Source organism: Candidatus Kuenenbacteria bacterium (genome assembly GCA_012797775.1).
In the GTDB taxonomy this organism is placed as follows: Bacteria; Patescibacteriota; Patescibacteriia; order UBA2196; family GWA2-42-15; genus JAAZMX01.
In genome coordinates, this window is sequence record JAAZOM010000024.1 from 1 (window position 1) to 46,018 (window position 46,018).

A 46,018-nucleotide genomic window follows, 5' to 3' on the forward strand; every position below is an offset into this window, starting at 1 on the left:
AAATATAAGAAATGTCATGGGATATAAATATGAATATTATTAAAACAAAATCATTTGAGTTGGCAATTCTTTCTAGGGGAGATTGCAGTGCGCCGAAATTGGCTATTTTGATTCCCGGGAGATTAGATACAAAAGATTACATTAATTTCGTCAGTCATGCAGAATATCTAACTGGAAATGGTTTTCTTGCGGTGGCCTTTGACCCGCCGGGAGTATGGGGTAGTCCTGGTGGTATAGAACTTTATACAACGACAAATTATATAAAAGCAATAAATGAGTTAATCGAATATTTCGGCGATAAGCCGACGTTGCTACTCGGTCATAGTCGAGGAGCGGCAGCTGCAATTTTGGCTAGCTCAAATATAAATGTAATTGGTGTTGTTTCTGTAATGGCGAATTTTGGCGCTCCTACCGTTCCGAGCGGAGAGGCCCAAGGAAAAGGTTTTGAAATTACACGTCGTGATTTACCCCCGGGTGGTACACCAACCAAAGAGAGAAAAGAATTTACTTTGCCGATTGCTTATTGGGATGATGGTAAAAAATATAATACAATCGAAACTTTAAAAAAATGTATTAAACCAAAATTGATAGTTTGTGGTACAACTGACCAATTTACCACTCCAGATGAGGTGAAAAATCTATATAAGATGATACCGGAGCCAAAAATGATAAAAGAGATTAATTGCAACCATGACTATCGTTATTATTTGGGAGCCATTCAAGAGGTCGAAGAGGCATTGGGCCAATTTTTATACAGATATAAACTTTAAACAAATTAAATATGGGTTTATTAGATTTTATTTTTACTACTACACCGCATAAGAAGAATGTGGCTTTTGGCGAGGACAAAATGAAACTGACACGGCAGGATATTATTGATTTAGTTTGGAGTATTGACAGTTTGCAGGATTCTCAAAAAGAGATGATCAGAGCTGAATTGGAAAGAGAGCTGGACGATGGCGGCGTATCACAATTTGAATATAAGAATATTGTCCAACGGCTGGCGGAAAAAAGAGCGCAGCTGGGGTTGAGTGAAGTGGATGTGAAAAATCTTAGGAGGGTATTGGGTTAGTTTATTAAAATTTACCTTGAGCGATTAGCGAAAGGTCTCGTGAATATTTTTTGGCACGAGATCCTTCCCCCGCCTCGGGCGGGGTCAGGATAAAATTATTTGATTATGTATAAAATTCTTTTTATCGGTCCGCAAGGATCAGGCAAAGGTACGCAGGCGCAACTTTTGGCAGAAAAATTTGGATTGCCGATTTTTTCTACTGGCAATATTTTGCGTCAAAAGGTCCAACAGCAAGATGAGCTCGGCCGAGAGATAAAAAGCTTGATCGATGCCGGGTATTTGGTGCCCGATGAATTAGTAAATAAAATAATTGCTGAAAAAATAAAAACAGACGGACAAAAAGGTTATATTCTGGATGGCTATCCGCGAAATCTGGCGCAAGCCGAATTTTTGGCAAACCAAGATGAGCTGACACATGTTATAGAAATAGATTTGCCAGAGGAGGAAACAATCAGAAGGGTTGGAGGACGAAGAACCTGCCCGGAGTGTCAAAGGGTCTATCACATTGAGCATAATCCGCCGGAGGTAGAGGGATTGTGCGATGATGATGATGAGTCGCTGGTAATAAGAGAAGACGAGACAGAAGAAGCTCTAAAAAAGAGACTGGCAATATATCATGAGCAAACAGAGCCGGTGATAGAGTTTTACAAAGCGAAGAATATTCATCATAAGATTGACGGCCGACCGGCGATTGAAAGGGTGTTTGAGGAGGTGATGAGTAAATTAGCAACTAGTAATTCGTAACTAGCAATATGAATTATGATTTAAGATTTATGAATAAGAAGATAGTGGTCACACAAAATTTAGGTTTGTCGGAAGATCAAGGGATTAGATTGAGTAAAATTGGTGATGTTAAATTTTATAAGGATTTGCCTAAAGATGAGAGCGAATGGCTTTGCAGATGTCAAGAGGCTGATATTATTTTGTCCGGCAAACACTGGGCGAAGAAAGCTATGCTTAAGTTGGAAAATAAATTTTTTTCCTTCCCTTTTGTTGGCTATGGCTGGTTAGATATTGAAAAATGTAAAGAAAAAAATATTATAGTAGCTATATCACCCGGTTGCAATAAAGATGCTGTTGCTGAGTGGATGGTGGGTTTTATGATAAATTTATTACGGCAACAATATTTGTTCATTAATATGGCAAAGGAAGGGTCTTATGCTGGCGAAGCAGCAAAGACAATTGGCTTGAGAGATAAAAAAGTGTCAGTATTGGGCAAAGGGCATGTTGGCTCGAAGGTGGGGAAGATATGCGAGGCTTTTGACATGGTTGTTGAATATTTTGTCAGAGGTGATGATTTGTTTAAAAAAACGCAATATGCCGACGTCGTTTTTAACTGCTTATCGCACAATCCAACGACTGAAAAATTATTAGATGATAATTTTTTTATTAATTTAAAAGAAGGCGCTTATTTTATTAGTGCGACTTCAGATGAAGTTTTTGATACCGATGGATTAATGCATGCTTTAGATTCAGGCCACTTAGCTGGTGCTGGTATAGACGCTGGGAGTGTATCAGTCGGTGATTGTACAAATCTTTATTATTTGAAATTAGCAAGACATGGCAAGATACTGGCGACGCCACATGTGGCATATAATACTGATATTACTAATTTAATATGCGGTGACATGATGATAGAAAACGTGGAGGCTTGGGTAAATGGGCAACCAATAAATTTGGTAACAAGATAAATTATGACCACGATAAAAAAACCAGAGGAAATAAAAATTATTGCTGAGGGCGGTAAGAAACTGGCCAAGATTTTGAAATTGGTGATAAAAAGAGCGCAGCCCGGGATAAATGCTTGGCAATTGGATCAATATGCTGAAGAGTTGATTATTAAAGCTGGTGGGCACCCAGCGTTTAAAGGGCACGCAGGTTTCCCCGGGACTTTATGTATATCACCGAATGAAGCAGTGGTGCATGGGGTGCCGAAAAAAGAAATGATTTTAAAAGAAGGAGACATCGTGGGGGTTGATATTGGGATGCGTTATCCGGCGGTCGATGGACTCTATACTGATATGGCGCGAACGGTGGGTGTGGGAAAAATTTCTGATGAGGCAAAGAAATTAATCAAGGTAACAGAAGAATCTTTTTTTCAAGGAATAAAAACGGTGAGGGAGGGATCGAGAGTCGGTGATTTGGGCGCGACAATACAAGAATATGTAGAAAAAAATGGTTTCTCAGTGATTAGGAGCTTGTGCGGACACGGGGTCGGTTATAGCGTGCACGAAGATCCGAAGGTGATGAATTTTGGGCAAAAAGGAACCGGGGAGGTTTTGAAAGAAGGCGTGGTCCTAGCGATAGAGCCGATGGTGGCGGCCGGACATTATGAGCTAGAAACATTGGAAGACGGCTGGACAGCAGTGACCAAAGACCGAAAATTGGCAGCGCATTATGAAAATACAATCGTAGTGACAAAAAGTGGTTGCAAAATATTGACTAAGTAATTTTATTTATGAGAAGCACTGACGGCAGGATTTTGGGTATAGATTTTGGAGAAAAAAATATTGGGCTAGCTATTTCTGACCGAGAACAGAGTCAGGCTTTTGTTTATGGGACGCTTAAAGTGTCCAATAATCTTTTTGATGATTTGAAAGAAATTTGTGAGAAAGAATTGATCGATAAAATAGTGGTGGGATTGCCATTGTCACTGAAAGGGGAATATACGAATAAAACAGAAGAGGTGGTCTATTTTGTGGAGGAGCTGGAGATAAAAACAAAATTATTGGTAGAAACTCAGGACGAGCGATTGAGCAGCGTGGAGGCGGACAAGACGGGTAGCGGACACGGCAGAGACGAGGAGTCAGCGAGGATTATTTTGCAGAGCTATTTGGATAAAAAGAACAGTTAATATTTATTATTTAGGATTTGGGAATAATTTTATGTCAACAACTTTACAAATTATAATTTTAATAATTGTGGCTGGAGGGTTTGGGCTGGTTTTATTTTTGTTGATGAAAAATAATAAACCCGGTGAACACAAAGAGGAATTATTTCGGATGAAAGAAGAAGTGGGAGAGATGATGCGACGGGAAATCGGACAGATACGAGAAGAGATGAAGGGCAGCCTGGAAAAAAATATTGATTTTATTCAAAAACAATCTTTTCAAACTAGTTCAATTGTCAAAGATGTGACCAGTAAATTGGAAAAATTGGAAGCAACCAATAAACAAGTAATTAGTTTTACTGACCAGCTGCAAAATTTAGAGAAGGTTTTGACTAATTCCAAAAATCGTGGGTCACTCGGTGAGGCGAGTCTGGAACTGATCCTTGGTAATATTTTGCCGCCGCAGAGCTATGAGATGCAGTATAAATTTAAAAACGGCGAGGTGGTAGACGCGGTGGTAAAAATCAAAGACAAATTATTGCCGGTGGACGCCAAGTTTTCTTTGGAAAATTATCGGCGGATTTTGAATGAAGGGAATGAAGAGAGAAAGAGGGAATTAGAAAAAGAATTTAAAAATGATCTGAAAAAGAGAATCGATGAAACAGCCAAATACATCAGACCGACGGAAGATACTTTGGATTTTGCTTTTATGTTTATACCGGCCGAGGGTATTTATTATGATTTATTGATTAATGAAGTGGGGGCGGTCAAGGTGGATACCGGGGGCTTGATTGATTATGCCTTTAAAGAAAAAAAGGTGATTATTGTCTCGCCAACAACTTTTGCGGCTTATCTCCAGACGGTTTTGCAGGGTTTGCGTGCCCTGCAGATCGAGGAATCGGCCAAGGAAATCCGAAAAAGGGTGGAAGAGCTGGGGCGGCATTATGCCAGCTTTGATGAGTATATGAAAAAGTTGGGCAATACTTTGGGGACGACTGTCAATACTTACAATAGCGCTTATAAAGAGTTGAACAAAATAGATAAGGATGTGGTAAAAATTACTGAGGGGGAGAGGAAAATTGAGCCACTGGCCCTCGATAAGCCAAATATGGGGAAAGAAGACTAGATTAAGGATATTTTTGGGTTAGTAATTTTAGACCCTTGACTCATAGCCAAAATCAGTTTAGAATAAAGGTGAAAATTGTGGAAAATTAAGGCCCAAAGCCGAGGCTTTCTCACAAGAAAGCTATTTATTTTTGTTACAAAAAGAAAACGATGGATAAAAAAGATGAGCAGAAAGACGGTAATGGGTCAGATAAAAATCAAACCATGATAGCTTTGGCGGTAGTGGGTAACTTGATATACACAATAGCGATACCAATAGTATTGTTTACTCTTTTGGGTAAATATTTAGATAATGAGACTGGCAAAAAATTTACTTTTATTTTAGCCGGTGGGGGTATTGGTATATTGGTTGGCATGTGGGGGGTTTATAAAAAAGCGGAAGAGCTCAAAAATAGGGTTTACGGGGAGAATAAAAATTCTAGTAACAAAAAATAATTATGCATATAAGTTTGGCCGCGGAACCAGTATTCCATATAGGTGGGTTTCCGGTTACCAATTCAATAATAAATACTTGGATAGCTGTTTTGATTTTTTTAGCCGTGGCGGTTGCTCTTAAGAGTAAAAAATTAAAAAATGTGCCAAGCGGCCTGCAGAATTTTTTGGAGTATGTCCTGGAATTACTATTGGGGTTGATAGACGGGGTGACCCACAACAGAAAGAAATCAGAAAGGTTTTTGCCAATAGTAGGTACTTTATTTCTTTTCATATTAATTTCTAATTGGATGGGGCAGTTGCCGGGCACTGGGTCTATTGGCTGGAGTGAACATGGTAAGATATTGCCTTTTTTGAGGCCAGGTACGAGCGATTTAAATACTACATTAGCTTTGGCCGTGTTCGCTGTTTTGACAACGCATGTTTATGGCGTGGTGACTATTGGTTTTTTTAAGTATGCCAACAAGTTTGTTTATCTTGGCGGGCTATGGAAGGCGTTAAAAACTTTTAACCCAATGAATATATTTACTGCCATTATAAATTTTTTTATTGGAATAATAGAATTTTTTTCTGAAATTTCCAAAACGGTTTCTTTGTCGTTGCGGTTGTTCGGAAATATTTTTGCCGGTGAGGTTCTTTTGACAGTGATGGCTTCTTTGATTGCTTTTATTGTGCCTATACCTTTTATGTTTTTGGAGCTTTTGGTCGGTGCGGTACAAGCGACGATATTCGCAATGTTGACGATAGTTTTTTTGGAAGTGGCAACGAGCGAGGCTCATTAATTTTAAAAATTATTAATTAATTTTATTTGGACGTTAATAATATTTTGGCGTATTGATCGGCTCGCCTCGGTCCGTCCAGATAGGAAAGGTAATATTTATGGATGCAGAAGTTATAACAGTTGTAGCAAAAGGCGCTACTATGACAATCGGTGGTATTTTTCCAGCCATTGCCATTGGCAAGATAGTTTCTAAAGCAATGGAAGCTATTGGCCGCAACCCAGAAGCTGGTAGCAAGCTTTTCACTCCAATGTTGGTCGGTGCAGCTTTTGCCGAAGCCATCGCCATTTATGCTTTGGTCGTGGTGTTTACTTTATAGTAAAAAGCCGTCTTCCAATAAGAAGACGGCAGACAAGAGATTAATTATAGATGTTTTGATAATTAATTTCTTGTCTGTTAAATAAATTTATAATAAATATGATTATTGACTTGATAAACATTGCCCAAGCGGCGGAAGAAGTTAGCCATGAGGTCGAGCCACAGTCATTGACCGCGATTTTAGGCATAGACTGGAAATTATTTGTTGCCCAATTGATAAATTTTGGTTTGGTGCTTTTTGTTTTGTGGCGATGGGTTTATAAACCATTAGTTAAAATTTTAAACGAAAGGACAAAAAAAATAGAAAAAAGTTTAAAAGAAGCTGAAGAGATTGAGAAGAGACTGGGCGAGACAAAAGAACAACAGGAAGAGATCTTGGCCAGTTCAAGGAAAGAAGCGGCGGTAATTTTGGAAAGTGCCGAGAAAGAGGCAGTGGAGAACAAAAATAAAATGTTGAAGGAGGCGGAAGACAAGATAAACAAACAGATTGATCTGGCCCGACAGCGACTGGCAGAGGAGAAAGACAAGATAGCCAAGGAAATAAAATTGGAGGTAGCTGATATAGTAGAGGAATCTTTGAAAAAGATTATTCCAGAGCAACTCGATAACAAGATTGACAAAAGAATTATTAAAAAAAGTTTAGAAAAGCATGAAAGTTAAAACACAGGAGTACGTACAATTATTTTATAAATTATTATCCGAGAGCGAGGAACCCAAACAAGTGATCGGAGATTTTTTGCAATTGATCTATGCTAATGGTGATCTGGGAAAAATAGAGGGCATAATAAGATCGTTTGAAGGATACTATCAAAAGATGGAGGACGTATCAGTTGCTCGGGTAGAAACCGTTAAGCCGCTCGATGATGATGTCCGGAACATGATAAAGGGTTATATAAAAAAAATAAAGCCAGGCGTAAAGAGGGTCGAAATTGAAGAGGTGGTGGAGCCAAATATTTTGGGCGGAGTGAAGATAACGGTTGATGATATTTTGTTCGACGGCACAATAAAAAAACAATTAATAAATTTAAAAAATAGCTTAATTCAGTAACTTTTAGTTTTATGAAAATAAACAAAGAAGAAATATTAAAGGAATTGCGCCAACAGCTGGCTAATTTTAGGGCGACCGCCGGCGAAGAGCAGGTGGGCCGCGTGGTCGAGGTGGGAGATGGCATAGCGAGACTAGCCGGCCTTAACCAGGTACGCATGTCAGAAATGATCGAGTTCAAAAAAGAGGGCAGGGAGTCAATTTATGGTGTAGCCCTGAATCTCAATGAGGGCAGTGTGGGGGCTATGATTTTGGGTGACACCAGTAACATTGAAGAAGGGGATACTGCTTATGCGACCGGGAGAATTTTGGAGGTGCCAGTGGGAGATAAGATGATTGGTCGTGTGGTTAATCCGCTCGGACAACCGGTCGACGGCAAGGGAAACATCAAGGAAGATTCTTTTTACCCAGTGGAAAAAATAGCTCCAGGCGTAATTACTCGTCAATCAGTTAATAAACCTATTCAAACTGGGTTAAAAGCCATAGATGCTTTGATACCGATTGGTAGAGGGCAAAGAGAATTAATTATTGGTGATAGGCAAACTGGCAAAACCGCTATCGCTATTGATACAATTATTAACCAGAAGGATAAGGAAGTGATTTGCATTTATGTAGCTATTGGGCAGAAGGAATCAAAGGTGGCAAAAATTGTGGCAGAGCTTAATAATCGCGGAGCCATGGAAAACACGATTGTGGTTGTAGCTGGCGCCTCTGACCCGGCGGCTCTTTCTTTTATTGCCCCATATACTGGGTGTGCTATTGGTGAATACTTTATGGACAAAGGGAAAGATGTTTTGGTTGTTTATGATGATTTGTCAAAACATGCTTGGTCTTATAGAGAAATATCTTTGCTTTTACGTCGCCCGCCAGGACGCGAGGCTTACCCGGGCGATATTTTTTATCTTCATTCTAGGCTTTTGGAGCGTTCAGCCAAATTAAACCAGGATTTTGGCGGTGGATCGCTGACAGCTTTGCCAATTATCGAGACACAGGCTGGCGATGTTTCGGCCTATATTCCCACCAATGTGATTTCTATCACTGACGGGCAAATTTATTTAGAGTCGGATTTGTTTTATCAGGGTGTGCGGCCAGCTTTGAATATTGGTTTATCAGTTTCTAGGGTGGGAGCGGCAGCGCAGATAAAATCCATGAAGCAGGTGGCCGGTAAATTAAGAATAGACTTGGCTCAATTCAGAGAATTGGAGGCTTTTGCTCAATTTAGTTCTGATTTGGACTCAGAAACAAAGAAGAGACTGGAATTGGGGAAAAGGCTTTCAGAAATATTGAAACAAGGGCAATATGAACCAGTACCAGTGGCCAACCAAGTGGCTGTTTTGTATGCTGCAACAAATGGTCTTTTGAATGAAATTCCAGTAGAAAAAATAAAGGAGTGGGAGGCCGGTTTTATAAAATATTTCACTAATAATTATAAGAAAACAGCCGATGAGGTGGTAAAGCCGGAAGGATTGACAGACAAAATAAAAGAAGATTTAAGTAGGGCGGTGGAGGAATTTAATAAAATTTTCAATAAATAAAATTGGTTTTTATGGCACGCGCCACCAGAGAAATTAAAAGACGCATAAAGTCAATAAAGAGCACCGGCAAGATAACCAAAGCAATGGAGCTGGTTTCGGCTGTAAAAATGCGTAAAGCAGTAGATCACATGTTGTCGAGTAGGGCTTATGCACACTTGGCTTGGCAGATCGTGACTGACTTGGCCAAGAGGGTCAATGTAAATTATCACGAACTGTTAATAGAGAGACCGGTAAAAAAAGTAGCCATTGTTTTGGTGGCCTCCAATAGAGGGCTATGCGGGTCTTTCAATAGTCAAATAGTGGCGAGCGCCTATAAACATTCTCTGGATCTGGGCAAAGAAGGAAAGGATAAGCCGGAAATAGAATTTATATTGTTGGGCAAAAAGGCTAGAGATATCGTGTCAAAATATAAAAAACAAGCGGTAGCTGAATTTGAGAAGCCAGATGTGACGCTAAAGGTTGAAGAAATTTTTTCTTTATCAAAGATGATTATTGGTGGCTATATGGAGGGTAAATATGACAGAGTCGCTTTGGCTTATACTGATTATGTTTCTTCTTTGAAGCAAACACCAAGAATCAAGCAACTGCTGCCAATACCCAAGGAAGAAGACGTCGTTTTGGGTAGCGTTGGAGAGTGGGAAAGTTTTTCAAAAACAGAGTCCATGGATATGCGTGAGTATATATTTGAGCCTAGCCCAGAAAAAGTTTTAGAAAACATTTTGCCGAGATTGATCGAAACCCAAATTTATCAGGCAGTTTTAGAATCAGATGCTTCTGAGCATTCAGCTAGAATGATGGCTATGAAAAATGCAACTGAAGCAGCCCATGACTTAATAGATGATTTAACCTTGGCTTTTAACCAGGCGAGACAAGCGGGCATCACCCAGGAGATAGCGGAAATTTCTGGTACCAAAGCAGCCATGAATAATGATAATTAAAATTTATAATAAATTACTAATAAAAATATGACGAAGAATCATCAAGGGGAAAAAGAAAAGCAAAATAATTATGGAGTGGTGGCGCAGGTGATAGGCCCGGTTGTCGATGTGAGATTTGATAACGGTGGGCTACCAGAAATATTTTATGCACTTGAAGTAGAGCTGGCCAAAGAAAGGTTGGTTTTGGAAGTGCAACAACATATAGGGGGGAACCTGATAAGATGCGTGGCTATGGGTTCGACTGATGGTTTGTCTCGTGGGATGAAAGTCAAAAATACCATGGCTCAGATAGAAGTGCCGGTTGGCAAAGAAACCCTAGGGCGTATGTTTGACGTACTCGGAGAAACAATTGATGGTATAAAAGATGAGGTGGTGACAAAAGAAAGATACCCGATTCATAGGCCAGCGCCGAAATTTACCGAGCAGTCGACAAAAACAGAAATTTTTGAGACAGGAATAAAGGTTATTGATTTAATCTGCCCATTTGTAAAGGGTGGTAAGGTCGGTCTTTTTGGCGGGGCTGGCGTGGGAAAGACAGTGGTGATACAGGAATTGATACGCAACATCGCGCAAGAGCATGGTGGCCGCTCAGTTTTTGCCGGCGTGGGCGAAAGATCTCGTGAGGGCAATGATCTTTATCACGAAATGAAAAATTCTGGCGTTTTGGAGAAAACAACTTTGGTTTTTGGTCAAATGAATGAACCGCCAGGTTGTAGGGCGAGGGTGGCTTTAACAGCCTTGACCATGGCAGAATATTTTCGTGATGCAGAGTCACAAGATGTACTTTTGTTTATTGATAACATTTTCCGTTTTACGCAGGCTGGCTCGGAAGTCTCAGCATTGCTTGGACGCATACCCTCAGCCGTGGGCTATCAGCCGACCTTGGCTACAGAAATGGGTGAGTTGCAAGAGAGAATTACTTCTACTGATAAAGGGTCTATTACTTCAGTACAGGCTATTTATGTGCCAGCAGACGATTTGACAGACCCGGCTCCGGCGACAGCTTTTTCTCACTTAGATTCGACGGTGGTTTTGACTAGATCTTTGGCAGAATTGGGACTTTATCCAGCGGTAGATCCTCTTGATTCTACCTCGACGATTTTGGATCCACAGATTGTGGGCGAAGAGCATTATCGGGTAGCGCGCGATGTCCAAAAGGTATTACAGCGCTATAAAGATCTTCAAGACATTATCGCCATTCTTGGCATGGAGGAATTATCTGATCAAGATAAGCTGATAGTGGCTAGAGCCAGGAAGATTCAAAGATTTTTATCACAGCCATTTTTTGTAGGAGAGACATTTACTGGCGTGCCAGGTAAATATGTCCCCCTCAAAGAGACAATCCGCGGTTTTGGCGAAATTTTGGAAGGCAAGCACGATGACAAGCCAGAACAAGCGTTTTTTATGAAGGGTAGTATTGAGGAGGTGAAATAATAAATATGGAGAGCAAAAAGATTTATTTTGAGATAACGACACCGGAAAAAAATGTCTACCGAGACGAGGTAGATAGTATTAGTCTGCCGACAGAGATGGGCCAGATTACTATTTTGGCCAATCACATACCGCTGGTTTCTTCTTTGACCCCAGGTGAGCTGATTATTAGAAAAGATGGTAAGGAGCTCGACATGGCAGTGTCTGGCGGTTTGGTAGAAGTGCGGGGTAATAATCATGTGGTTGTTTTATCTGATACGGCAGAACACGCTGAGGAGATTGATGAGGCGAGAGCAGAGGAAGCCAGGAAAAGAGCAGAAGAGTTATTGAAAGAAAAGAGGGACGATGCCTCAGAATATGCAATCGTAGCGGCTAAGCTGCAAAGGGAACTGGCCAGACTCAGAGTAGCTAGGAAGCATAGGAACAAGAAGGGGATGCAAATAGATTAATTATTTGTAAAAAACACGCCCACATGGGCGTGTTTTTGGTTTATTAATTTTTATTTTTCCATGAAAAGGTGCTAAAATAAAAGTGTGGAAAAGACTGGGCCAGAGCGGCCGAGCAAATTTTAGATTAGAGCGATGAGCCAAGAAAATAAAGAAAAAAATAATAATGATTTTTTGAGCGATGAGTTGCAGCAGGAGCTGGAAAAGCTATCTTGGGAGTTTTTGTTGAAAGAAAAAGAGGCCAAGGAAAAAGCAGTTATTGAAAATAGAGTGGATGATGAAAAATATTACCAACCGGCCAATAGTTATAGTGAGCTAGATAATCTTTATGGTGGCTCGTCGGCAGACAATAGGAATTTTGAGTTTTGGCATAATAGTGAGGAGGTGGGCATAAATAATCTCAACAGAGATTCCGGCATTCTTTTCAATGAGGAAAAACTGGAAAAACATAAGGTGGTAGCCTGGAGGCAGGCACCGAGACTTAGAGAGCCTGGGTATAAAATATTTTTTAAAAAACTTGCAAGGACCTCAATTTTGCCATTTAAATTAATTATTTCAGTTTCTGTGGGGATGACTACAGCTATTGGCAAATCGGTGATTTGGGTTTTAAATATTGTTTATAAAATTTTAAATGGGGCGTTGATTATTTTATGGCAAACGCTCGTGGCCTTTAAATATATTTTTGTTTATATTTTTGGAGATTTTAGCTGGCCCAAGAAAGAAAAATTGGCGCTTGAGTCAGCAGCGGCGGATAATTTTTATAGTAAAAAGACAAGAAAATATTTAATTAAATATCCAGCCATGAGGATGGCGGCATCTTTCGCGGCAGTCGCTTTGCTTTTGGTTTTGCCGGTACAGTTATATTATTTTTATAATAAAGCCGAGAAAATAAAAGGAGAGGTGCTGGGTGCTTCGGAGATAGGGATGGCCCACTTACTTCAGGCAGGGATAGCTGGCAAGAATTTGGACATTGCCAATTTGGGTAAAGAGTTTAATCTGGCGAGTCTGGAGTTTGAAAAGGCAAGAACCAATTTTAAAGAATTGGGCATTGTGTCTGTCGCGGCTTCGGCAGTGGTACCTGACGTCGAGGCCGGGGAAAAATTATTGACTATAGCGGAAAAATCAACAGACATTGGTTTGAGATTGACAGGCACAATACAAGCCTTTGGAGATCTAATGGTTGGCGCAAAGGAAGAAGGCGGTGGTTTGGAGTTACGGGGTGATTTATTGCAAATACAGGTGACAGAAAACAGGGGTAAAAGAAAAAACTGGCAAGAGATAAATAAGAATTTGGATATGGTTGTATTAGAGGCAAATGAGATACAAAGACAGCTAGATATGCTAGACCTAGAGAACACAAAATTATCAGCTTATGGCGAGCAGATAAGTTTGGCCAAAGAGCAGATGCCAAAGATGATAAGTCTTTTGCAAGACTATAGGGATCTCACCAGAATATTTTTGACTATTGTGGGGGTTGATGAGCCAAGACGCTGGCTTTTGGTTTTTCAGAACAATACAGAGATAAGGCCGACCGGTGGCTTTATGGGTTCTTACGCCGTGGTTGATGTGAAGGACGGAAAAATAGAAAAAATAGAAGTACCTGGCGGGGGCTTTTACGATTTGAAGGGTTCTATGTCTCGAAGTGTAGATGCGCCATATCCCTTTCATCTTTTTTCGGCGGTTTGGCAGCCATGGAATGCTAATTGGTTTCCCGATTGGCCGACTTCGGCCGAAAAAATAATGTGGTTTTATGATAAATCAAGCGGGCCAAGCGTTGACGGGGTTATTAGTTTTACTCCCGATGTACTTGGCTCCTTGTTGGAGATAACTGGTCCGATAGAATTGCCAGAATATATGATGACAGTGGATAGTAATAATTTTTTATATACCATACAGAAAGAGGTTGAATTTGACTATGACAAAAAAGAGAATAAACCAAAGAAAATTATTGGCGATTTATTGCCAAAAATTTTGGAAAGAACACTAGCTCTTGATGGCAAAAATGGCGTGATAGCAGCGGAAAAGATTATCAGCTCTTTGGGCAATAAGAGTATATTGCTTTACTTCAAAAATAAAGATACCCAAAAAATTGTAGATAATTTTTATTGGTCAGGCAGGGTGCAAGATTATGACAAGGATTATTTGGCAATAGTGCATACCAATATAGCTGGTGGAAAGACAGACTTGGTGGTGAAAAATAATATTTGGCATAATACCGAGATAACTAATGACGGACAGATTTTAAATACGGTTGTTTTGACGCGAGAGCACCTTGGTAAAAGGGATGATATTTTTGAAAGCAGTACCAACACAGATTTTGTTCGTTTTTATGTGCCCCAAGGCAGTAAATTGATCACGGCGGAAGGTTTTGATGGGATACCGGTCGGTCGTCAGTATCAAGTAGCTACTGGCAGCATAGACGTCGATCCGCATTTGGCAGAAATAGAAAGAAATATACGTATTGATAGTGAATCTGGGACGAGAATTATTGACGAATTTGGCAAAACATCTTTTGGTAATTGGATCACAGTTGGCCCTGGGGAGAAACAGTCGGTTACAATAAAATATTTATTACCTTGGAGGCTGGAGAGTAAAAAGGTTATGAATATTAGTACTACGGATACAAGCGCTAGCTGGTGGCAGTCTTTGAAGAAATATTTTGCAGGCCAGGAGAAGCAGGATGAGGTGCCAGAAAATATTTATGGGTTATTGATACAGAAACAACCGGGTACAGCAGAAGATGGTTTTGTGGGCACCTTGACTGTGGGCGATAGATGGCAGATAGGAGACTTTTTGCCCAAAGATGGGGTAGCGTCCAATAGAGATTTTCTGGAGGCAGGATTTAAAATGGACGGTGATAAATATTACGGGGTTATTATAAAGGAAAAGTAAAACCAATGATGATATTAAAAAAAATAGATATTTGGTTGGACAAATTGAATGTCAAAATTCAAGAGAGCAAAGATAAATTACTTAGGCCCGTTTTATTTTTTTTAAGGAAGATTGGATTCACTGCAAATATTTTGAGCACGCTAAAGGTTGTCGTCGCTTGTTTGGCTGTTTATATTGCACGGGAAAATTTAATTTTTGCCGCTTGGGTATTTATGGGGGTTTATTTTCTCGATGTCCTTGACGGGTCAATGGCTCGATATATGGGTAAGAACTCTGACCGCGGGAAATTTATTGATGTTTTTACAGATCAGGCTATTTATACTTTGATTGTTTTTACTTTGATCCTAATAGATTTTTTGGATATAAAGGCCTTGGCCTATAATTTGTTGGTTGTGCCGGTATTATACTTGTTTGTTATTATAGAGAGAAACGAGGGCAAGCCAACAGATTGGGTTATTAAGCCAGTTGCTAAATTAACCTATTATAAAATATTAATATTGGGGGCTGCACTGATGGTTGTTTTCGGTTGGGGGAGTAAGGTGACGGCCAATTGGGTTTTGTATTTTACTAATTTTTTAGTGACCCTGCATCTAATACATTCTTATGGGGTGGTGATAAAGAGGAAAGCTTAGTAAATAATATAAAAAGATAAATAATAAAACAGGAAATATGCTTTCTGTTTTTTATTTTGGCTAATATTAGTATTTTTATTTATATTTTTTGTTTTTTCTATTGACAACATTTAATATATGTGCTATTATATTAAGATTTATAGAATTATTGGAAGAACTTTAAAAATTAATATTTTTAATTAAAACAAGTAATTTGGAGGTTTAGATATTAATTAGTGGTTATTAACTCGGTTTCGACTGGGTTTGGCCATTTAGTTAATATTTTTAGTAATAAAGCTTTTGGCTTATATTACACCTTTTATAACCATGCTTAATTATTTCATGGTTTTAGATCCGCCCAAGCGGCGGGCTTTAACCTCCAAATTACTTTGTTTAATTAATAACCCCTGCCCTTATAAGGCAGGGGTTTTATATTTGCATTTTTTTATTTTTTTATGTATAATGTGATAAGTAAAATTTAATATTTTGCACCAAAAGGCTGCCGATTAAAAACGGGCCCAGAAATCTCAAAACTTCCGACCATACTCGAAGAAAAAACAAAAAATTTTTGAGCCCTGGCAAAAAAGATCGGCAGCCTTTTGGTTTTGCCAATATTTTAAGACCTTGACACAAATATTTTTAGTGTTATATTTATAATTAGCACTCATACTTGACGAGTGCTAACCGAAAGTATATAATATTTTTAGGATAATAAACAACCCTGATATGAATACAAGACAAGAGGAGTTATTTATCAAAATTATAAAAGAACACATAAAAACCGCCAAGGCGGTTGGTTCAGAGCTCTTGGCCAATAAATACAATATGGGTGTTTCTTCGGCTACCATTAGAAATGACATGGCCGAATTGGAGGGTTTGGGTTTTATTGGACAACCCCATACATCGGCTGGCCGGGTTCCAACCGAAAAGGGCTATCGCTATTATATTGATAATTATTTAAAAAAAGACATAGAAATAAGTAGTCAGGGTAAAAAAGAATTAGATAAAATATCAGAAGAATTACCAAACGATGTTTCGATAAAGGATAAGGCCTTGGCTAAGGCCATAGCAAAAATTGCTGACACGGCAGTGATAGTTGCATGGTCCAAAGACGATGTTTATTATACGGGGATCGCCAATTTGTTGTCCCAGCCAGAATTTGAGGATTTTAATTTGATCCATAATATTTCGGCCGTGGTGGATAGATGCGAGGGTATTCTGGAAGATATTTTCGACAAAGTTGAGGGAACAGAAATAAAAATTGGTAAAGAAAATTATTTTTCCCCACAATGCGCTAGTATCATTACTAAAAGCAAGAATAGACTGATCAGTATTTTGGGGCCGATGCGTATGGATTATGAAAAAAATTTGAGTTTGATTAATTATGTTAATAAAATTTAAAACTAAAATTTATGGATAAACACCACCAACAGCAACCAAAAGAAGATAAGATATGCTCAGAAGACCAGCAAGAGCTAGAGAAGAAATGCGAAGAGTATTTGCACGGCTGGAAGAGGGCACAGGCGGATTATGAGAATTTGAAAAAGACAACGGAGAAAGAAAAACTAGAGTGGGTAAAGTTGGCCAATCAGGGAATTTTGCTCCAATTATTGCCAATTTATGATCATTTGAAGCTAGCTATAAAACATATACCAGAGGGAGAGAAGAAAACAAATTGGGTCGTGGGTATAGTAAATATTAAAAATCAGCTGACAAAATTTTTGTCAGAAGCGGGAGTGGAAGAAATAAAGACAGTAGGTGAGAAATTTAACCCTGAGGAGCACGAGGCTGTGGCAGTAAGTGAAGATAATATTGATAACCAAGAGGAGGAAATTAGTGAGGAGTTGCACCCGGGTTATAAATTGCATGGTAAGGTATTGTATCCGGCTAAAGTAAAAATTTGATTATTATTAATTTGTCCGTTTGCCAAGGGCGGCGGGCAAAAATAGAGGAAAATATGTCACTTATAAAGTGGTCACCAATGCTCGAACCGTTCGGGGATTGGGACAGATGGCTCGATGCGCCATTTGCTTTTGCCCCAGCGGTGAATATTTGGGAGGACGAAAATAATGTTTACGTAGAAGCTCCCTTACCAGGAGTTGACCCCGAGAACGTCAATATCGCTATTGAAAACGATATTTTGACTATCGAGGGAATGCAGGAAAAGAAAAGCGAAGTGGAAGAAAAGAATTATTATCGCAAAGAAGTGCGCTCTGGTTCTTTTCACCGGGCGTTGGCTCTCCCAACGGCAGTTAAGGGTGATGAAGCTAAGGCGGAATATGAAAAAGGGATTTTGAAAATAGTGGTGCCCAAAGAAGAGAGGGCCAAGCCGAAGAAAGTGAAGGTGGAAGTGAAGAGGTAAGTAACTAGTAAAAGAGTAATTTTTTTACTAATTCCCCATTTGTCTTTGGACAAGTGGGGAGACGTGAGAAAATTATAAATTAAAAATTAATTTAATTATATATGCCAAAAATATTAGGTATTGATCTTGGTACCACTAATTCCTGCATGGCGATCATGGAAGGTGGTAGCCCAAAAATTTTGGAAAATAAGGAAGGTAATCGTACTACGTCGTCAATTGTGGCTATTAATAAAACCGGCGAACGATTGGTCGGTCTTTTGGCCAAGCGTCAGGCGGTGACTAACCCAACTAACACTTTATTTTCCATTAAGCGTCTGATTGGTCGCAGGTTTGAAGACGAAGAGGTGCAAAGAGATTTAAAATCTATGCCTTTCAAAATCAAACAAGCTGGCGTGGGCGTAAAAGTGGAAATGAGCGGCAAAGATTATACGCCGCAGGAGATTTCGGCGATGGTTTTGGCCAAACTAAAAGCTGATGCTGAAGAAAAATTGGGTGAAAAAATTACCGAAGCGGTGATTACGGTGCCGGCTTATTTTGATGATGCACAAAGACAAGCAACAAAAGAAGCTGGAGAAATAGCCGGTTTAACTGTTAAAAGAATTATTAACGAACCAACAGCCGCGGCTTTGGCTTATGGTTTTGAAAAGAAAAAAGGCCAGCAAATCGCCGTTTATGATTTGGGCGGCGGTACTTTTGATATTTCTATTTTGGATGTTTCTTCTGATACAGTAGAAGTAAAATCAACCAATGGTGATACCCATCTTGGTGGCGATGATTTTGATCAAAGAATTATGGGTTGGATTTTGGATGAATTTAAAAAGACTGAAGGCATTGATTTATCAAAAGACCCGATGGCTCTGCAAAGAGTAAAAGAAGCGGCAGAAAAAGCTAAAATAGAGCTTTCTACGGCCATGGAAACAGAAATTAATCAGCCATTTATAACTTCTGGAGCTGACGGCCCGAAGCATATGCTGATAAAGATAACCAGAGCGAAATTAGAAGAGCTGGTCGGTGATTTGGTAGAAAAAACTTTAGAGCCAACGAAAAAGGCCCTAGCCGATGCTGGGCTCGAGGCAAAAAATATTGAAGAAGTGGTTTTGGTGGGCGGTATGACCAGAATGCCTTTGGTCCAACAAACAGTAGAGAAATTTTTTGGTAAAAAGCCAAATATGAGCGTGAACCCAGATGAAGTGGTAGCGGCTGGCGCGGCTGTCCAGGCCGGGGTTTTACAGGGTGATGTAAAAGATGTGCTACTTTTAGACGTAACGCCCTTAACTCTTGGTATTGAAACATTGGGAAGTGTAGCCACCCCTTTGATTGAGAGAAATACCACTATTCCAACTTCTAAATCACAGGTATTTTCTACGGCCGTTGATAATCAGCCAAGCGTGGAAATTCACGTGGTCCAAGGTGAAAGGCCCATGGCGCATGACAATAAAACCCTGGGTAGATTTATTTTGGATGGTATTATGCCGGCACCTAGGGGCGTGCCGCAAATTGAAGTAACTTTTGATATCGACGCCAATGGTATTTTGAATGTGAAAGCCAAAGATAAAGGCACTGGCAAAGAACAGCATATTACCATTACTGCTTCAACTGGTCTTTCCAAAGATGAGATTGAGAAGATGAAAAAAGAAGCTGAAGCGCATGCGGATGAGGACAAAAAAAAGAAAGAGCAGATTGAGGTAAAGAATATGGCTGATACTTTATCTTATACTACTGAGAAGGCGCTAAAAGAAGCTGGCGACAAGGTTGACGTAAATATTAAAAAAGATGTAGAAGAAAAGTTGGAGGTTCTAAAAAAAGTTAAAGACGGAGAGGATACTGAGGCAATTAAAAAAGCCACAGAAGAATTGTCGCAAGCGGCGCAAAAGATTGGGGAAGCACTTTATAAACAACAAGCAACTAGCAACCAGCAACAAGCGACAGATAATGCGCAGGCGCCTGGTGCCGAGGAAAAGAAGGCGGAGGAGGCTCAGTATGAGGAGGTAAAAAAGTAAGTTTTGTATAATTTGCTAGTTATTATCAATTATAGTTAGAGACGCGCTGCGGCGCGTCTCTGTAAAAGTGAAAAATTTATTAATTAAACTAATAACATGGAAAATCAACAGGGACAACAAAAGCAGATACAGATCAAAGTTTCTGATGAAACTTTGAAAGGTTTTTATGCCAATGCCATGCAGGTGATGCACTCTAAAGAAGAGTTTGTCTTGGATTTTATGAATTTGTCGCCAGTGCAGGGCGTGGGCATTGTGGGCTCAAGAATTATTATGTCACCGGGACACATGAAAAGAGTGATTGCGGCGCTGCAGGATAATATGGCAAAATATGAGAGTGGATTTGGTAAAGTGGAACAGGCTGATGAGCCCGGGGAAATGGGCTTTAAAGGATAATTTAAATTTATAATTTTTTAGACTAGAATATATTTTTTCATGGCAAGTGATTATTACGAAATTCTTGGGGTGCCAAAGAGTGCCAGCCAAGAGGAAATAAAAAAAGCTTTTCGGAAATTGGCGCACGAACATCATCCGGATAAAAAGAGTGGTAATGAGGCCAAATTTAAAGAAATAAACGAGGCATATCAGGTTTTGAATAATCCGGAAAAGCGCAAACAATATGATCAGTTCGGCCAGACTTTTAATAGTTCTGGTGGTTTTGGCGGTAGTCAAGGATTTGGGGGGGGTGGATTTAATTGGCAGGATTTTGCCAATCAGTATGGGAACCAGAGCGGCTTTAGGACTAATATAAACTTTGAAGATTTGGATTTAGGTGATATTTTTGGTGAATTTTTTGGCGGCGGAGCAAGGAGAGGCGGACGAGCAGGCCGCAGGGCAAGAGGTGAGGATTTGGAATATAAGATTGAGATTACTTTAAAAGAGGCCGTTTTTGGTGTGGAAAAAATAATTAATATAAAAAAGCAGGAAAGTTGTAGCAATTGTCAGGGGAGGGGTTATGATGGTTCGGCTAAGTTGGAAAATTGTAAAACCTGTGATGGCAAGGGCAGAATAGTGCGACAGCAAAGGACTATTTTTGGTGTTTATCAGAGCGAGCAGGCGTGTGGGGATTGTGACGGTAGTGGCAAAAAGCCAGATAGATATTGTAATATTTGTGGTGGAGATGGTAGATTGATAAAAGAGAAGCAGTTAAAGATAAAAATTCCAGCTGGTATAGATAACGGGCAAAGTATAAAATTGACAGGCGAGGGCGAAGCGGGTGAAAAAGGATCGCCGGCTGGCGATCTTTATATTAGTTTTATGGTCTTGCCCATGGCTGGTTTTAAACGCGAGGGCGATGATATTTTATCTAAAAAAGAAATCAATATTGCTCAGGCGGCTTTGGGTGATAAGGTTGAGGTGGAAACTTTGGACGGCTGGGTTAATTTAAAGATCCCTTCTGGAACTCAGGGCGGCAAGGTTTTTAAATTACCAGGCAAGGGGATCAACAGATTGCACGGGAGGGGCCGGGGAGATCAGTTGGTAGAGATAGTCGTGAAGACGCCCGAGAATTTGAGTCGGAGAGCAAAAAGCCTATTGGAAGAGTTGGAGGAAGAAATAAAATAAAGACGGCCGAGAGGCCGTTTTATTATTTTGGTATTATGTTATAATAAAAACATATGTTGACTTTTATTTTGGATTTATCAATCAAGGCTCCTGCCGGGGTCGGCGAGATTGCTGGGCAAGTGACCAATACCAGCTATGTTGGCAATATTTTGGTAGCCTTGTTTTTTTTGGTTATTATCGCGGTATATGGATTTTTTTTAGATCCACACAACCGTTTGATAAATTTAATAGGCGTTTATATGGGAGTGGTGGTAGTTGAGTTTTTCCCGTTCGAAAATTTGTTTTTTGGGGGTTTATCTTTGTGGCTGGCTCAACTATTGGTTTTCTCAATAACGCTTTTTCTGGCCGCAGTATTTTTGTCGATGACCCATTTATTGAAGGTTGTTTTTGTGAAGAATTTTTTAAAGAGGTGGTTAGAGTCTGGCATTAACGGATTTTTACACGGTGCTTTTTTGGTGAGTTTTGTCTTATCTTTGTTGCCAGTAAAATTTTTGACCCAGTTTTCTCCCTGGGTATTAAATACATTTATCAGCGAAAAGGCTAGGTTTTGGTGGGCGATTTTGCCTTTGGCTGGATTGTTGTTAATGCGCAATAAATCAAAAGTTGGCAGGCCACCAGCGTATTAGATAATAGATTTTATTCCAGACAGGGTTTCAGCTTGGATAATTTTTTGTCTCCAGCCAGAGGCATTTTTTTGTCCTTTGAAATAGTGGACCAGGTGTTTCCGCAAGGGGATAAGATTATTGTTGTCTTTTAGAAATAATTTGGCGTGGCGCAAAATTATTTTTTTTCTTTCAGCCAAAGTGGTGTTGATGGATCTGTTATTTTTTATTTCCTGAAAAAGCCAGGGATTGCCAATGACTCCTCGAGCTAGCCCTAGTCCGTCGGCTCCAGTTTTGTTCAGAATATCTTTGGCGTCCTCAAGCGAATTGAGGCCGCCATTGGCCAAGACAATTTTATCTGGGATAAGCGTTTTTATTTTTTTAATTAAATCACAATCAATGTCGCCATTGAAGCCCTGTTTCAAGGTGCGGCCGTGGATCATAACAGCAGCCCAAGGCAAATTTTTGACTTTTTTTATAAAATCCAGAGCAGAGACATTTTTTATCCCAGCTCGGATTTTTATAGAAACTGGCAGTTGGCTATTATCACAAACGGCCTGGATGATTTTGTAAGATTTATTTAAATCATTCATAAGAGCGGCGCCAGCACCGTTTTGGGCAACTTTGGGTGCAGGGCAGCCAAAATTAATGTCAATACCCACTGGGTGATGAGCAATTATTTTATTAATGATTTTTACAGCGCTGGCGAATTTGTCTGGGTCTGTACCGAAAAGCTGAAAAACAAGGGGACATTCTTTGGAATTGAATTTTAGTAGATCAAGAGTTTTTTTGTTTTTATAACACAGGCCATCAACAGAGATCATTTCTGAATAAACAACATCGGCGCCAAATTCACGGCAAAGCAGGCGAAAAGCCGAGTCGGTGTAGCCGGCCATGGGAGCGAGGGCGACTATTGGTTTTGAGAGCTTGAGCCAGAAGTTATTAATCATATAAATATTTAATCATATAAACATTAAAACATAAAGGGCAATAAGATAATCAAAAAATCCCGAGGGCATCGGAATTTTTTGATGGTGGGCCGGGTTGGATTCGAACCAACGAAGGCAAAAGCCAGCAGATTTACAGTCTGCCCCAGTTGACCGCTTTGGTACCGACCCAGGAGATATTTGATTTTAGTTTTAGATTAACATAGTTTTGATGATTAATCAAGGTCTGGTCAGGGAGTATTGGTTTTGTTAGAATAGATAATATGACAAAAAGATTATTTTTGGCAATAGATTTGCCGGAGAAAATGAAAGATGAACTTGTTGGCTGGCAAAGGAATCTGGCTGGAGAATCAGGCGTGCGCTGGACGCCAAGGGAGAATTTGCATATTACTGTAGCTTTTTTGGGTGATATTGAGGAAGATAAGATAGGAGAGTTGATCGAAAAAGTGAAAGGAGCATTGAGAGAATCAAAGCCTTTTAAACTGGAATTTCGAGGGGTGGTCCTGGCGCCACCGCGAGGCGAGCCAAGAATGATTTGGGCTGATTTTTTTGAAAACAGGGAATTTGGTGAATTGGCAAAAATGATATGGTTGGCAGCAGGGGATTATGTGTTGCCGGAGATTTATAATAAAATTGGAGAGCAGAAGATTCATGTGACTTTGGCGAGATTTAGACAGCCGATTTATTTAAGTGTTTTAAGACAGCCGGAATTGTCGGAGAAAATTTTTGAAGTTGGGGAGATATTTTTGATGGAATCAGAATTGACTCCCGAGGGGCCGTATTATAAAACAATTTTTAATTTTAAATTTTAAATGGAGGAATTTCAAAAGGAAGTTTTTCGGGTGGTGAAGAAAATACCAAAGGGGCAGGTTTTGACCTATAAACAGGTAGCGAAATTGGCTGGGCGGCCCAAGGCGTATCGGGCAGTGGGGAATATTTTGAATAAAAATTATGACCCGAAAATACCGTGTCATCGGGTGATCCGGTCGGATGGGAGAGTGGGAGGGTATAATCGGGGAGAGGTGAGAAAGGTCGAGATATTGAGGAAAGAAAAAGCGATTTAAGATTTATGATTTAAGATTTAAGAATTATTTAAAATTTAAAATTGTAAACATGCCGGAATTACCAGAAGTAGAAACAATAAAAAGAGAGTTGGTCGAACTGATTAAAAACCCGCCCAATGGCGAGGCAAGTAAAAAAATAAAATCAGTAGATATAAATTTGGCCAAACAGGTGAAAATGCCCAAGGCTAAATTTTTGCGTTTGGTTGAGGGGCAAAAGATTAAAAACATAAGGCGCAGAGCCAAGATGATTATTTTTGATTTGGCCAGTGGGTGGCATTTGGTTTTCCATTTGAAAATGACGGGGCAGTTGATTTATCGAGGCAAGGGCGGCAAATTGGCCGGTGGCGGTCATCCGATTCGACAAGATCTGGAAGATTTACCCAATAAGTATTCGCATGTGATTTTTAATTTCCAAGGCGGGAGCAGATTATTTTTTAATGATCTGCGGCAGTTTGGCTGGGTAAAATTGGTAAATAATAAAGAGTTGGAAAAAATTGATAAGGAATTTGGGATAGAGCCACTGGAAAGAGAATTTACTTTTAAAAGATTCAAAGAGTTACTGGAGAAAAAGCAGAATAAAGTGATCAAGCCATTATTGCTGGAACAAGGCGTGATCGCTGGTATCGGTAATATTTATGCTCAGGAAGCGTGTTTTTGCGCGGGGATAATGCCCAATCGGCGGGTAAAGGATATTGATGAGGCGGAGTTAAAAAAACTTTACAACTGTTTGATTAAAATATTAAAATTGGCTGTAGAAAAGAAGGGGACCTCGGCTGATAATTATGTAGATGCTTTTGGTAGACAAGGATCTATGGTAGAATATTTAAAAGTGTATGATCGTAAAGGAAAGAAGTGTTATAAATGTCGAGGAGAGATAAAAGTTATGAAGCAGGGGTCGAGAACAACGGCGTATTGTGGAGCGTGCCAGAGGTAATTTAAGAATTTTTAATTTTTAAATTAAAACAGTAAAATTAATTATAGTATGAAATTTTATCACGGCTCTAGAAACGGCAACCTTAATACAATAAAGAAACAGCAAGCGGCAGCAGCTGAGGGATTAGTGGTCCCCGAGGATGAATTATTAAATGCTATTTACTTAACACCACGCTATGATTATGCTTTGGCGATGGCCGCTAGGCCCGAGGGCGTAACTCACATTGATACAAAAAATAATATAATTGAATTTGAGCACCCTGAATTATTTGATCCAGAAAAGGAGGTATATATTTATGAAGTGGAAGTTCCGGAGGTAGAAGCAAGACAAATCGATGATTTGCAATGGGTGGTTGAAAATCGAGAAGAGGTTGGACTGGTGAATAAGTCGCCTCATAAAGCCGGGGAGATAGAACAATATTATAGATTAAAAAATTGGGCTAGGGAAGGAGAAAGTGAATTTAGATCAGGATTAAGAAGGAGATAGTTTTTAAAATTAAAAAATAGGGTTATTAATTAAAAATTAAAATTGTACTAATATGCCGGATTATACAGATAAATATTCGGTCGGAATTATTGGCGGGGGAATGGTGGGGAGTGCGGCCAAGCAATATTATAAAAATGCACGGGTTTATGATCTTGACCCCAAGCGCGCGACGCACAGTTTTGAAGAGGTGTGCGAACAAGATTATATTTTTGTGTCGGTGCCGACGCCAATGGGTGAGGGAGGTAAAATAAATTTGACTGCGGTGGAGGAGACGCTGGAGAGGATTCCCAATGGTAAGAAAATTATTTTAAAATCAACGGCAGTGCCGGGGACAACGGAGCGGTTGCAAGAGAAGTATCCTGACAAGCAGATGGTTTATGTGCCAGAATTTTTGACGGCCAAGTTCGCGGCTGAGGATTTTGCTTTCCCGGACAAAAATGTGGTGGGTTATACCAAAAGATATCCTGATCTGGCCAAGGAGGTGGCGGAGATTTTACCCCGGGCTAATACCCTGATCTGTAAGGCGACAGAAGCTGAGATGATCAAATATTCTACCAATTCTTATTATGCGATGAAGGTGATTTTTGCCAATGAGATTTATGATTTGTGCCAAGCATTGGGAATTGATTATGAAGTAGTGCATAAAGGGTTTACTTTGGATAAGAGAATTAATGATTCCCATTTTCAGATATTTTTTGATGGTAAGCGGGGAGTAAGGGGGGCTTGCTTGCCAAAGGATACGGCGGCGATCGTGGAGAGAGCCAAGGAGCTTGGTGTGGATTTGAGTTTGATCCGGCAGGTAATCGAGGCGAATAAGAAATACGTGAAATAGAATTATGAATAATGAATTATGAATTATGGGGGCGTGCAGGGCGCGCCTCTTGTTTTTGTTTGATTTTTTCGGGGTTTTAAAGTAAAATTAGGATATATTATCCTTAATTAAATTAAGCTAAAAATATGTTAGATGAGCAACAAATCCGCAAGGAAAAGCTAGATAAAATAAAAAAAGCCGGGGTTAATCCCTATCCGTCAAAATTCCAGAAAAAAGACGAGGTGATACAGATAAAAGAAGCTGAAGACGGCACCAAATTAAAAACTGCCGGTCGGCTTTTGATTACTAGGATTATGGGCAAATTGTGTTTTGCTCACATTGAAGATTTTTCCGGTAAGGCTCAAATTGCCTTGAAAGCTGATGAGGTGGGTGAGGAGAAGTTTAAATTTTTTACAGACCATTTTGACCCGGGTGATTTTATTGGTGTGGAGGGTGAGGTTTTTACCACCCATAAAGGCGAGAAGACATTATTGGTGAAAAAATATGAATTATTATCAAAAGCGCTTTTGCCTTTGCCAGAAAAATGGCATGGTCTGAAAGATGAGGAAGAGAAATTGCGCAAAAGATATCTAGATATGATCGCCAACCCAGAGGTAAAAGAAATGATTATTAAAAAAGCAAAATATTATCAGTCCATGAGAGAATTTTTAATCAAGAAAGGATTTGTGGAGGTCGAAACCCCGGTTTTGGAAAACACCACTGGCGGAGCGGACGCTAGACCATTTATCACTCACCATAATGCTTTGGATATGGATGTTTATTTGCGGATTTCAGTTGGGGAACTCTGGCAGAAAAGACTCATGGTCGGCGGACTAGAAAAAACGTTTGAAATGGGTAGGATTTTCCGCAATGAGGGTATGGATGCCGAGCATTTGCAGGATTATACATCGATGGAGTTTTATTGGGCGTATGCTAATTGGCGAGATAACATGCGACTGACCGAAGAATTGGTGAAATATGTGGCCAAGGAAACTTTCGGGACTTTGAAATTTAAGATCAAAAATTTTGAAGTTGATTTGGGTAAGAAGTGGGAAGAATATGATTACCGTGAAGAGATTTTGAAGCGTACGAAAATTGATATTGACAAGACTGATGTCAAAGAAATAAAGAAAAAACTACAAGAACTGAAAGTAGAATATGATGATTTTAATAATTTGGAGCGGGGAATTGATCAGCTTTGGAAATATTGCCGTCGGCAAATTGCCGGTCCGGGCTATTTGGTTTATCCACCAAAAACCGTGTCGCCACTAGCCAAAGAATCCCCCGAGAGGCCAGGTTATGTGGAGAGATTTTGGCTTATTATGGCTGGTAGTGAACTTTGTAATGGTTATAGTGAGTTGAATGATCCATTGGATCAAGAAGAAAGATTTAGAGAACAACAAAAGATGCGAGATAAGGGTGATGACGAGGCGCAGATGAAAGATGATGATTTTGTAGAAGCCCTGAAACATGGTATGCCGCCGACAACCGGCCTTGGTATTTCCGAGCGGTTGTTTGCTTTTCTTTTGGATAAACCGGTGCGGGAGTGCCAGATATTTCCCTTGATGAAACCAAGGAATTAAGTATAAGGTATTAAGTATAAAGCATTTATGGAAAAAAGCTTATCAAAATTACAAATTACTCGCGAAACCTGTTTTAAACTGGTAGGGAAATATGTGTCGCCGGAAGGCCGGCCGCATTTGTTTAATACTGAAGCGGCGATGGCGGCTTTGGCGCGGGAGTTTGGAGAAGACGAGCACACTTGGGCCATGTGCGGGCTACTTCATGATATTGATTATGAGAAAATTACGAGTAAAGAAAATATGGAAGCGCACATGCAGGAGCACTGCGGAGAAATGACCGAAAAATTTTTAAAAGAGATTGATTTTCCAGATGATTTGATTCGCGCCATTCAATCCCACAATGAAGTACAAAATATACCGAGAGATTCAAAATTGGCCAAAGCCCTTTTTGCGGTTGACGGCTTGACTGGGTTTATTGTGGCGGTTTCCAAAGTGATGCCGGACAAATTAGTTTCTTCAGTAAAAATTGAATCAGTTCTAAAAAGGTTTAAAGAAGCGCGTTTTGCCGCGGCAGTCAGTCGGGAAAATATTTTTACTTGCGAGAGCGAACTCGGGATACCGAGAGAAAAGTTTGTGGAGATAGTTTTGAAGGCAATGAAGAATGTATAATGTATTATGTATAATGTATTATGGAAAATACAAAAATTACAAAGTTTACTGATTTAAACGCCTGGAAAGAAGCGCATAAGTTAGTTTTGTTAATTTATAAAATAACAAAAGATTTTCCCAAGGAAGAAATATATGGGTTGACTAGCCAATTAAGACGTTGCGCAATTTCTATTTCTTCTAACATTGCCGAAGGGTTCAGTCGACAATCGTTCAAAGACAAAGCAAATTTTGATAGTATGGCTCTTGGTTCGACCACAGAATTGCAGAATCAGATTTTAGTGGCAAAAGATGTTGGTTATATAACAGCAGAGAAATTTAACCAAATTGCCGACCAGACGATTATTGTTCACAAGTTAATCAACGGCTTAATAAAATATTCCCGATCCCATAATACTTAATACATTATACATAATACAATTTAGTAATTAATTTAAAAAACATATGTGGTACACAATTTTAGGGATTATTGTGTTTCTGGTCCTTATTTCTCTCCGCCAGATCAATCAATATGAACGGGGTGTGATGTTCACTATGGGCCGCTATACAGGCATGAAAAATCCGGGCTGGAGAATTGTTTGGCCGATTTTTCAATCAATGAAAAAAGTGGATATCCGCGTCAAGGCCGTGGATGTGCCAGATCAAGAGGCCATTACCAAGGATAATATATCGGTGCGCGTTAACGCGGTGATTTATTATAAAATATCTGACGCGGCCAGAGCAGTAATTGAAGTGCAAGACTTTTATTACGCCGTGTCACAATTAGCTCAGACTACTATGAGAAATGCTGTGGGCGAAGTGGATTTGGATCAATTGCTTTCTAACCGTGATGAAGTATCAAAAAGAATTCAGATGGTGGTGGACGCGGCCACGGATCCGTGGGGCATTAAAGTGGATTCAGTGGAATTGAAAGATATCAATTTGCCAGAAGACATGAAGAGAACGATTGCTAAACAAGCAGAAGCCGAGCGCGAAAGACGAGCGGTGATTATTAAAGCCGAAGGCGAAGTGGTGGCGGCCGAGAATATGGCCAAAGCGGCCAATATCTTGGCGAGTTCGCAAGGTGCTTTGCATTTGCGCACTTTGCAGACGATTAATGATGTTTCTTCGGATCAATCTAATACTTTAGTGTTTGCGATACCACTCGAGGTTTTGAGGGCGTTTGAGGGGATGAAGAAAGTATAATGTAGAGTGTATAAAGTATTATGGAATATTTAAAAAATTCTTATAAAACCTTAAAACATTTAATCGCCATACCTTTGGTGAGTACTTTAATAATCCCGTTATTAATAGCAGATATCTGGGTAGAAATTTATCATCGGATTTGTTTTCCTTTGTATGGAATTCCATATATAAAAAGAAAGGCATATATAAAAATAGTTGATCGGGCCAAGCTTAAATATTTAAATTTTTGGCAAAAGATATATTGTATGTATTGTGGTTATGGTAATGGCGTTGTAAATTATTGGACAAAAATCGCCGGAGAAACAGAAAGATATTGGTGTGGCATAAAACATAAAAAAGATAGTAATTTTGTAGAGTCAGAAAGCCAGAAAGAATTTGCAGAATATAATAATGAAGAAAGTTTTAATAAAAAATATAAAAAATAATTTTATGCTTGATATAAACAAAATCCGCAATCAAAAAGAAGAAGTGGAAAAAGCCCTACTCAAAAGGATGGAGCGGGGGAGTTTTGATCTGGATGAAATAATTACATTGGATGACCGGCGAAAGGAACTAATTCAAAAGACTGATGAATTGAAGGCAGAGAGAAATAAATTTTCCAAAACTAAACCCACACCAGAAATTATTGAAGAGATGAAAAAAGTGGGGGAGAATATAAAGGAATTAGATGAGAAGTTGGCTAGGGTGGAGGAAGAATTAAAAGAAAAATTGTCAGCTTTGCCGAATATTCCGGCGGATGATGTCGTGGCAGGAGGCAAGGAAAATAATAAAGTTTTAAAAACATTTGGTGATAAACCAGAGTTTAAATTTTCAGCAAAAGATCATGTGGAATTGGCCACTAGCTTGGGCTTGATTGATTATGAACGCGCGGCCAAGATGAGCGGGGCTGGTTTTTGGTGCTATACTGGCGATGGGGCGCTGCTTGAGTGGGCGTTATTAAATTATTTTATTGAATTTCACAAAAAAAATGGCTATGAATTTTTGCTTTTACCATTTTTGTTAAATGAGGCGTCGGCTTATGCTTCCGGGCACTTGCCAAAATTTCGCGAAGATTTATTCTGGGTGGAGGACGGGCTGTGTTTGGACGCTACTTCAGAAATGATGATTAATAATTTTCACCGCGATGATATTTTGGATGGCGAAAAATTGCCCAAGAAATATTATTCATATTCGGCGTGTTTCCGGCGCGAAGCGGGGAGCTACAGAAAAGAGGAAAGAGGAATGGTTAGGGGACATCAGTTTAATAAAATTGAAATGTTTCAATTTACTAAACCAGAAGATTCTTGGGTCGCGTTTGACGAATTAGTAAAAAATGCCGAAGAATTGGTGAGTGGTTTGGGACTTAATTTTCAAACAGTGCAACTGGCAGCAGCTGATGCTTCGGCGGCGATGGCGAAAACTATTGATATTGAAGTCTGGATTCCATCAATGAATACTTATAAAGAAGTGTCGTCTGTTTCTAATGCTTTGGATTATCAGGCCAGACGGGCAAATATTCGTTATAAGGCGGAAAATGGCAAGAATGAATTTGTCCATACTTTGAATGGTTCAGGGCTGGCCACCTCTAGATTAATCCCAGCGATTTTGGAACAATTTCAGCAGAAAGATGGGAGTGTGGAAGTGCCAAAGGTTTTGCAGAAAATGGTGGGGAAGAAGAAAATAGAGAAAAAATAAGTAATTAGTGACTCGTAATTAGTAATTTTTAGAATTATGAAAAAAATAAATGTAGCAGTAATATTTGGCGGGCGGAGCGGGGAACATGAGGTGTCTCTGGTTTCGGCTACGTCGGTGATAAAAAATTTGAATAAGAAAAAATATAATATTATTCAGGTGGGTATCACCAAAGATGGCCAGTGGCTAGTGGGGCCCGATACTTTGAAATATTTGAAAACCGGACAGGGTAAAAATTTTGTAAGAGAGGCGATCGGACCAGATACCCTCAAGAATAAGCTCGGAAAAAATAAGATTGATGTGGTATTCCCGGTTGTACACGGGACCTTCGGCGAAGACGGGACGTTGCAGGGACTAATGGAGTTGGCTGATGTGCCATATGTGGGAGCCGGGGTTTTGAGTTCGGCTGTGTGTATGGATAAAATAATGCAGAAAATTTTGTGCGGAGCAGAGAAGATTTTAGTGCCAGATTGGATTTGGTTTTCCAAAAGCGAATGGTCTTTAATAAAAGGAAATAAAATTTATTTCAAGAAATGGGCGGAGGGTATTGAGAAACGATTGGGCTACCCAATGTTTGTCAAACCATCTAATTCTGGTTCGTCGGTAGGTATCAGTAAGGCCCATGATCGGGGGGAATTGGTCAAGGCGATTCACGAGGCAGTCAAATATGACCGGAGAATTTTGGTTGAAAAGGGAATCGAGGGCGCGATGGAGATAGAGGTGGCGGTTTTGGGCAATGAAAAGCCGGAAGCATCTACTCCGGGACAGGTAATACCATCAAACGAATTTTATGATTATGATGCCAAGTATGTTGATGGTAAGTCAAAGTCTCTGATCCCGGCTCCCTTGCCAAAAGAGGTGATAAAAAAGATACAAGATATAGCGATAGAGTCTTTCCGGCTATTGGATGGTGCGGGGATGGCCAGAGTAGATTTTTTGGTAAAAAAAGAGACAATGGGCTGGAAGATTTATTTGAATGAATTGAATACCATACCGGGTTTCACCTCAATCAGTATGTATCCAAAAATGTGGGAAGCGAGCGGGGCGGTCTTTGGTAAGTTGTTGGAGGCCTTGATAATACTTGCGAGAAGGAGATATGACGAGAAAAAAAAATTGCAGACTAGCTATAAAACAAAGAAGGCGTGGTATAAGTAGGTAAGTGGGTCAGTAGGAAGTTTTATAAAAAATATAAAAAAAATTTGATGAATAGAAAATTTTTAAAAACCAAAGGGCAGTTGGATATTTTGGCTGAGAGAAAGCCTAAGGGTAGGATGGGCAAATCGGCGCATAAGAAAAAAAGACTAGTTTTTCTTTTTTTCTTTTTTTTGATTTTGGCAGGATTGATTTATTTTTTTGTTTATTCATCATTTTTTAGGATAAATAGGGTTATTATTAATGGCATTAATGAGGTCGAGAACATAAATGCGGTGCAAATAGGAGTAAATAAATATACTGAAGGATATAAGTTTTTTATCTGGCCCAAAAATAATATTTTGTTTTTGAATAAAGGAAAGGCAGTTTTATTTTTGGGTCAGGATATAAAAATTGAGGATATAAAAATTGCGAAAGAATTGCCGAGGACTCTAATTGTGGAGGCCAAGGACAAATTGCCAATTCTTTTTTGGCAAGAGGTCGAGCAGGGTTATTATATTGATAAGAGCGGTTTGGTTTTGGCGGCCGTGAACGATAATACAAAATATAATTTACCGGTTATCGCGAGGAGTACGACCACGGCAGTATCGGTGGGGGTAAAGATTATTGGCGAAAACGACGTGTCTTTTATCAGAATGGCAATAGGTAAGATTGGTGAGAAGTTGAGGGGATTTAAAATCGCCAAGATAGAGGTCAAGGATTATAGTAACAGGGATGTTAGTTTTTATATTGATGGTGGGTGGAGGTTGATAATGAGTGTCGCAGGAAAAAAGGAGATTGATGGCGCCTTAGATAATTTGGTTGGTTTTTTGGAGCAAGAGGTGGTAGACACAAAGCAAATTGAGTATATAGATATTAGGATACCAGATAAAATATTTTATAAATAAAAAAGCGAGTTAAGCGAGGTAAGTGAGTTAAGCACCAATACGAATTATCTGCCCGCAATGTTGGCATAAGCGCTGCAGGTGGGCGAATATTTACAAATATACAAATAAGACATTATGCTGTATGTAATAGCGACGCCAATTGGAAATTTGAAAGACATAACACTTCGAGCGCTGGAGGCCTTGCAGGAGGTAGATTTTATTTTATGCGAAGACACCAGGGTAACCAAAAATTTATTAAATCATTATGAGATTCAGGATAAGAAACTAATTAGCTTTCATCAACATACTGATGAAAGAAAATTGGCAGGATTGGTGGAATTGGTAAAAAATAATAAAGTCGCTCTGGTGACTGATGCGGGTACGCCGGGGATAAATGATCCGGGGGGAATGCTCATTAAAACATTAAAACACGAAAGCATTAAAACAAATCAGGAAATTATGGTTGTTCCTATACCCGGAGCATGTGCGGCGATTGCGGTTTTGAGCGCGAGTGGTTTCCCGACTGATGAATTTTTGTTTAAAGGTTTTGTGCCACACAAAAAGGGCAGGCAGACATTTTTGAAAGAAGTTTTAAACGAAAAAAGAACAGTGGTTTTTTACGAATCATGCCATAGGATTATTAAGTGTCTCGAAGAATTAAAGAAATTTAGTGAAGAGCTCGTGGCAGAAAAGGAATTGGTGGTAGGAAGAGAGCTGACTAAAAAATTTGAAACAATCTACCGAGGGAGTATTGGTGAGGTTTTGGAGAAGGTGAAGGCGGATCCGGTGAAGGGGGAGTATGTGGTGGTGGTACATTAAAGCATTTAAACATAAAAACATAAAAACAAAGAAATAAAAAAAGATGGAGTCAGAGACCCCATCTCGGTTTCGCGGTTTCTGCGGCCGGCTGTAGTTACGCCAGTACTATCCCTGCCGGTTTTTTAAAGAATACAATGTCGATCGCCGGCTGCTGGTCAGGAACTCTGGTTTCGGTGCGGCTCAACACCACGAATTCCCCTGGTTTGATCCGATTTTTGTTCAGGAAATCAACCAGATCAGCCGGGTGTAGGGTTGCTTGTTCCCACATATGACACCTCCTTGTTTTAGTGGTAACGTGATATATTATAATATAAAATAAGCCTTGTCAAGAGTTTAAAAATTAAAGAATTAAAGAATTATGAAAATATTAGTAACCGGTGGAGCTGGTTTTATTGGTTCAAATTTTATTCATTATTGGCTCAAGAATCATCCGGAGGATGAAATTTTTAATTTGGACAAATTGACCTATGCTGGCAATCTAAATAATTTGAAAGATGTTGAGGGCGCGCTTAATTATCATTTTATCAAAGGCGACATATGTGATAAAGAAGTGGTGGATAAGGTGATGGGCGGTATTGATAAAGTAGTCCATTTTGCGGCCGAGAGCCATGTAGATAATTCAATAAAAGGACCGGATGTTTTCATCGAAACAAACGTGTTGGGTACGCATGTTTTATTGAAGAGCGCTCTGGAAAATAAAATAAAGCATTTTCATCATATTTCCACAGACGAGGTTTTTGGCAGTTTGGAGATGGAGACGGCCGATAAATTTAATGAGAAAACTGCTTACGACCCTAGTTCACCTTATTCGGCGAGCAAGGCAGGCTCTGATTATTTGGTGCGAGCATATTTTAAAACATTTGGGTTGCCGGCGACTATCACCAATTGTTCTAATAATTATGGCCCTTACCAACATCGAGAAAAATTTATCCCAACAATTATTACCAGTTTGCTTCAAGACAAAAAAGTGCCGGTTTATGGTGATGGTAAAAACGTGCGTGATTGGGTGTATGTCGATGATCATTGTCGAGCAATTGCGTTAATTTTGGAAAAAGGTAGGGCGGGGGAGACTTATTGTATCGGCGGCATGAATGATGATGTTAATAATTTGGAGATCGTCAGAAAAATATTGGCTATTTTGGGAAAAGGCGAAGAATATATCGAGTTTGTAAAAGATAGACCGGGTCATGATAGACGCTATGCGATTGATTGGAGTAAAGCTAAGAGTGAATTGGGCTATGAACCAAGGTTTGGTTTGGATGAATATTTACGAAAGACAGTGGAATGGTACAAAAATAATGAATGGTGGTGGAAGAAATAAATCAAAATTTAAAAATTAAAAATAAAAATTAAGGTATCCCGCCTGGGGCGGGATGAATTAATTAATATTTTATGCCCGAAGAAATAAAAAAACAAGATTCTATTGCCAGAAATACAACTTATTATACTAGTGCTTTGATTATCCAAAAAGTGTTGGCTTTTGTTTATTTTTCTTTGATCGCCAGATTTCTAGGCACTGAAGATACTGGTAAATATGTTTTTGCTTTGTCATTTACGACTTTATTCGCGATTTTTATTGATTTGGGCTTGGCGTCAGTTTTGGCCAGAGAGATTGCCAAGCACAAAGAAAAGACGCAAAATTATTTATCCAACGTTATCGCTTTAAAGATTCCTTTGGCAATCATAACTTATATCTGCGTGGCGGTTATGATAAACATTTTGGGTTATCCAGCGCTGACAAAAAATTTGGTTTATCTTTCGGGGGTGATAATGTTTTTAGATTCATTTTCTATGACTTTTTGGGCAGTAATGCGCGGTCACCAGAAATTAAAATATGAAAGTCTAGGAATAATAGGTTTGCAGTTTATCACCGTGGGTTTGGGCGGGTTGGTTTTGTATTTTCATTTGGGACTCGAATTTTTGATGTTGGCCTTGATGACCGGCAGTTTGTTCAATTTGATTTTTGCCACCATAAAAATGAGTAGATATCTAAAAATTAAAATTATACCGCATTATGAGCCAGTGGTTTTGAAGGCACTTTTTGCCATAGGCATACCGTTTGCTTTGGCTGGTATTTTTAGCCGGGTTTATAGTTCACTCGACACGGTCTTGCTTTCTGTTCTGCGAGGAGATGCAGAGGTTGGTTGGTACAGTATACCAACAAGGGTGACGGGAGCTTTGCAATTTTTGCCAATGGCTTTTATGGCCGCTCTTTTTCCGGCGATGAGTGAATATTTCGTGACCGATAAAGAAAAACTCAAAAAAACATTTGAAAAAGCCATGCATTATCTCATGATTATCAGCCTGCCATTGGCTGCCGGTGTGATAATATTGGCCGAGCCGGTGGTTTTAAAGATTTATACTGAAAATTATTATAATTCTATCTCGCCCCTGAAAATACTGATGGTGGGTTTATTTTTTTTATTTATCAATTATCCGGTTGGTTATCTTTTGAATGCTGGCAATCGTCAGGTGACCAATACTATTAATTCCGGGGTGACAGTGTTGGTTTCCGTGGTGATGAATATTGTTTTGATTCCAAAGTATGGTTATATCGGAGCGGCTATTAGTTCTCTTGCCAGTACATTTATTTTATTCATCCTAGGGATGTATTGGGTGCCGAAGATTATTCATTTTGATCAGTGGTATTTGATAAAAAGTTTTATAAAAACCCTCACCGCCAGCGCGATAATGGCCGGGGTGATTTATTTTTTGATGCCAGTAGTCAGTGTTTGGGTTTTGATACCTGTCGGGATGGTGGTTTACTTCTGTTCTTTACTGGTTTTTGGTGGTATAACAAAACAGGATTTTTGGGATATTTGGAATTCAGTAATAAAGGGTTAAATTATGAAGAGAACACTTCTTGTAACTTTGGATTTTTATCCCAAAATTGGCGGGGTGGCCAATTATTATTATAATTTATGTCTGAATTTGCCGAAAGAAAAAATATTTGTTTTGACTACTAAAGAAAAAGAAGCTGGAACCTCGCAAAAATTTCAAATTTATAGAGAAAAATTATTGGCCGAAAGTTTTTTTGTTTGGCCCAAGTGGCTGCTCTTGGTTTTTGAACTTTGGAAGCGGGCTCGAGCCCTGAAAATAGAATTAATATGGAGCGGTGACATTTTGCCGACTGGGACAGCTGCCCTAATCGTTTCTAAATTATTAAAAATTCCTTATATTGTATCATGCCATGGCAAGGATTTACTCTTGGCCGATGGGCATAGGAGAAAAAGTTGGCTGGCTAGATTTGTTTTGCGTCGAGCCAAGTTGGTGACCGTTAATAGTAAATATACAGGGGAAATAGTTAGAAGTTTTGGGGTGGACAAAGAAAAAATAAGAATAATTTATCCGGGGATAAATAAGCCAGCCGATGGAGCAATAAGCGAAGAAGAAAAAAGCGAATTGTTAGAAAAATATGAGCTTAAAAGTAAAGAGGTTTTGTTGTCCGTGGGCAGGCTGGTAGAGAGAAAAGGATTTGATAAGGTGATAGAGGCGATAGCTGCCGCTCGGCGGGATTTGCCGGATTTGATTTATATTATTTCAGGGACAGGGGAGGACAGAGAGAGGCTAACAGATTTGGCAGCCGGTAAAGAGGGAATAAGGTTTATTGGCAGGTTGAGTGACAGGGAGAAAGATATTTTGTTTTCTGTGGCCGATGTTTTTATTATGACTTCTAGGGCCAGCGAGGATGACGTAGAGGGTTTTGGGATTGTCTATCTAGAGGCGGCCATATTTGGCAAGCCATCAATAGCTGGTGGCGAGGGAGGGGCAAAAGAAGCAGTCGTGGATGGGGAGACGGGAATCTTGGTCGATCCGAGAAGTGAGCAAGAGATAGCTCGGGCAATAATTAAATTATTTAAAAATAAAAATATTCGTCAGGAAATGGGTCAAAGGGCAAAAGAGAGAGCAGAAAAAGATTTTTTGTGGCAAAAAATAGCTAAGGAGATGGAGATAATTTTGAATTAAATTATGATTTCAATAATAATACCAGTTTATAATAATTGTGATAATCTGGAAAAATGTTTGACGAGCTTAGCCAAACAAACTTTTAAGGATTTTGAAGTGATAGTGGTGGATGATGGATCACCAGAGCCAGTTGGCTCTGGAATTCCCAATTCCCAATTTCCAATTTCCAATTTAAGGTTTTTTAGGATTAACCATGGGGGGGCGCCAAAGGCGAGGAATTATGGATTTTCTCAATCAAAGGGAGATTTGATTTTATTTTGCGACGCAGATATGGAATTAAGAAAAGATTGTCTAGAAAAAATGAAGGCAGCACTTGATAATAATCCAGACAAGTCTTACGTTTATTCTGATTTTAAATATGGCTGGAAAACATTTAGATTTTGGCCGTTTGATGCTGGTAAGTTGAAAGAAAATAATTATGTGAACACGTGTTCTTTGCTCCGGCGGGGGGATTTCCTTGGCTTTGACGAATCTTTGGAAAAATTTCAGGATTGGGATTTGTGGCTGACGCTTTTGGACGCTGGCAAGGGTGGCGTTTATATACCGGAGGTTTTATCCAAAGCCAGTACAAGAGGAGGGAAAATAAGTAATTGGTGGCCGAAATTTATTTACAGGGTACCCTTTTTGAAGTTCAAGTCTTTGGAGAGATATAGAAAATGGAAGGAGATAGTGAAGAAAAAACATGGGATAAAGAGCACCAATCAATAAGAGAGGCAAGCTTATTAATTGGCAAGATAAGCGTAGGTTGCTAGGTGGCGATTTAAATATTATAATGTATTTATAATAAATATTGATAAATATATGAAAAACATAGGTCAAAAAACAATAGATCAGTATTTGGAAGGCTTAAAGATTGAAAATTCTAATAAAGAGAAGATTGTATTGGCCATAACACATTTGGTTTACCAGCGCAACCAAAAGGTTGTACAGTTTGAAACTGAGAGTGATAAAGAAAAAGGGGCACAGTTTTTGCGCTCCATTGATGAATATGATCAACTGATCAAGGATGAGATAGATAAAATTTTAAAAGGAGAGAAAGGGCCAACTTATGACTTCTAAACCAGTAGTATTGATAATTTTGGACGGGTGGGGGGTGGCGGCGCCGACAGCCGGTAACGCTATTACTAATGCCCGGCCAGAATATTGGGAATATCTTTTGAAAAATTATCCAGCCACACTGCTCCAAGCTTCGGGCGAGGCGGTGGGTTTGCCGTGGGGCAAAATGGGTAACTCAGAGGTCGGGCACCTGACGATTGGTGCTGGACAGATTTTTTTGCAGAGTTTAGAGAGGATAAATAGGGAGATAGCCGCGGGCAGTTTTTTTGAAAATCAGGCTTTTTTAAAAGCAATTAATCATGTAAAAAATAATAATTCTAAATTGCACCTAATCGGACTTTTGGGTGATGGCGGGGTGCATGCTCATCAGGGTCATTTATTGGCTCTTTTAGATTTGGCCAGTAAAAATAATTTACACAATAAAACTTATTTACATTTATTTTTGGATGGTCGTGATACAGCGAAAGATAGCGGGCTTGTTTTTGTTCAGGAAACAGTAGAAACAATAAATAAGATTAATTGTGGCCAGATCGCTAGTATCGGCGGTAGATATTATGGAATGGATAGAAACAATAATTGGGATCGGATAGAAAAAGCTTACGGGGTAATTACTGGTGGTACTAAAAATGTTAGTGACGACGTGATCGAGGCGGTAAAAGAATCTTATAAAAAAGGGATTTTTGACGAAGAGTTGGAGCCGATTTCTATCGCCCAAGATAAAGACAATGTGGTCGGGGTAGATGATAATGACGCGATTATTTTTTTTAATTTTAGGTCTGACCGGGCAAGACAGATAACCAAAGCTTTTGTGGCCGAAGATTTTGAAGGATTTAAGAGAGAGAAAAAAATAGAGAACTTATTGTTTGTTGGATTTTCTGATTATGAGGATGGTCTGCCTATTGAGGTGGCTTTCCCCAAAATTACCATTGAGAATACTTTGGCTGGAGCAATCAGCCAAGCTGGGCTGAAACAGCTCCACATCGCCGAGACAGAAAAATATGCTCATGTAACTTTTTTCTTGAACGGACTCCGAGAAGATCCATATCTGGGGGAAGAGAGGATTTTGATCCCTTCGCCGGCGGTGGCGAGTTATGATGAAAAGCCAGAAATGTCTGCTTTTTTGATAAGGGATCAGGTTTTGGAAAAGATAAAAAATGAAGAGTTTGATTTTATTGTTATAAATTTTGCCAATCCGGATATGGTGGGCCATACTGGTAATATAAAGGCAGGAATAGAGGCAATAGAGGTAGTAGATAAATGTCTTTATGAAATAGTAGAAACGGTGGTGGGAAAAGGGGGACAGGTGCTTATAACTGCGGACCATGGCAATGTCGAGGAGATGATAAATTTGGAGACAAGGAGAATAGATAAAGAACATAGTAATTTTCCGGTGCCAATGATTTTGGTGAAGGAAGAGCTACGCGGGCAAGGCGCTCAAAAGACAAATAGCGAATTGTGCAACATGAAGATAAGGGGAGCTTTGGTGGATATAGCGCCGACAATTTTGTCGATGCTCGGGGTGGCTAAGCCAGAGAAGATGATCGGGATAGATTTACAGAGAACAATTGGTGGTTAAATAACAAATTGCGAGTATAAAAAAAGTCCTCTCAAGCTGATGAGTATATCGGCGAGAGGACTTTTTGGTTATTAGGCATAGCCCAAAATCGCATATTTACCACCCTCGATTTTTACGTTGAAGGCTTGATTTCCGAGCATGAGAATTATTTTTTGCCCGGGTTTTGGATTCAGCTTTTCGAGATTTTCATAGCCTCTGACGATCAAAGGGCGGAGTCTTTTGGTCTTTTTAGCGGTTTTTTTCACAGAGATCACCTCCTTTGGGTAGTTTGTGTTTGGTTTTTGTTATTTATGATTTAATTTTATAATAATTAATCTATTGCGTCCAGCTAGGTCTTTTTTGATTAATATCGAAGATTTTGTAAAATACTGGTGGATAACTTTTTTGATATTTTTTGTTTGGCTGGGATCGATTTCTAGGAAAATAGTGATGGGTGATGGGTAATGAGTAATGTGGGCTAGGGTTTTAATTTGCTGGAGCAGAGTGCGATAATATTTCAGGCCGTCAGGGCCGGCGAGGAGGGCTTGGCGCGGTTCGTATTTGAGTTCTGGGTTGGATGCATAAAGTTTAATAGGGAGATAGGGGAGGTTGGCGGTAATAATAAAATTAGTATTAAGTATAAAGTATTTGGTATTTTGTATGTTTTTTAGCAAGTCGTTTTGGATGAATTTTATTTTTTTGGAGAGGCCGTGCAATTGGGCATTGAGCTTGGCGACAGCCAGAGCTTTTTTTGAAATATCCAGACCGTAATATTTTATATGCGGAATATGAGATAAGTTTTTGGCCAGAGTGATCGGGATACAGCCGGAGCCGGTACCGATATCAACAAGCGTGACGGGTAATGAGTCCGTCTTGACTCGCTGTCGCTTGTCGATCCGCCTAGACTCGGCTAGGCTGGCGCGTGACGGGTAATGGGCAATGTGTGATTTTTTTATAATATCTAATGCTTCAGCAACTAGTAATTCTGTTTCGGGGCGGGGGATAAGGACATTTTTGTTAATGACAAAATTAAGGCCATAAAATTCTTTGTGGCCAGTGAGAATTGCGATGGGCTCACCCTTGGAGCGGCGAGTGGTTAATTGCTTTAATTTTGTCATTTGTGAGGGTGTAAGGTCGTGTTCTGGGCGGGAATAGAGAAATTCTTTTGGTTTTTCGAGAACAAAAGATAATAAAATTTCCGCATCGAGAGAGGCGGAGGCTATTTTGTTGCCCCGGAGTTTTTGGGTGGCTAGAGCAAGAGCTTGGTTGATGGACATAGAAAAAGTGATATAATGATATTATGACTAAATAATTTATCGAAAAATATGGAAGATCAAAAAGATTCCTTGCCAAACGGCTCTAGTCCAGTAACCGTGGTGACTCGCCAACAGCTGATTGGGCCAATGGAGCTTTTAAGTAGGGCGATAGATATCTATCGCGAAAAATTTATAAAAATTGTTTATCTTAATCTTTTTGCGCTCGCATCATTTTTGCCCCTAGGGCTAGTATTCGGTTTGTATTTTTTAGTAAGCAGTGATGTTCTGGGTATTGCCCCCGGCACAAAATCAATTTTACAGATAGTTTTGGGGCTGGCCGGATTGGTAGCATTGGTTATAGCTGTTTTTTTCAATATAGCGGCTCAAGCTTCTTTTTATTTAGCGCCAGAGAGTGCCAGAGAAGAAAAAGCAACCGAATTGTTCAGACGCGGCCGAGCCTTTGTGGCTCGATATTTTTGGGTGAGTTTTTTGGTTGGGGTGTTTACTCTATTGTGGACGTTGCTTTTTATAGTTCCTGGCATAATAATGTCGGTTTATTATTCTTTGGCCGTTTTGTGTCTTGTATATGAGGGTCATAGAGCAACCGGTGCTATCAAGAGAAGCAAAGAGATATCAAAGGGTTATTGGTGGGCCCTGGCTGGTCGTTATTTATTTTTATCACTTATTTTGTTTTTGTTTTATCTCATATTATCAATACCAACTTGGTTTTTAGAAGAGGGTTCGGCGGTAATGTCTGGTTGGGATGTGGTGACGCAGATAATTGGTTTTTTCATAGCGCCAGTTCAGTCGATATATGTTTATCTTATTTTTAGGGGGCTGCAGAGCATAAAAGGCGAGAAAAAAGTTTAATAGTAATTTTAAAATAGGCCGTCTTTGGCGGCCTATTTTTATTTTATTAATGGTCAGCTTTTTTCAGAGTTTCAATAATATTTTTTATCTCACCATCCATGATAACCGAGAGATTGTGCCAATTCTGTTTGATGCGGTGGTCGGTCAAGCGGTCTTGGGGGAAATTGTAGGTGCGGATTTTTTCGCTACGATCACCAGTGCCGATTTGCGATTTGCGGTCAGCAGATAGTTTTTTGCGACGCTCCTCTTCGGCGGCGGCCAAAATGCGTGATTTTAAAACACGCATAGCCTTTTCCCGATTTTGAAGCTGGGAGCGTTCATCTTGGCAGGTGACAACCGTATTGGTGGGCAGGTGAGTAATGCGAACAGCAGAATAAGTAGTATTGACTGATTGGCCGCCGTGGCCGCCAGCGCAGAAGGTATCAATTTTTAAGTCCTCTGGCTTTATCTCTATTTCCTGGTCCTCAGCTTCTGGCAAGACAGCCACCGTGACAGCAGAGGTATGTACGCGACCGGCTTTTTCTGTTTCAGGCACTCTTTGGACACGATGAGTGCCACTCTCATATTTTAACCAGCCATAACTGCCAGCGCCATTGACTTCAAAAATAATTTCTTTAAAACCACCAATGCCAGTGCGGTTGGAATCATCAATCTTGATTTTCCATCCCATTTTTTCGGAAAAGCGTGAATACATCCGAAAAAGTTCGGCAACAAAAAGAGCTGATTCTTCGCCGCCTGTACCAGCGCGGATTTCCATAATGGCGCTTTTTTTGTCGAGAGGATTTTTGGGTTGAAAATATTCTTCGATCTCGGACTCTAGCTGAGTTTTGTTTTCCAGCAAATTTTGGTTTTCAGTCATGGCCAAAGAAATCAAATCAGGATCTTCCTCGTTGGCCACTATTAGTTCATTTTCTTTGATGTTTTTTTCAATTTCTTCAAGCCTGGTGATTTGATCTATAGTTTCTCCGATTTCGTAGAATTCTTTATTGGTTTCCGTTAATTTTTTGGAGTCATTTAAAATAGCTGGATTTTCCAAATCAGCGCGCAGTTGATCATGCTTGAGCTTTAATTCTTGAAATTTTTGTGAATAATCAATCATATTGTTGAATTAGTATTTGCTTTAATAAATAAAAAATCCCGCTTAAGATAATAATAGCAGGATTTTTGAAGATAAAAAAGCTACTTGGCCGCCTTGGCTGCTTTTTTGGTGGCGCGGCGGACTTTCTTTTTGCCAGCTGGTTTGGCGTCGGATAAGGTTTTGGATTTGGCGGTTTTGGCTTGGAATTTTTCAACCCGGCGTGCGGTATCAATCAATTTTTGCTTGCCAGTAAAAAATGGATGGCAGGCGCTGCAGATTTCTACGTAAATTTCGTCTTTGGTCGAGCCAGTAACAAAAGTATTGCCGCAGGCGCATTTAACCTGGCAATTTTTATTGTATTTCGGATGGATATCTTTTTTCATATTTACTATTTTGTTCAGTTATTATATTGTTGCTATTTTAACACAGAGGGATAGATTTGACAAGTGGGTGGCTATTTGATAAGCTAAAAGCGTTATTATAAACTAAATTCTCATACTCTGATAAAAATTTTCCTGTTCTGTCGCCCGTGGGCGATGGGATAAGCGGGGTAGAGGATAAAGGAAAATAAATATATGGTAAAGATACCAGACAGCAAGGAATTGCTGCGTGCTGGGGTTCATTTTGGGCACAAGACCCAAAAATGGGATCCAAAGATGCGCAATTTTATTTTTGGCGTCAAAAATGGCGTGCACATATTTGATTTGGACAAGACAACAGATAGTTTGTCTGAAGCTCTAAAAAAAGTGACTGCGATCGTGGCAAAGGGGGGAGTAGTTTTATTTCTGGGAACAAAAAAGCAGGCTCGTAATATTGTTTTGAAATATGCGACAGAAGTTGGCATGCCTTGTGTAACCGAGCGCTGGGTCGGCGGTACGGTGACAAATTTTCAGGAGATAAATAGATTGATAAAGAAACTTGACGGCCTAGAAGAGGCGGCTATGGACAGCGATTATGAGAAGAAATATACTAAAAGGGAAAGAGCTCTTTTTTCGGAGGAACGTGAAAGGCTCCTAAAGATGATTGGTGGTATTAGGCAAATGAAAAAAGTACCAGATTTGATTTATATAGTTGGGGTTAAAGAAGAGAAAAATGCGGTGAAAGAGGCAAGGGTAAAGAAGGTTAAAACCCTTGGCATCATAGATACCAATACTGATCCTGATGATGTGGATATCCAGATTTATGCCAATGATGATGCGGTCAGGTCAATTGAATTGATCACTATGCTGGTAGCCGAGGCAATAAAAGAGGGCAAAGAAGAAGCGGCCAAAGTGGCAGCAGCAGCCAATCCGGTCAAGGTATTAAATAAAGATGAATAATACCCAGTCTATCCTGATCCCCGCTAATGCGGGGGAAGGATCCCGTGTCAAAATGTTATTATGCTAATTGTAGTTAGTGTGAGCCTAGGCGGGATCCCTCGTCCCGCTAAATATAGTGCGGGACTCAGGATAAAGTTAATAAAAAATTAAATTTAAAATTATATGGCAAATCTTGATTTAATCCAAAAAATGAGAAATGAAACCGGAGCTGGGATTATGGATATAAAGCAGGCACTAGTAGAAGCCAAGGATGATGAAAAATTGGCTTTGGAGCTCTTGCGCAAGAGGGGCCAGAAGATCGCGGCCAAAAAACAAGCAGAGAGAGTGGCCAAAAGCGGAATTGTGGAAGCTTATATTCATGCTGGCGGCAGGGTGGGCTCTATGGTGCTCTTGGCTTGCGAGACGGATTTTGTGGCCAAAAATGAGGCTTTTAAAAATCTGGCCAGAGAAATAGCCATGCAGGTGGCGGCGATGAAGCCGGAATATGTCAGCCGTGAAGATGTCCCCATGGACATGGTGGAAAAAGAGAAAGAGATTTACAAAGAACAGTTGAAGCAAGAGGGCAAGCCAGAAGCGATGTGGGACAAAATTGCCGAAGGTAAGTTGGAAAAGTTTTATGAGCAGGTGTGTCTTTTGGACCAAGTTTATATAAAAGATGATAGCAAGAAGATCAAAGATTTGATCAATGAGGCCACGGCCAAGATCGGAGAGAAAATAGAAGTAAAGCAGATGGTGGTGTTTGGGGTTTAGATAGCAGTCAGGAGTAAGCAAGATAAGCGAGATAAGTAAAAGAACGGTGGAGAGCCGTTCTTTTTG

The 46,018-nt window shown here is 39.6% G+C and carries 54 protein-coding genes and 1 tRNA gene; 48 read left to right on the forward strand and 7 right to left on the reverse strand.

What is annotated here, in order from left to right; translation table 11 throughout:
• Positions 1-29: 29 nt before the first annotated feature.
• The 25 genes from GYA54_03515 (at position 30) to GYA54_03635 (ending at position 22,002) form a co-directional block, all read left to right on the forward strand.
• Positions 30-770 carry an alpha/beta hydrolase gene (locus tag GYA54_03515; protein NMC51768.1) on the forward strand — a complete coding sequence of 247 codons (741 nt, stop codon included), beginning with the start codon at positions 30-32 and terminating at the stop codon, positions 768-770.
• A gap of 11 nt (positions 771-781) precedes the next feature.
• The gene (locus GYA54_03520) at positions 782-1,072 is read left to right on the forward strand and encodes a hypothetical protein (protein NMC51769.1); all 291 of its coding nucleotides are present in this window, start codon (positions 782-784) and stop codon (positions 1,070-1,072) included.
• Between the two features lie 105 nt (positions 1,073-1,177).
• Complete coding sequence (locus tag GYA54_03525) at positions 1,178-1,816, forward strand: nucleoside monophosphate kinase (GenBank protein NMC51770.1); 639 nt, start codon at positions 1,178-1,180, stop codon at positions 1,814-1,816.
• Positions 1,817-1,845: 29 nt separating this feature from the next.
• On the forward strand, positions 1,846-2,763 hold the full coding sequence (locus GYA54_03530; GenBank protein NMC51771.1) for a hydroxyacid dehydrogenase: 918 nt from the start codon (positions 1,846-1,848) through the stop codon (positions 2,761-2,763).
• 3 nt (positions 2,764-2,766) lie between these two features.
• Positions 2,767-3,522, forward strand: coding sequence for a type I methionyl aminopeptidase (gene map, locus GYA54_03535; protein NMC51772.1), 756 nt, complete (start codon positions 2,767-2,769; stop codon positions 3,520-3,522).
• An 8-nt stretch (positions 3,523-3,530) separates the two neighbouring features.
• Positions 3,531-3,926, forward strand: a complete 396-nt coding sequence (gene ruvX, locus GYA54_03540) for a Holliday junction resolvase RuvX (GenBank protein NMC51773.1) — start codon at positions 3,531-3,533, stop codon at positions 3,924-3,926.
• 31 nt (positions 3,927-3,957) lie between these two features.
• Complete coding sequence (locus GYA54_03545) at positions 3,958-5,028, forward strand: DNA recombination protein RmuC (protein ID NMC51774.1); 1,071 nt, start codon at positions 3,958-3,960, stop codon at positions 5,026-5,028.
• Between the two features lie 149 nt (positions 5,029-5,177).
• A complete protein-coding gene (locus GYA54_03550; protein ID NMC51775.1) occupies positions 5,178-5,462 on the forward strand; it encodes an AtpZ/AtpI family protein in 285 nt (94 codons plus the stop codon).
• A 2-nt stretch (positions 5,463-5,464) separates the two neighbouring features.
• Complete coding sequence (atpB, locus tag GYA54_03555) at positions 5,465-6,241, forward strand: F0F1 ATP synthase subunit A (GenBank protein ID NMC51776.1); 777 nt, start codon at positions 5,465-5,467, stop codon at positions 6,239-6,241.
• 97 nt (positions 6,242-6,338) lie between these two features.
• On the forward strand, positions 6,339-6,557 hold the full coding sequence (locus GYA54_03560) for an ATP synthase F0 subunit C (GenBank protein NMC51777.1): 219 nt from the start codon (positions 6,339-6,341) through the stop codon (positions 6,555-6,557).
• Between the two features lie 98 nt (positions 6,558-6,655).
• Positions 6,656-7,216 carry a F0F1 ATP synthase subunit B gene (atpF, locus tag GYA54_03565; protein ID NMC51778.1) on the forward strand — a complete coding sequence of 187 codons (561 nt, stop codon included), beginning with the start codon at positions 6,656-6,658 and terminating at the stop codon, positions 7,214-7,216.
• Positions 7,206-7,604 carry a F0F1 ATP synthase subunit delta gene (locus GYA54_03570; GenBank protein ID NMC51779.1) on the forward strand — a complete coding sequence of 133 codons (399 nt, stop codon included), beginning with the start codon at positions 7,206-7,208 and terminating at the stop codon, positions 7,602-7,604. Before atpF ends, GYA54_03570 begins: the two co-directional genes overlap by 11 nt.
• Before the next feature lie 11 nt (positions 7,605-7,615).
• On the forward strand, positions 7,616-9,136 hold the full coding sequence (locus tag GYA54_03575; GenBank protein NMC51780.1) for a F0F1 ATP synthase subunit alpha: 1,521 nt from the start codon (positions 7,616-7,618) through the stop codon (positions 9,134-9,136).
• An 11-nt stretch (positions 9,137-9,147) separates the two neighbouring features.
• Positions 9,148-10,074 carry an ATP synthase F1 subunit gamma gene (atpG, locus tag GYA54_03580; protein ID NMC51781.1) on the forward strand — a complete coding sequence of 309 codons (927 nt, stop codon included), beginning with the start codon at positions 9,148-9,150 and terminating at the stop codon, positions 10,072-10,074.
• A 27-nt stretch (positions 10,075-10,101) separates the two neighbouring features.
• A complete protein-coding gene (gene atpD / locus GYA54_03585) occupies positions 10,102-11,508 on the forward strand; it encodes a F0F1 ATP synthase subunit beta (GenBank protein ID NMC51782.1) in 1,407 nt (468 codons plus the stop codon).
• Positions 11,509-11,513: 5 nt separating this feature from the next.
• A complete protein-coding gene (locus GYA54_03590; GenBank protein ID NMC51783.1) occupies positions 11,514-11,954 on the forward strand; it encodes a F0F1 ATP synthase subunit epsilon in 441 nt (146 codons plus the stop codon).
• Positions 11,955-12,086: 132 nt separating this feature from the next.
• Positions 12,087-14,843 carry a DUF4012 domain-containing protein gene (locus GYA54_03595; protein NMC51784.1) on the forward strand — a complete coding sequence of 919 codons (2,757 nt, stop codon included), beginning with the start codon at positions 12,087-12,089 and terminating at the stop codon, positions 14,841-14,843.
• A 5-nt stretch (positions 14,844-14,848) separates the two neighbouring features.
• A complete protein-coding gene (locus GYA54_03600; GenBank protein ID NMC51785.1) occupies positions 14,849-15,475 on the forward strand; it encodes a CDP-alcohol phosphatidyltransferase family protein in 627 nt (208 codons plus the stop codon).
• 705 nt (positions 15,476-16,180) lie between these two features.
• On the forward strand, positions 16,181-16,855 hold the full coding sequence (locus tag GYA54_03605) for a hypothetical protein (protein NMC51786.1): 675 nt from the start codon (positions 16,181-16,183) through the stop codon (positions 16,853-16,855).
• An 11-nt stretch (positions 16,856-16,866) separates the two neighbouring features.
• Positions 16,867-17,358: a nucleotide exchange factor GrpE gene (locus GYA54_03610; GenBank protein ID NMC51787.1), complete on the forward strand. Its 492-nt coding sequence runs from the start codon at positions 16,867-16,869 to the stop codon at positions 17,356-17,358.
• 53 nt (positions 17,359-17,411) lie between these two features.
• Positions 17,412-17,816: an Hsp20/alpha crystallin family protein gene (locus GYA54_03615; GenBank protein ID NMC51788.1), complete on the forward strand. Its 405-nt coding sequence runs from the start codon at positions 17,412-17,414 to the stop codon at positions 17,814-17,816.
• A gap of 101 nt (positions 17,817-17,917) precedes the next feature.
• Complete coding sequence (gene dnaK / locus GYA54_03620; GenBank protein ID NMC51789.1) at positions 17,918-19,816, forward strand: molecular chaperone DnaK; 1,899 nt, start codon at positions 17,918-17,920, stop codon at positions 19,814-19,816.
• A 96-nt stretch (positions 19,817-19,912) separates the two neighbouring features.
• Positions 19,913-20,209 carry a DUF3467 domain-containing protein gene (locus tag GYA54_03625; protein NMC51790.1) on the forward strand — a complete coding sequence of 99 codons (297 nt, stop codon included), beginning with the start codon at positions 19,913-19,915 and terminating at the stop codon, positions 20,207-20,209.
• A gap of 39 nt (positions 20,210-20,248) precedes the next feature.
• A complete protein-coding gene (gene dnaJ, locus GYA54_03630) occupies positions 20,249-21,376 on the forward strand; it encodes a molecular chaperone DnaJ (GenBank protein ID NMC51791.1) in 1,128 nt (375 codons plus the stop codon).
• A 53-nt stretch (positions 21,377-21,429) separates the two neighbouring features.
• The gene (locus tag GYA54_03635) at positions 21,430-22,002 is read left to right on the forward strand and encodes a hypothetical protein (protein NMC51792.1); all 573 of its coding nucleotides are present in this window, start codon (positions 21,430-21,432) and stop codon (positions 22,000-22,002) included.
• Here the strand turns inward: GYA54_03635 and GYA54_03640 are convergent.
• Both GYA54_03640 and GYA54_03645 read right to left on the reverse strand, forming a co-directional pair.
• Entirely contained in the window at positions 21,999-22,928 is a 930-nt protein-coding gene (locus GYA54_03640; protein ID NMC51793.1) for a tRNA-dihydrouridine synthase, read from the reverse strand. The two genes, GYA54_03635 and GYA54_03640, sit on opposite strands and share 4 nt — an antisense overlap.
• Positions 22,929-23,010: 82 nt before the next feature.
• Positions 23,011-23,096 (reverse strand) — tRNA-Tyr (locus GYA54_03645).
• Between the two features lie 92 nt (positions 23,097-23,188).
• On the opposite strand from GYA54_03645, the gene thpR reads away from it, so the two are divergent.
• The 14 genes from thpR (at position 23,189) to rsmI (ending at position 34,102) form a co-directional block, all read left to right on the forward strand.
• Positions 23,189-23,737, forward strand: coding sequence for an RNA 2',3'-cyclic phosphodiesterase (thpR, locus tag GYA54_03650; GenBank protein NMC51794.1), 549 nt, complete (start codon positions 23,189-23,191; stop codon positions 23,735-23,737).
• Complete coding sequence (locus GYA54_03655) at positions 23,738-23,989, forward strand: MGMT family protein (protein NMC51795.1); 252 nt, start codon at positions 23,738-23,740, stop codon at positions 23,987-23,989. It begins immediately after the preceding gene.
• A gap of 49 nt (positions 23,990-24,038) precedes the next feature.
• Positions 24,039-24,923, forward strand: a complete 885-nt coding sequence (gene mutM / locus GYA54_03660; GenBank protein ID NMC51796.1) for a bifunctional DNA-formamidopyrimidine glycosylase/DNA-(apurinic or apyrimidinic site) lyase — start codon at positions 24,039-24,041, stop codon at positions 24,921-24,923.
• Positions 24,924-24,971: 48 nt separating this feature from the next.
• Positions 24,972-25,409 (forward strand): hypothetical protein, encoded by a 438-nt coding sequence (locus GYA54_03665; GenBank protein NMC51797.1) that lies wholly within the window; start codon positions 24,972-24,974, stop codon positions 25,407-25,409.
• Positions 25,410-25,461: 52 nt separating this feature from the next.
• Positions 25,462-26,241 (forward strand): hypothetical protein, encoded by a 780-nt coding sequence (locus GYA54_03670; GenBank protein ID NMC51798.1) that lies wholly within the window; start codon positions 25,462-25,464, stop codon positions 26,239-26,241.
• Positions 26,242-26,366: 125 nt separating this feature from the next.
• Positions 26,367-27,803, forward strand: a complete 1,437-nt coding sequence (gene lysS, locus GYA54_03675; protein ID NMC51799.1) for a lysine--tRNA ligase — start codon at positions 26,367-26,369, stop codon at positions 27,801-27,803.
• A 27-nt stretch (positions 27,804-27,830) separates the two neighbouring features.
• Entirely contained in the window at positions 27,831-28,412 is a 582-nt protein-coding gene (locus GYA54_03680; GenBank protein NMC51800.1) for an HDIG domain-containing protein, read from the forward strand.
• Between the two features lie 20 nt (positions 28,413-28,432).
• Positions 28,433-28,810, forward strand: coding sequence for a four helix bundle protein (locus GYA54_03685; GenBank protein NMC51801.1), 378 nt, complete (start codon positions 28,433-28,435; stop codon positions 28,808-28,810).
• 43 nt (positions 28,811-28,853) lie between these two features.
• Positions 28,854-29,594, forward strand: coding sequence for a slipin family protein (locus tag GYA54_03690; protein ID NMC51802.1), 741 nt, complete (start codon positions 28,854-28,856; stop codon positions 29,592-29,594).
• Between the two features lie 20 nt (positions 29,595-29,614).
• Positions 29,615-30,019 carry a hypothetical protein gene (locus GYA54_03695; protein NMC51803.1) on the forward strand — a complete coding sequence of 135 codons (405 nt, stop codon included), beginning with the start codon at positions 29,615-29,617 and terminating at the stop codon, positions 30,017-30,019.
• 4 nt (positions 30,020-30,023) lie between these two features.
• Complete coding sequence (gene serS, locus GYA54_03700; protein ID NMC51804.1) at positions 30,024-31,268, forward strand: serine--tRNA ligase; 1,245 nt, start codon at positions 30,024-30,026, stop codon at positions 31,266-31,268.
• 36 nt (positions 31,269-31,304) lie between these two features.
• On the forward strand, positions 31,305-32,420 hold the full coding sequence (locus GYA54_03705) for a D-alanine--D-alanine ligase (protein NMC51805.1): 1,116 nt from the start codon (positions 31,305-31,307) through the stop codon (positions 32,418-32,420).
• A 44-nt stretch (positions 32,421-32,464) separates the two neighbouring features.
• Positions 32,465-33,304: a cell division protein FtsQ gene (locus tag GYA54_03710; GenBank protein NMC51806.1), complete on the forward strand. Its 840-nt coding sequence runs from the start codon at positions 32,465-32,467 to the stop codon at positions 33,302-33,304.
• 114 nt (positions 33,305-33,418) lie between these two features.
• Positions 33,419-34,102, forward strand: a complete 684-nt coding sequence (gene rsmI / locus GYA54_03715) for a 16S rRNA (cytidine(1402)-2'-O)-methyltransferase (protein ID NMC51807.1) — start codon at positions 33,419-33,421, stop codon at positions 34,100-34,102.
• A gap of 94 nt (positions 34,103-34,196) precedes the next feature.
• Here rsmI and GYA54_03720 read toward each other — a convergent pair whose 3' ends face one another.
• On the reverse strand, positions 34,197-34,370 hold the full coding sequence (locus GYA54_03720) for a hypothetical protein (GenBank protein NMC51808.1): 174 nt from the start codon (positions 34,368-34,370) through the stop codon (positions 34,197-34,199).
• 90 nt (positions 34,371-34,460) lie between these two features.
• Between GYA54_03720 and rfbB the strand changes: the two genes are divergently transcribed.
• The 6 genes from rfbB (at position 34,461) to GYA54_03750 (ending at position 40,700) form a co-directional block, all read left to right on the forward strand.
• Positions 34,461-35,423 (forward strand): dTDP-glucose 4,6-dehydratase, encoded by a 963-nt coding sequence (gene rfbB / locus GYA54_03725; GenBank protein ID NMC51809.1) that lies wholly within the window; start codon positions 34,461-34,463, stop codon positions 35,421-35,423.
• Positions 35,424-35,494: 71 nt separating this feature from the next.
• Positions 35,495-36,946, forward strand: coding sequence for a flippase (locus GYA54_03730; GenBank protein ID NMC51810.1), 1,452 nt, complete (start codon positions 35,495-35,497; stop codon positions 36,944-36,946).
• Between the two features lie 3 nt (positions 36,947-36,949).
• Positions 36,950-38,068 (forward strand): glycosyltransferase family 4 protein, encoded by a 1,119-nt coding sequence (locus tag GYA54_03735; protein ID NMC51811.1) that lies wholly within the window; start codon positions 36,950-36,952, stop codon positions 38,066-38,068.
• 3 nt (positions 38,069-38,071) lie between these two features.
• The gene (locus GYA54_03740; GenBank protein NMC51812.1) at positions 38,072-38,776 is read left to right on the forward strand and encodes a glycosyltransferase family 2 protein; all 705 of its coding nucleotides are present in this window, start codon (positions 38,072-38,074) and stop codon (positions 38,774-38,776) included.
• A gap of 93 nt (positions 38,777-38,869) precedes the next feature.
• The gene (locus GYA54_03745; GenBank protein ID NMC51813.1) at positions 38,870-39,127 is read left to right on the forward strand and encodes a hypothetical protein; all 258 of its coding nucleotides are present in this window, start codon (positions 38,870-38,872) and stop codon (positions 39,125-39,127) included.
• Positions 39,117-40,700, forward strand: coding sequence for a 2,3-bisphosphoglycerate-independent phosphoglycerate mutase (locus GYA54_03750; protein NMC51814.1), 1,584 nt, complete (start codon positions 39,117-39,119; stop codon positions 40,698-40,700). The genes GYA54_03745 and GYA54_03750 overlap by 11 nt, the downstream gene beginning before the upstream one ends.
• A 71-nt stretch (positions 40,701-40,771) precedes the next feature.
• Here GYA54_03750 and GYA54_03755 read toward each other — a convergent pair whose 3' ends face one another.
• Complete coding sequence (locus GYA54_03755; protein ID NMC51815.1) at positions 40,772-40,945, reverse strand: hypothetical protein; 174 nt, start codon at positions 40,943-40,945, stop codon at positions 40,772-40,774.
• Positions 40,946-40,984: 39 nt separating this feature from the next.
• On the reverse strand, positions 40,985-41,956 hold the full coding sequence (gene prmC, locus GYA54_03760) for a peptide chain release factor N(5)-glutamine methyltransferase (protein ID NMC51816.1): 972 nt from the start codon (positions 41,954-41,956) through the stop codon (positions 40,985-40,987).
• Positions 41,957-42,004: 48 nt separating this feature from the next.
• Between prmC and GYA54_03765 the strand changes: the two genes are divergently transcribed.
• Entirely contained in the window at positions 42,005-42,805 is an 801-nt protein-coding gene (locus tag GYA54_03765; protein NMC51817.1) for a hypothetical protein, read from the forward strand.
• A gap of 46 nt (positions 42,806-42,851) precedes the next feature.
• On the opposite strand, the gene prfA is transcribed toward GYA54_03765, so the two are convergent.
• On the reverse strand, positions 42,852-43,904 hold the full coding sequence (gene prfA, locus GYA54_03770; protein ID NMC51818.1) for a peptide chain release factor 1: 1,053 nt from the start codon (positions 43,902-43,904) through the stop codon (positions 42,852-42,854).
• Positions 43,905-43,984: 80 nt separating this feature from the next.
• On the reverse strand, positions 43,985-44,266 hold the full coding sequence (gene rpmE / locus GYA54_03775) for a 50S ribosomal protein L31 (GenBank protein NMC51819.1): 282 nt from the start codon (positions 44,264-44,266) through the stop codon (positions 43,985-43,987).
• A gap of 192 nt (positions 44,267-44,458) precedes the next feature.
• Between rpmE and rpsB the strand changes: the two genes are divergently transcribed.
• Positions 44,459-45,202, forward strand: a complete 744-nt coding sequence (gene rpsB, locus GYA54_03780; protein NMC51820.1) for a 30S ribosomal protein S2 — start codon at positions 44,459-44,461, stop codon at positions 45,200-45,202.
• A gap of 162 nt (positions 45,203-45,364) precedes the next feature.
• Positions 45,365-45,952 carry an elongation factor Ts gene (locus GYA54_03785; protein ID NMC51821.1) on the forward strand — a complete coding sequence of 196 codons (588 nt, stop codon included), beginning with the start codon at positions 45,365-45,367 and terminating at the stop codon, positions 45,950-45,952.
• The last annotated feature ends 66 nt before the right edge of the window (positions 45,953-46,018 follow it).

Excerpts from the sequence above, each read along its gene's own strand:
- GYA54_03745 (NMC51813.1), top strand. The coding sequence starts at position 38,870 with ATGAAAAACATAGGTCAAAAAACAATAGATCAGTATTTGGAAGGCTTA.
- GYA54_03560 (NMC51777.1), top strand. The coding sequence starts at position 6,339 with ATGGATGCAGAAGTTATAACAGTTGTAGCAAAAGGCGCTACTATGACA.
- GYA54_03530 (NMC51771.1), top strand. The coding sequence starts at position 1,846 with ATGAATAAGAAGATAGTGGTCACACAAAATTTAGGTTTGTCGGAAGAT.
- rpsB (NMC51820.1), top strand. The coding sequence starts at position 44,459 with ATGGTAAAGATACCAGACAGCAAGGAATTGCTGCGTGCTGGGGTTCAT.
- rfbB (NMC51809.1), top strand. The coding sequence starts at position 34,461 with ATGAAAATATTAGTAACCGGTGGAGCTGGTTTTATTGGTTCAAATTTT.
- atpF (NMC51778.1), top strand. The coding sequence starts at position 6,656 with ATGATTATTGACTTGATAAACATTGCCCAAGCGGCGGAAGAAGTTAGC.
- GYA54_03785 (NMC51821.1), top strand. The coding sequence starts at position 45,365 with ATGGCAAATCTTGATTTAATCCAAAAAATGAGAAATGAAACCGGAGCT.
- serS (NMC51804.1), top strand. The coding sequence starts at position 30,024 with ATGCTTGATATAAACAAAATCCGCAATCAAAAAGAAGAAGTGGAAAAA.
- GYA54_03695 (NMC51803.1), top strand. The coding sequence starts at position 29,615 with ATGGAATATTTAAAAAATTCTTATAAAACCTTAAAACATTTAATCGCC.
- GYA54_03635 (NMC51792.1), top strand. The coding sequence starts at position 21,430 with ATGTTGACTTTTATTTTGGATTTATCAATCAAGGCTCCTGCCGGGGTC.
- dnaK (NMC51789.1), top strand. The coding sequence starts at position 17,918 with ATGCCAAAAATATTAGGTATTGATCTTGGTACCACTAATTCCTGCATG.
- mutM (NMC51796.1), top strand. The coding sequence starts at position 24,039 with ATGCCGGAATTACCAGAAGTAGAAACAATAAAAAGAGAGTTGGTCGAA.
- atpB (NMC51776.1), top strand. The coding sequence starts at position 5,465 with ATGCATATAAGTTTGGCCGCGGAACCAGTATTCCATATAGGTGGGTTT.
- GYA54_03680 (NMC51800.1), top strand. The coding sequence starts at position 27,831 with ATGGAAAAAAGCTTATCAAAATTACAAATTACTCGCGAAACCTGTTTT.
- GYA54_03545 (NMC51774.1), top strand. The coding sequence starts at position 3,958 with ATGTCAACAACTTTACAAATTATAATTTTAATAATTGTGGCTGGAGGG.
- GYA54_03610 (NMC51787.1), top strand. The coding sequence starts at position 16,867 with ATGGATAAACACCACCAACAGCAACCAAAAGAAGATAAGATATGCTCA.
- thpR (NMC51794.1), top strand. The coding sequence starts at position 23,189 with ATGACAAAAAGATTATTTTTGGCAATAGATTTGCCGGAGAAAATGAAA.
- map (NMC51772.1), top strand. The coding sequence starts at position 2,767 with ATGACCACGATAAAAAAACCAGAGGAAATAAAAATTATTGCTGAGGGC.
- GYA54_03640 (NMC51793.1), bottom strand. The coding sequence starts at position 22,928 with ATGATTAATAACTTCTGGCTCAAGCTCTCAAAACCAATAGTCGCCCTC.
- GYA54_03670 (NMC51798.1), top strand. The coding sequence starts at position 25,462 with ATGCCGGATTATACAGATAAATATTCGGTCGGAATTATTGGCGGGGGA.
- atpG (NMC51781.1), top strand. The coding sequence starts at position 9,148 with ATGGCACGCGCCACCAGAGAAATTAAAAGACGCATAAAGTCAATAAAG.
- rsmI (NMC51807.1), top strand. The coding sequence starts at position 33,419 with ATGCTGTATGTAATAGCGACGCCAATTGGAAATTTGAAAGACATAACA.
- prmC (NMC51816.1), bottom strand. The coding sequence starts at position 41,956 with ATGTCCATCAACCAAGCTCTTGCTCTAGCCACCCAAAAACTCCGGGGC.
- GYA54_03520 (NMC51769.1), top strand. The coding sequence starts at position 782 with ATGGGTTTATTAGATTTTATTTTTACTACTACACCGCATAAGAAGAAT.
- GYA54_03570 (NMC51779.1), top strand. The coding sequence starts at position 7,206 with ATGAAAGTTAAAACACAGGAGTACGTACAATTATTTTATAAATTATTA.
- prfA (NMC51818.1), bottom strand. The coding sequence starts at position 43,904 with ATGATTGATTATTCACAAAAATTTCAAGAATTAAAGCTCAAGCATGAT.
- GYA54_03705 (NMC51805.1), top strand. The coding sequence starts at position 31,305 with ATGAAAAAAATAAATGTAGCAGTAATATTTGGCGGGCGGAGCGGGGAA.
- GYA54_03740 (NMC51812.1), top strand. The coding sequence starts at position 38,072 with ATGATTTCAATAATAATACCAGTTTATAATAATTGTGATAATCTGGAA.
- GYA54_03765 (NMC51817.1), top strand. The coding sequence starts at position 42,005 with ATGGAAGATCAAAAAGATTCCTTGCCAAACGGCTCTAGTCCAGTAACC.
- GYA54_03735 (NMC51811.1), top strand. The coding sequence starts at position 36,950 with ATGAAGAGAACACTTCTTGTAACTTTGGATTTTTATCCCAAAATTGGC.
- GYA54_03685 (NMC51801.1), top strand. The coding sequence starts at position 28,433 with ATGGAAAATACAAAAATTACAAAGTTTACTGATTTAAACGCCTGGAAA.
- GYA54_03590 (NMC51783.1), top strand. The coding sequence starts at position 11,514 with ATGGAGAGCAAAAAGATTTATTTTGAGATAACGACACCGGAAAAAAAT.
- GYA54_03550 (NMC51775.1), top strand. The coding sequence starts at position 5,178 with ATGGATAAAAAAGATGAGCAGAAAGACGGTAATGGGTCAGATAAAAAT.
- GYA54_03525 (NMC51770.1), top strand. The coding sequence starts at position 1,178 with ATGTATAAAATTCTTTTTATCGGTCCGCAAGGATCAGGCAAAGGTACG.
- GYA54_03615 (NMC51788.1), top strand. The coding sequence starts at position 17,412 with ATGTCACTTATAAAGTGGTCACCAATGCTCGAACCGTTCGGGGATTGG.
- GYA54_03690 (NMC51802.1), top strand. The coding sequence starts at position 28,854 with ATGTGGTACACAATTTTAGGGATTATTGTGTTTCTGGTCCTTATTTCT.
- GYA54_03730 (NMC51810.1), top strand. The coding sequence starts at position 35,495 with ATGCCCGAAGAAATAAAAAAACAAGATTCTATTGCCAGAAATACAACT.
- lysS (NMC51799.1), top strand. The coding sequence starts at position 26,367 with ATGTTAGATGAGCAACAAATCCGCAAGGAAAAGCTAGATAAAATAAAA.
- GYA54_03575 (NMC51780.1), top strand. The coding sequence starts at position 7,616 with ATGAAAATAAACAAAGAAGAAATATTAAAGGAATTGCGCCAACAGCTG.
- GYA54_03665 (NMC51797.1), top strand. The coding sequence starts at position 24,972 with ATGAAATTTTATCACGGCTCTAGAAACGGCAACCTTAATACAATAAAG.
- dnaJ (NMC51791.1), top strand. The coding sequence starts at position 20,249 with ATGGCAAGTGATTATTACGAAATTCTTGGGGTGCCAAAGAGTGCCAGC.
- GYA54_03750 (NMC51814.1), top strand. The coding sequence starts at position 39,117 with ATGACTTCTAAACCAGTAGTATTGATAATTTTGGACGGGTGGGGGGTG.
- GYA54_03720 (NMC51808.1), bottom strand. The coding sequence starts at position 34,370 with ATGTGGGAACAAGCAACCCTACACCCGGCTGATCTGGTTGATTTCCTG.
- rpmE (NMC51819.1), bottom strand. The coding sequence starts at position 44,266 with ATGAAAAAAGATATCCATCCGAAATACAATAAAAATTGCCAGGTTAAA.
- GYA54_03625 (NMC51790.1), top strand. The coding sequence starts at position 19,913 with ATGGAAAATCAACAGGGACAACAAAAGCAGATACAGATCAAAGTTTCT.
- GYA54_03595 (NMC51784.1), top strand. The coding sequence starts at position 12,087 with ATGAGCCAAGAAAATAAAGAAAAAAATAATAATGATTTTTTGAGCGAT.
- GYA54_03600 (NMC51785.1), top strand. The coding sequence starts at position 14,849 with ATGATGATATTAAAAAAAATAGATATTTGGTTGGACAAATTGAATGTC.
- atpD (NMC51782.1), top strand. The coding sequence starts at position 10,102 with ATGACGAAGAATCATCAAGGGGAAAAAGAAAAGCAAAATAATTATGGA.
- GYA54_03605 (NMC51786.1), top strand. The coding sequence starts at position 16,181 with ATGAATACAAGACAAGAGGAGTTATTTATCAAAATTATAAAAGAACAC.
- GYA54_03515 (NMC51768.1), top strand. The coding sequence starts at position 30 with ATGAATATTATTAAAACAAAATCATTTGAGTTGGCAATTCTTTCTAGG.
- GYA54_03655 (NMC51795.1), top strand. The coding sequence starts at position 23,738 with ATGGAGGAATTTCAAAAGGAAGTTTTTCGGGTGGTGAAGAAAATACCA.
- ruvX (NMC51773.1), top strand. The coding sequence starts at position 3,531 with ATGAGAAGCACTGACGGCAGGATTTTGGGTATAGATTTTGGAGAAAAA.